Genomic DNA, 57,671 nt, shown 5'->3' with positions numbered 1-57,671 from the left:
TGCCAGAAATATTCCATCGATCTCAGCCCCGAAAGCTTCCGCCGCGAGATTTCCCGCGCCCGGACCTTTGGCTTCATGAATAACGTCGCGCGGCTCTGGAGCGCCGGTTATGCGCGTGGCGCCTCGTTTGAGAATACGGTCGTGTTCGACGAAGCCCGCCTGCTGAACACCGAAGGGCTGCGCTTCAGCGATGAGTGCGCCCGCCACAAGGCGCTGGATGCGGTCGGTGATTTGACCCTGGCTGGTCTGCCGCTGCTCGGCGCCTACCGTTCGGTACGTGGCGGTCACAAGCTGAACCACGCCGTGCTGACCGCCCTGTTGGCCGATCGCAGCGCCTGGCGGGTGGTCGAGGCTGAACCGGCACGCCGTCCCCGCGCTTATGTCGAGGCCGGCGCAGGCATGGTGGGCGGCATGATCGCCCCGGCCTATGGCCCCGACGTTTCCTGACTTTCGTCTTTGCAAACCTCTGAATTTTGAGCTGTTTTGCGCCGCTTGGGCGCGTTTTGCGTAGTAACCACAGTGGTAACGTGGCCGTTCAGCCGCCTTAATCCGGGCGAATTGGCTGCGTATTCGGTTGGTCCAGGACCATTTTTCGGCTAGAGAAGCCCGCGGTAGCACCACAAGGCGCCACGGGCCTTGAAGAATTGGGCACCGAGCGTATTGGGCTCAAGAAATTTGGGGCACGGGGAATATGACGTCCATGACTGCGGTTCACGGACGGGCGGGCTCACTCATCAGTCGCATCACGGGGCGTCAGGTCACAAATTCCATGTCGGCACAGCGTATGACGCTCGAATCAGGCAAATCACTCGGGCGCTCCAGCCTCGCTCGCGCCGCACGCTCGCTGCGGCTGGCTGCGGGCCTGATTGCGCTCGCCATTCCCTTGAGCGGCTGCGGCACCGGCGCGCTCTGGGACAAGTTCACGCAAAAGGACGACACATTCAACGAGGAGCCGGCGGACAAGCTCTACAATGAGGGCTTGTACCTGATGAACCAGCGCAAGGATCTGAAGGCGGCATCGAAGAAATTCGAGGAGGTCGATCGCCAGCATCCTTATTCCGACTGGGCGCGCAAATCACTCCTGATGTCGGCCTACTCCTTTTACAATGCCGGCGATTACGATAGCTGCATCGGCGCAGCGACTCGCTACGTCACGCTGCATCCCGGCAGCGCCGATGCGGCTTACGCGCAATATCTGATCGCGGCCTCGCATTACGACCAGATCCCGGACATCTCTCGCGACCAGGGCCGTACCGAAAAGGCGATCGCGGCGCTGGAAGAGGTGATTCGCAAATATCCGACCTCGGAATACGCCAACTCCGCCAAGGCCAAGCTCGAAGGCGCGCGCGACCAGCTCGCGGGCAAGGAAATGGACGTCGGCCGCTATTACATGGAAAGGCGCGACTACACCGCCGCCATCAACCGCTTCAAGACCGTGGTCACCCGCTACCAGACCACCCGGCATGTCGAGGAAGCGCTGGCGCGACTCACCGAGGCCTATATGGCGATCGGCATCGTCGGCGAGGCGCAGACGGCGGCAGCCGTACTTGGGCACAATTTTCCTGATAGCCGCTGGTACAAGGACGCCTATAATCTTGTAAAGTCGGGCGGTCTCGAGCCGAGCGAAAACAAGGGTTCGTATATTTCCAGGGCCTTCAAGAAGTTGGGTCTCGGGTAGTGGAGCGGATTTGACATTCGCTCGATACTTGCCGCGACTTCGTGAAGCGAATGTCAAATCCATAAAGCTCCACTACCAGCTTGATATTTGCTAGTGGTCCTTTTGATTCTAACATTCGCAAAAGTGGCTCCCCGAGCGGGGAGCGAATGTTAGAACCGGACCACTAGGAATTGACTTCGCATGCTGGCGCGTCTGTCGATCCGTGACATCGTCCTGATCGAACGGCTCGATATCGAATTCTCCCGTGGCCTCGCGGTGCTGACCGGCGAAACCGGCGCGGGCAAATCCATCCTGCTCGATGCCTTCGCGCTAGCGCTCGGCGGCCGCGGTGATGCGGGTCTGGTTCGCCATGGCGCGGAGCAGGGCCAGGTGACGGCCACCTTCGACGTTCCCAAGGGCCATCCCGCGACAAATATCCTTTCCGAGAACGGCCTCGACGACACCGGCGAAATGATTCTTCGCCGCGTACAGCTCGCTGACGGCCGCACCCGCGCCTTCATCAACGACCAGTCGATCAGCGTGCAGACTTTGAAGGCGGTCGGCGCGGCGCTGGTAGAAATTCACGGCCAGCACGACGAGCGCGCGCTGGTCGACGCCTCGACGCACCGGCAGTTGCTCGATGCCTTTGCCGGGCTGGAGAAAGAGGTCGCCGCGCTGGCGACGCTATGGGAGGCGCGGCGCACCGCCAATCAAGCGCTCGACGAGCATCGCGCCAGCATGGAACGCGCCGCGCGCGAGGCGGATTATTTGCGGCACGCCGCCGACGAGCTCAAAGTGCTGAAGCCGAAGGACGGCGAGGAGACCGCACTCGCCGAACGCCGCACCACCATGATGCAGGGCGAGAAGATCGCCAGCGATCTGCGCGAGGCGCAGGAGGCGGTCGGTGGCCACAACTCGCCGGTGCCGGCGCTTGCGGCGGCCGTGCGCCGCCTCGAGCGCCGCGCTGCCAATTCGCCGGCGCTGGTCGAGCCGGCGGTGAAGGCGATCGACATCGCGATCAACGCGCTGGAAGAGGCCGACCAGCATCTCAGCGCCGCGCTGGTTGGGGCCGATTTCGATCCGGCCGAACTGGAGCGGATCGAGGAGCGGCTGTTTGCGCTGCGCGCCGCCTCGCGCAAATATTCGACGCCGGTCGATGGGCTGGCGGCACTCGCCGCCAAATTCGTCTCCGACGTCGCGCTGATCGACGCCGGCGCGGACCGGCTGAAGAAACTAGAAGCGGCGGCTGCTGAGGCCGACCAGCGCTACGGCGCGGCGGCGGCGAAGCTGTCGGCGGCCCGAGCTAAGTCCGCCGAAAAACTCAACAAGGCCGTCAATGCCGAACTCGCGCCGCTGAAACTCGATCGCGCGAAATTCATGACGCAGGTCGACACCGATGCGAAGTTACCGGGGCCGCAGGGCATCGACCGCGTCGAGTTCTGGGTCCAGACCAATCCGGGGACAAAGCCGGGACCGTTGATGAAGGTCGCCTCCGGCGGCGAGCTGTCGCGGTTCCTGCTGGCGCTCAAGGTGGTGTTGTCCGATCGCGGCTCCGCGCCCACGCTGGTGTTCGACGAAATCGATACCGGCGTCGGCGGCGCGGTGGCGGATGCGATCGGCGCGCGGCTGTCGCGGCTCGCCGGCCAGGTCCAGGTGATGGCGGTGACGCATGCGCCGCAAGTCGCGGCACGCGCCAACCAGCATTTGCTGATTTCCAAGGACGCGCTCGACAAGGGCAAGCGCGTCGCTACCCGCGTCAACGCGCTCGCCGCCGACCACCGCCGCGAGGAAATCGCCCGCATGCTGGCGGGGGCGGAGATCACCGCCGAGGCGCGGGCCGCGGCGGAACGGCTGTTGCGCGCCGCGACGGCGTGATCTGCTCGTGTCCCGGACGCGGTGCAGCGCTCTTCGCGCTGCTCCGCAGAGCCGGGACCCACACCGGCGTGGGCCCCGGATCAGCAGCGCACCCGCCATAGCGCGTCGAAGACGCGCGTAAACGCGCTTATGGCGCTGCGCCGCATCCGGGGCACGGCACCTGCGATCGACTTTGCCTCTAGGCTTCCTTTCGTCGTATTCAACACCCATGGCCAAGACAGCGAAAACAAAAACCCTCACCGACGTCGGAAAACTCACCAAGGCGCAGGCCAAGGTCGAGCATAAGCGGCTGGCGCTGGAGCTCGAAGGGCACGACAAGCGCTATTATCAGGAAGATGCGCCCAGCATCAGCGATGCCGAATACGACGCCTTGCGGCAGCGCTTTAATGCGATCGAGAAGCGGTTTCCCGAGCTCGTTACAGCGGAATCGCCATCGCAAAAGATCGGCGCGGCGCCGTCGGGCCGCTTCAAGAAAGTCCGCCATGCGGTGCCGATGCTGTCGCTCGACAACGCCTTTGCCGAACAGGATGTGCTCGACTTCGTCGGCCGCATCACGCGTTTCCTGAAGCTGCCGGATGACAAAATCAACTTTTCCGCCGAGCCGAAGATCGACGGGTTGTCGATGTCGCTGCGCTACGAAGGCGGCGAGCTTGTCACCGCCGCAACCCGCGGCGACGGCGCGGAAGGCGAGGACGTCACCGCAAATATCCGCACGCTCGAGGACGTGCCGCAGAAGCTAAAAGGCCGCAACGTTCCTGATATCTGCGAGGTGCGCGGCGAGGTCTACATGACCAAGAAGGCGTTCCTTGCGCTGAACGAGCGCCAGAAGGCCGCAGGCGATACCGTTTTTGCAAACCCGCGCAATTCGGCTGCAGGCTCGCTGCGTCAGAAAGACCCGAGCATTACGGCCTCGCGCCCGCTCGGCTTCTTCGCCTATTCCTGGGGCCAGATGAGCGCGATGCCGGAAAAGACTCAAACCGACATGATCCACTGGTTCGAGCACTGCGGCTTCAAGACCAATCCGCTGACAAAACTCTGCCACTCCGTCGAGCACTTGATCGCGTTCCATCACGAGATCGAGGAGCAGCGCGGCGAGCTCGACTACGACATCGACGGCGTCGTCTACAAGATCGACCGTATCGATTGGCAGGAGCGGCTCGGTTTCGTCTCGCGCACGCCGCGCTGGGCCGTCGCGCACAAATTCCCGGCCGAGCGGGCCATGACGGTGCTGCGCGACATCGAGATCCAGGTCGGGCGCACCGGTTCGTTCACGCCGGTCGGCAAGCTGGAGCCGGTCGGCGTCGGCGGTGTGATCGTACAGAACGTCACGCTGCACAATGAGGACTACATCAAAGGTATAGGCAACAAGGGCGAAGTGCTGCGCGAGGGCCGTGACATCAGGCTTGGCGACACCGTCGTGATCCAGCGCGCCGGCGACGTGATCCCGCAGGTGGTCGATGTCGTCATCGACAAGCGGCCGAAAGGCGCCAGGGAATTTCACTTCCCGAAGAAGTGCCCTTGCCCGCTGCATACCGACGTGGTGCGCGAGGAGACGGCGACCGGCGAGGAAGGCTCGCGCGCCCGCTGTACCGGCGAGTTCGCCTGTCCGTTCCAGAAGATCGAGCATCTGAAACTGTTCGTGTCGCGCCGGGCGTTCGATATCGACGGGCTCGGCGAGAAGCAGCTTCAGTACTTCTTCGACCGCGAGTGGGTGCGGGAGCCGGCCGATATCTTCACGCTGCCGAAACGCAACGCCAAGCTGAAGCTCGAAGCGATCGAGGGCTACGGCGAAACTTCGGTGCGAAACCTGTTCGCCGCGATCGAGAACCGCCGCCGCATTTCGTTGGAGCGCTTCATCTACGCGCTTGGCATGCGCCATGTCGGCGAGACCACCGCGCTGGCGCTGGCGCGCGGCTACGGCTCGTGGGATGCCTTCCACGACGCCTGCCTCAAGGTCGCCAAGGGCGACGAGGACACCATCGCCGAGATGGATGCGCTCGACCAGATCGGCGACACCGTTATCAAGAGCGTCGCCGCCTATTTCGGCGAAAGCCATAACCGTGGCATCGTCGAGCGGCTGGTCAAGGAGCTCAGCGAGATCATTGACGCGGAAAAGCCCAAGAGCAATTCGGCCGTCGCCGGCAAGACTGTGGTGTTCACCGGTTCGCTGGAAAAGATGACACGGGACGAAGCCAAGGCCACCGCCGAGCGGCTGGGCGCCAAGGCCGCCGGTTCGGTGTCGAAGAAAACGGACTACGTTGTCGCTGGGCCGGGTGCGGGTTCAAAACTCGCGGAAGCCAAGAAGCACGGCGTGCCGGTGCTGACGGAAGATGAGTGGTTGAAGCTGATCGGGGAGTGAGAAGGCGCGCGTCATCGCCCCACACAAAACCGTCATCACCCGCGAAGGCGGGTGATCCAGCATTCCAGAGGCCGTAGTGATTGAACCGAGAAGCCGCGGCGTACTGGATCGCCCGCCTTCGCGGGCGACGACAGTCGAATGTGAGGCGCTGATGTTGCGCGCATGCGCTCACAACATCCGCGAGTCTTCCTCCTCCGCCTTTTTCACCAGTTCCTCGCTCACCACGACCGTCCGCCGCGGCACAAGGAAGAACATCGCCGAGGCACACGCGATGGACAGCGCGAAGATTGCCGCCGTCAGCGGCAGCGTGGTCGTGGAGTGGCCGCCAAGATACGCGCCGAATTGCGAGACCAGCGCGCCGATGCCCTGTTGCAGAAAACCCATCGCGCCGGAGGCGGTGCCGGCGGCCTCGGGACGGGCGCTGATAGCGCCGGCCGCGGCGTTGTTCATGACGAAGGCGTTCGCGACCATCACGATCATCTGCGTGCCGAACAGCCAGAGCGGCGCCTGGTTGATCCCGGCAATGCTCAAGACGAGGTTCAGGAGGGCGCCGCAGAATTGCACCGCGAGCCCGAACCAGATCAGCTTCTCCAGCGAGTGCCGCGGCGCGAAACGGACGCAGAACACATTGCCGATCAGATAGGCAAATCCCGTCGTCGCGAACCACGCGCCATATTCGGCCGTGGTTCGGCCCATCTGCGTCACCACGATGTAAGGCCCGCCGCCGGCGAACATGAAAATGATCTGGGAAGCCAGCACCTGGCACAGCACATAGCCGATGAAGGCGCGGTTGCGCATCAGCTTGCCGACGTCGCCGCGGAAGCTGCTGCTCTCGCTGCGTTCGGCGCGCGTCTCGGGCAGCGCAAGCGCGATCAGGACCGCAACGCTGAGCGAAGCCGCCGTGATGAAATAGAAAATGGCGCGCCAGCCGAACGCGGTCTCCAAGAGGCCGCCGACAAGCGCGCTGAGCATCTGCGCCATCATCATGACGGCGATCACGAGGCTGATCATGGAGCTGATGCGGTCGCGGCTGTAGAGGTCGCGGATGATGGCGCGGCTCACCACCATGCCAGTCGCGCCGCCGAGTGCCTGCAGGAAGCGCGCGGCGATCAGTTGCGGCAGCGTCTGCGCCAGCGAGCAGCCGGCGCTCGCCGCCACCATCAGCGCAAGGCCTGCGAGCAGCACCGGCCGGCGGCCGAACTTGTCCGACAGCGGCCCCATGATGAGCTGCGAACAGGCGATGCCGACCATATAGAGCGACACCGTCATCTGCGCGACCGAGATGTCGCCGCCGAACGTCGTCGCCAGCACGGGCAGCGCCGGCACCAGCATGTAAAGCGAGATCGGCGCGACGCCGGTCATCGCCACCAGCATCAGCAGCATGATTTTCGATGTCACGACGGCATGATCGTCCGTCGCGCCGGGCGGCTTGCCCACGACGCCGTGCATTTAGTTCCGACCCTGTTGGTTGAATCGGACTGTAGCGCGGTGGCTGACGGCGAATACGGTTGTTTCGGCATGCGGCCATGCCGAATTCGTACAACACACTCCGCTGTCGTCACCCGCGAAAGCGGGTGATCCAGTATTCCAGAGAAGTCAGTGATGAATGGATAGGCCGCGGCGTACTGGGTCCCCCGCCTTCGCGGGGGATGACAGCGGCGGACGACGCTGATTAAAGCGGCAGCATCGCTGCCGTCGCCTCGTTCAGCCACAGTTTCGTGGCGTTGTCGTCGAGGTGCGGGCGCACCGCGCGGTTGACGCGCTCGTGATAGTCGTTGAGCCACTTCAGCTCCGTCGCGCTCAACATGTTCACGTCGATCAGGCGGCGGTCGATCGGCGCCAGCGTCAGCGTCTCGAACGCGTTCACCGGCTTCTCGGCGCCGGGTATATCGGTGCCGATGACGAGTTCGAGGTTCTCGATCCGGATGCCGTAAGCGTCGGTCTTGTAGTAGCCAGGCTCGTTGGAGAGGATCATGCCGCGCTTCAGGGGCGTGGTGCCGAGTTTCGAGATGCGCGCCGGGCCTTCATGCACCGAGAGATAGCTGCCGACGCCGTGGCCGGTGCCGTGCTCGAAATCGAGGCCGGCCTGCCACAAAAATTGCCGCGCAAAGGAGTCGATCTGCGCGCCGGTGGTGCCGTCCGGAAACACCGCGCGTGCAATCGCGATGTGCCCACGCAGCACGCGGGTGAATCGATCGCGCATTTCGTCGGTCGGATTGCCGATTGCGATGGTGCGGGTGACGTCGGTGGTGCCGTCTTCATATTGCGCGCCGGAATCGATCAGCAGCAGATCGCCGGGCGAAATTCGCCGGTTGCTCTTGCGGGTGACGCGGTAATGCACGATGGCGCCGTTCGGCCCGGTGCCGGCGATGGTCGGAAACGAAACATCCTTCAGCGCGCAGGTCTGGCGGCGGAACGTTTCCAGGGCCTCGACGGTATCGATCTCCGTCAAAGCGCCCGACGGCGCCTCGCGGTCGATCCAGGCGAGGAAGCGCGCCAGCGCCACCGCGTCGCGCCGGTGCGCGGTCCGCGTGCCCTCGATCTCGGTGATATTCTTCACCGCCTTCAACAGGCTCACCGGATCGTTGCCGCGTACCGGTTTTCCGCCGGCGCCTGCGATCAGCCGGCTCAGCGCGTCCGCGGCGGTGGCGGCATCAAGCGCGATCGCGGCGCCGCTGCGCGCAAGCTCGGTCAAATCAGGCACCAGCGCGTCGGGCTCCCGCACATCGGCGGATTGTTCGAGGTGGTCGCGCGTCAGGTTGGACAGCTTGCGATGATCGATGAAGATGGTGGGGCGGCCGTCCTTCGGCACCAGCGCGTAGGACAAAGGCAGCGGTGTGTGCGAGACGTCGGCGCCGCGGATGTTGAAGGTCCAGGCCACCGCGTGGCTGTCCGACAGCACCAGCGCCTCTACCCCGAGCTTGTTGATCTCCAGCCGGATGCGCTTGAGTTTTTCGGCTTCGATCTCGCCGGAAAACTGCACGCCGTGAGTGGCGACGCGGCCGAGCGGCGGGGCCGGGCGCTCGGTCCAGATCGAATCCAGCGGGTTGGTTTCGACCGCAATCAGTTCCGCCCCCGCCTTGGTGCAGGCGGCGGCCAGACGCTCGGCTGCCGCCGACGTGTGCAGCCACGGGTCGAAACCGAGGCGGTCGCCGGCCGCAAGGTGCTTGGTCAGCCACTGCTCCGGCGGCGGATCGGCCAGCGGCTCGATTTGCCAGGCCTTGCGGTCGACCTGCTTGGCGGCCTGCAGCGTATAACGGCCATCGACGAAAACCGCGGCTTCGCGCGGCAGAACGATCGCCATGCCCGCCGAACCAGTGAAGCCGCTCAGCCAGGCCAGCCGCTCTTCGGAGGCCGGGACATATTCGTTCTGTTGCTGATCGGCGCGCGGAACCACGAATCCCATCAACTTCCGTCGCGCCAGCTCCTCGCGGAAGCGCGCCAGCCGCGCGGTCAGCGCCACGCCGCCTTCGGGTTCTTCGAATGTCTGGAAATGGGCTTCGAACATTGCCTGGTCACTTTAGGGTTGGGTGGAGCGGTCCGCAATGCGGCAGTCTCCGCCACAATTTGGCATAATCTGTGCTTCAATATGTCGGTCCGCGCTAGTCGGACGGAGCGGATTGCGGTGTAGCCGCTCAGCTCAAGGTACCGGGAGAAGCTCCAGGAGTGTTTCAACTCAACGAAGAGGGGATACACCATGCCTGCTTTCACGTTTGAGAAGATTTCACCACCGGAACGTCGCGGCCCCGTGCCGCCCGTCGCCAACAAGAAGCAGCGCGGCGTCATCGTCCAGATCCTCGACCGGTTCGCGGAAGCACGCGTCAAGCGGTCGTTGAAGAAAGAAAAGGGCGCGGTCGCCCGCAACCGGCACAGATCAGCCGACTAGATTCTAGTTCACCTTGCGCAGCAGGACGCTGCTCCAGCCGTCGATGCGCAGATGCCGCACGGGAACCAGCCCGCGGGCGCGATAGGCGGCGATGACGGCGGGCGCCTGATGGGTCAAAAGCCCTGAGAGAATGACCAGCGCGCCCGGCGCCAGATGCCGCGCCATCGGCCCTGCCAGTTGCCGCAGCGGATTGGCCAGAATATTCGCCAGCACCAGATCGAACGGCGCGGCTTGCGCAAATTGCGGAGCCGAGAAGCCGGTGGCGCGGACCGCCCGCACCAGATGCCCCGATATGTTCAGCCGCGCATTGTTGCGGGCGACGTGCACCGAGGGCGGATCGATATCGCTGGCCAGCACTTTTTCATGCAGCGCCTTGGCCGCCGCAATCGCCAGCACGCCGGTGCCGGTGCCGAGATCGAGCACGCGGCGCGGGCGCCAGGCTTTCAGGACATGGTCGAGCAGCAGAAGGCAGCCGCGCGTGGTGCCGTGGTGGCCGGTGCCGAAGGCCAGCGCCGCCTCGATCTCGATGCCAAGCTTGTTGGGCGAGATCCTGTCGCGGTCATGCTGGCCGTGGACCACGAAACGCCCGGCGGGCACGGGAACGAGGTCCTCGAGGCTGGCCTTGACCCAATCCTTGGCCTCGACCGTATCGAAGGCGATGCCAGCGGCGATTTCCGCGCCGGCCGCATCGGCGACGAGTTCGCGGATCAGCGGCTGATCGGGCGGCTCGCCAAAATGCACCGTGACGTCCCATCGGCCATCCGGCCGTTCGAACGCAGCGATTGCGGCCTGGCCTTCAAAAAAAACTTCGGTCAGGGCGTCGACGACGCCCTTGGCTGTGTGCTCGTCGCCGACAGCAAAATGAACGCGATGTGTGGGGGCGAGGGAAGTCATTGAAGAACCTGCCGAAAGCGGGGAAAGATACGATTGGGAACGGGCGTTTTCGTTCAACTTGAGCAAGTTTCATGTCGTGCTACTCAGAAAAGTTGCATGTTTCCACCGCCTGTCCACAGCCGAGCGGGGAAGTTGCCAACCGGTTGTCGACGGAACCATACCGATGTCTTCCACAGCCGTTGCCGCTGGTTATCAACAAGCAATCCACAGGCTTCTCCCGCCGTTGCCCACCGGCTTTACCCACATTGTCCACTGCGTTCTATCCGAACAGGGCGCGGTGATCGCCCAGGATCACCTTCGCGGCGTTGTGGCCCGGGGCGCCGGTGACGCCGCCGCCGGGATGCGCGCCCGAGCCGCAATGATAGAGGCCCTTCAGCGGCCCGCGATAATCGGCATGGCCCAGCATCGGCCGTGCCGAGAACAATTGATTGAGCGTCAGCGCCCCATGAAAAATGTCGCCGCCGAGCAGACCGAACTGCCGCTCGAGATCCAGCGGCGACAGCACCTGACGGCCGATCACGCTTGTCGCAAAGCCCGGCGCGAATTTGTCCACCGTCGCAATCATGAGGTCGGCGACCTCATCGCGGTGATCGTCCCATGACCTTCCATCCGGCAATTCCGGCGCGACGTGCTGGCAGAACAGGCTCGCGACATGCCGGCCCTCCGGTGCAAGGGAATCGTCGAGGGTCGAGGGAATCAGCATTTCCACCACCGGCTCGCGGCTCCAGCCGTGCTCTCGCGCGTCCTGCCAGGCGCGATCCATATAACCGAGGCTGGGCGCGAGGATGATGCCGGCGGTGAGATGGTCGCCGGCGCCGGGCAGGGCGGTGAAGGAAGGTAGCGCATGCAGCGCGACATTCATCCGAAAGGTGCCGGATGCGTTGCGCCAGCGCGCGATGCGTTCGAGGAATTCCGGCGCCAGCGCGCCCGACGGCACGAGCCGCGTATACAGCAATTTCGGATTGACGCCGGAGACGACGTATTTCGCGCGGATGGTCTCGCCATTGTCGAGGACGACGCCCGCGGCGCGCCCGCCCTCGACGATCACCTCGCGCACGCCGGCGTCCGTTTCGATCTCGACGCCATGCCCGCGCGCAGCGCGCGCCATGGCTTGCGTGATTGCGCCCATGCCGCCGATGGCGTGGCCCCATACGCCCTTCTTGCCGTTCACCTCGCCGAACGCGTGGTGCAGCATCACATAGGCGGAGCCGGCGGCGTAGGGGCTTGCGTAATTGCCGACGATGGCGTCGAAGCCGAACAGCGCCTTCACCAGGTCGCTTTCGAAGCGCTCGTCCAGCATTTCGCCGGCCGAGCGCGTGAATAGGTCGAGCAGGCTGCGCTGCTGTTCGAGCGAAAGCTTACGCAGGATGCCGGCCGTGCCGACGGCGTTGAAGGCCTCGCGGATCGCGCCGATCCCAAAGCCCTCAACGAGGTTCGGAGGCGCGCGCAGCACGAATTGTCGCAGCACATCGGCGATGGCTTCCAGTTCGCGCGAGAAGGCCTCGATCGTGACGGCATCGCGCTCGCTGAGTTTAGCAACCGATTGCCTGGTGCGGCCCTCGCCAGTCAGGAGATAGCTGCCGTCGGGGGCGGGCAGAAAATTCTGCGCGCGGCGCTCGACGATGCGCAGGCCGTGTTCGGCGAGTCTCAGATCGGTGATGATCTGCGGATTGAGCAGGCTGACGGTATAGGCGGCCACCGAATTGCGGAAACCGGGATGGAATTCCTCGGTCACCGCGGCGCCGCCGACCGTCTTGCGGCGTTCGACCACTTTCACGCGCAGGCCGGCCATCGCGAGATAAGCCGCGCAGGTGAGGCCGTTATGCCCCGCACCGATGATGACGCTTTCGGTTTCGCTCATGTCCGCTTCAAGAAGGTTTGATTAGTTTGAACCTGTCATTCCGGGATTGTCCGAAGGACAAGACCCGGAATCTCGAGGTTCCACAATGTCAATTGCACATCGGGGTTCGATGGTTTGCACCGCCCCCGGAACGACATCTCATCCCGCATTGCCCGTCATGTTGCCATATGCTCTATCTGCGCTTCCGGCACAACCTGCCGGAATGCTCGCCGCCGGCTCCCGCCGGGTTCAAGCCGGAGCTTTCATGATTTCTGAACCGTCTGCCTCGCGAAACCGGCTGGTGCTGACCGTCTATACCGCTGCGATCTTCGTCAGCGCGTTGTTATTATTTTCGGTGCAACCCCTGTTCACCAAGATGGTGCTGCCGCGGCTCGGTGGCTCGCCGGCGGTTTGGTCGGTGGCGATGGTGTTCTTCCAGTCGCTGCTGCTTGGCGGCTATGCCTATGCGCATTTTTTGATGCAGGCGCGCAATCGCACGATTCCCGTGGCGGTTCATCTCGCGCTGCTTGCAGTTGCGATGCTGACGATGCCGCTGTCGATCGCAAGCGGGTGGGGCGATCCGCCGAATTCAGGCTATGCGCTCTGGCTGCTCGGCCTGTTTGCGGTTTCGATCGGCCTGCCGTTCTTCGCGCTCGCGGCCAACAACCCGCTGCTGCAGGCCTGGTTCGTCCGCACCGGCCACCCCAACGGCCCCGACCCGTACTTTCTCTACGCTTCCTCGAATGTCGGCAGTTTCCTGGCGCTGTTGTCCTATCCGGTGCTGCTGGAGCCGATGTTCACCCTGCGCATGCAGAACCTGATCTGGACCGGCGGCTATGGCCTCTTGATCGTGCTGATCGCGACCTGCGGCGTGTTGTTGCTGCGCTCGCCAGTGAGGGCGGCGGAACTGAATTTGGCGCCCGACGATCGCGACGTGCCGGCGCCGTCATGGATCTTGCGCGCTCGCTGGATCTTCCTCGCGGCCGTGCCGTCGGGGCTGCTGATCGCAGTGACGGCCCATATTTCCACCGACGTCGCCGCAGCGCCGCTATTGTGGGTGCTGCCGCTGTCGCTCTATCTCCTGACCTGGGTGCTCGTCTTCCAGTCGCGCCCGTTATTGCCGCACAAATGGATGTTGCTGGCGCAGCCGCTGGCGATCGCCGGCATCGTGGTGCTGCTCGCGTTCGGCGGCGAACAGAATCTGCTGCTGACGCTCGGCGGCCACCAGTTCTGCTTTTTCGTGATTGCGATGGCTTGTCACGGCGAACTGGCGCGCACGCGCCCGGCGGCGAAATATCTCACCGGCTTCTATGTCGCGCTGTCGTTCGGCGGCATGGTCGGCGGCCTCTTTGCCGGTTTGATCGCGCCGTTCACCTTCTCATCGGTCGCGGAATATCCGATTCTGCTGGCGCTGGCGGCGCTGTGCCGCCCGACTGGCGGCGAACGTTTGCCGCGCTGGAGCGCATGGTACTGGCCGTTCCTTGCGGTGCTGGCGGTGGCGTTGATAGCGCCGGCCTGGTCGACCGGAAAAGTGTTCAACTGGTTCGAAGATCATCGCGTTTGGGTGATCGGCGCAGTCGGAGTGCTGGCGGCGCTCCTGGCGCTTACCCTCAATGCCAATCGCTGGAAGATCTTTGCGACCGTGGTGGTGGCGCTGGTATTGCTGCGCGCCTATCCTTCCGACGACGGCCGGGTCGAGACGGTGCGCAGTTTCTTCGGCGTCCACAAGATCGTGGTGACGCCGAACGGCCAGTATCACGTGCTGATGCACGGCACCACGATCCATGGCGCCGAGAAATTCAAGAACGACGACGGCACGCCGGTCACCGGCCAGCCGGAGCCGATCACCTACTACTACAGGGACGGCGGCATCGGCCAGGCGATCACGGCGATCCGGGAACGCAAGGGCGCGCCGCTGCGCGTGGCCGTGATCGGGCTCGGCTCCGGCACGCTGGCCTGCGCCTCGGAGCCGGGCGAGGAATGGAAGTTCTTCGAGATCGATCAGACGATGGTCGATACCGCGCGAAACCCGAAATATTTTACCTATATTCAGGTCTGCGAGCCGAACATGCAGCCCGTCATCGGCGATGCGCGGCTCACCTTCGCGCGCGAGCCCGACGGCGCCTATGACCTGATCATCGTCGACGCCTATTCGTCGGATGCGATCCCAGTTCACCTGGCGACCGAAGAGGCGATGGAAATCTACAAGTCCAAGCTGGCGCCGCAGGGAGCGGTCGTGATGCACGTCTCCAACCGGCATCTGGAGCTGTCGAGCGTGGTCGTCGGCATCGCCGATGCCAACGACTTGAAGAGCTGGGTCTACAGCGAGGATTCCGGGCGCGACAGCGAATACATCTTTTCGACCTCGGTCGTGGTCTCGGCGAGGGAGGAGACTGACGTCGGCAAGCTAGCATCGTCGGAGCAATGGGCGCTGACGGAAGCCAGGGAAAACCAGCGGGTCTGGACCGACGATTATTCCAACGTGCTGGGCGCGGTATGGCGGCGGCTTAGAAAAGGCGAGGAATAGGCGAGTTGCAGCCGGGCAGGGTGCGCCTATGATCATGGCCTGCCCTGAACCGATGGAGCGACGATGGCCAATTTCACTCCCGTATCGGCCGCGATCGGTGGCGCCCTGATCGGGCTTTCCGCTGTCCTGCTGATGTTATCGACCGGCCGGATCGCCGGGATCAGCGGTATCTTCAGCGGCCTGTTGAATTTGCGCGGCGAGGACAAGGGCTGGCGTATCTCCTTCGTCGGCGGGCTCATTCTGGCGCCTATCCTCGCTGGCCTGATCGGTTACGGGATGGCGCAACCCAAGCTGCCGTCGAGCTGGGCTGTTATTGTCGTGGCGGGCCTCTTGGTCGGATTCGGAACGCGGCTCGGCGGCGGCTGCACCTCCGGTCACGGTATCTGCGGCATAGGGCGGCTGTCGCTGCGCTCGATCGTCGCCACGATCGTCTTCATGGTGACGGCGGTTGTCACCGTCGCGATCACCCATCATGCGTTGGGAGGCTGAGCCATGTGGATCATCGCTCCCTTGTTGTGCGGCCTGATCTTCGGCGCGGGCCTGTTGATTTCGGGCATGGTGCAGCCAACGAAGGTTCTTGGCTTTCTGGATATCTTCGGAGCATGGGATCCGAGTCTCGCGGTGGTGATGGGCGCGGCGCTGGCTGTGTCGATACCCGGCTTCATGCTGGCTGACCGCAACGCGCGGCCGTGGTTTGCCGGGCAATATTTTCGGCCGGGCAAATCGGGAATCGATCTGCCGCTGGTTTCAGGCGCGGGGCTGTTTGGAATCGGCTGGGGCCTCGTCGGGTTATGCCCGGGGCCGGCGCTGGAAAGCCTGGCGACGTTGTCGCCCGGAATCATCGTCTTCGTCGCCGCGATGGCGGCAGGGATGATTGCTCACGACGCTTGGCAACAGTCGCGGCTGGCGGCGCAGCGCGAGCGCTTGCTCGCGAGCGCGACGGACGGCTGAGGACGTCCTGCGACCGCGATGGACTCGCTCGTTAATCCTGGTAGGTCAACAGCCCGCGCTGCTGATAATATTGCTGCCGCGGCTGGTAGTAATAGCCCTGCGGCGCCGGCGGATAGCCGCGGTTATCGTAATATTGCGGCTGTTGCTGCTGATAGGCCTGGGTGTCGTAGACGCGGCGGCTGGGCGGCGCCGGATAACGCGCCCCAGTGGAAGAGCCATCGGCCGGATAGATGTAGCCATCATCGGCTCGCGCCTGTGGCGCCACGCGCTGCTGCTGCGGCGTGATCACGACGGGGTCGCCGGCTGCGGAGTCGTATTGCTGTTCATATTGCGGCTGCGGGGCGCGGCGCGCGACGGCCGTATTGCCGCGACGCGGATTGCGTGCGAGCGCGACCTGGGAGGAGCCGGTCAACGTCACCGTGGTGTTGAGTACGCCTTCCTGCTTCACCAGATCCCACAGCTTCGCGGCATTCTCGCGCGACAGCCGTACGCAGCCATGCGAGGCCGGGCTGCCGAGACGGCTCACGGAATCGGTACCGTGGATGGCATGGCCGATCTTGGTGAAAAAGATTGAATGCGGCATCGGCGCGTCGTCGAATTCCTTGGAGTAATGGTCCTCTTCCATCCGGAAGGCGCGGAAGCTGCCGTTCGGCGTTTCATAGGAGGGAAGACCCGAAGACACCGGCCAGCGGTAGCGCTCGACGCCGTCGACGGCGACGGTCATCTGCTGGTTGTCCTTATCGACTGTTATGGCGACTTTGGCTTGGGCGGTGCCCGAGGCGAACAGTGTCAGGGCGGTGACGGCAATGAGGAAGGAACGCATTTTACCTTTGGCCTCCAGGCCCCTGTATGAAGCGCCGGCTCTCCGTCCCCGGCATCCAATATGCCCGGAAACCGGCACTGGTTCCAGTGGCCTGCGTCCGCAATCGTTAACGCGTCCCACGGCGCAAACAAGGCGTCAGAGCGGCGCAATCGGCGGCAAAGTGCTGACATTTTCGCGAGCGGCCGCGCGCTGCGCGTCTTGTCATCGACAGAGTTGGAGACCGTCATTCCGTGATGGTCCGTTAGGACCAGACCTCAGATGCGCAATTGCGCATCGGGGAATCTCGAGATTCTCAGGTGCGCAATTGCGCACCATAGTTCGGCTCTGCGAGCCGCCCCGGAATGACACTGCGTGTCAATTCTTCAGCCGGTACCCGGTCCTGAAGATCCACCACACCAGCACCATGCAGATGGCGAGGAAGCCGAGCGTCATGCCGAGGCTCAAGGCCACGCTGACGTCGGCGATCTCGTAAAAGCTCCAGCGGAAGCCCGAGATCAGGTATACGACCGGATTGAGCAGCGTGATGGTGCGCCAGCCCGACGGCAGCATGTTGACCGAGTAAAAACTGCCGCCGAGAAAGGTCAGCGGCGTCACGATCAGCATCGGGATCATCTGCAGCTTTTCGAAGCCATCGGCCCAGATGCCGATGATGAAGCCGAACAGGCTGAAGGTCACCGCCGTCAGCACCAGGAAGGTCAGCATCCACCAGGGGTGATGGATATGCAGCGGCACGAACAGCGCAGCGGTCGCCATGATGATCAAGCCGAGGATGATGGATTTGGTCGCGGCCGCGCCGACATAGCCGATCACGATTTCGATATAGGAAACCGGCGCCGACAATATTTCGTAGATGGTGCCGACGAATTTCGGGAAGTAGATGCCGAACGAGGCGTTGGCGATGCTCTGGGTCAGCACCGACAGCATGACGAGGCCCGGCACGATGAAGGTGCCGTAGCTGACGCCCTCGACCTCGGTGATGCGCGAGCCGATCGCGGCGCCGAACACCACGAAATAAAGCGAGGTGGAAACCACCGGCGAGACGATGCTCTGCAGCAGCGTGCGCCAGGTGCGGGCCATTTCGAACAGATAGATGGCGCGGATCGCGCGGTAATTCATGGCGCCCTCACCAGGCTAACGAAGATGTCTTCCAGCGAAGACTGGGTGGTATCGAGGTCGGAGATGTGGATGCCGGCATTGCGGAGGTCGGTGAGAAGGCTGGTGATCCCGGTGCGCTCGCCCTTAGTATCGTAATCATAGGTCAGCAGCCGGCCATCGCTGGACAATTGGAGCTTGTAAGGCGCGAGGGCGGGCGGAATGGCCTCAATTTTCTGTTGCAGATGCAATGTCAATTGCTTCTTGCCGAGCTTCTGCATCAGCCCGGCCTTGTCTTCGACCAAGATGATCTCGCCCTTGTTGATGACGCCGATGCGGTCGGCCATCTCTTCGGCTTCCTGGATGTAATGCGTGGTCAGGATGATGGTGACGCCGGAGGCCTGCAGGCCGCGCACCACGTCCCACATGCCCTTGCGCAATTCGACGTCGACGCCCGCGGTCGGCTCGTCCAGGAACAGAATCTGCGGCTCGTGCGACAATGCTTTTGCGATCATCACGCGGCGCTTCATGCCGCCGGAGAGCGTGATGATCTTGGAATCCTTCTTATCCCACAGCGACAGGTCCTTCAGCACCTTTTCGATATGCGCCGGGTTTTTCGGCTTGCCGAACAGGCCGCGGCTGAAGCTGACGGTGGCCCAAACGGTTTCAAACGAGTCCGTGTGCAGTTCCTGCGGCACCAGGCCGATCAGCGACCGCGCCGCGCGATAGTCGCTATTGATGTCGTGGCCGCCGACGGTGACGCGGCCCTCGCTTAAGTTGGCGATGCCGCAGATGATGCTGATCAGCGTAGTCTTGCCCGCGCCGTTCGGCCCGAGCAGCGCGAAGATTTCGCCGCGCTTGATATCGAGGTTGATGCCCTTCAGCGCCTTGAAGCCGGAGCCGTAGGTCTTTGAGAGATTGGATACGGATATGATGGGAGGTGGCGCAAGCATGGCATTCTGAAGCGAGGTGTGGCGAACGGCGCAGCGGCACTTCGGCCGGGGTCGACGCGGAAGGGGGTGGGAACCGGGAGATAGGAACGCTTTGCCACTTATGCAATCGTGCGGGAAAAATTATCGCCCTACACCCGCTCCACAAAACTATCGACCACCTTCTTTTCGCCGGCCTTTTCGAACGCAATCGTCAGCTTGTTGCCGTCGATCTTCACCACATGGCCATAGCCGAACTTCTGGTGGAAGACGCGATCGGCCAGCGAGAATTCTGAAACCGTGCCGGTGGATTTCGCCACCAATTCGCCTTCGATTACGATCGGGCCGCGCTTGTTGCGGGAGAAGCCGCCTGAAAATGACGATTGGCTTTCCTCAAACCCGCCGCGGGCCTGACCGCTGCGGCCGCCCTGGCTGCGGTTGCGATTGGCCTGCGCACGCTGCCAGCCCGGCGTCGTATAGCTGGAGCCGAAGGATTCGACATTATCGAAACGCGAGGGGCCGTAGCCGCCGGTGCCGCCCCAGCCGGAGCCGCCTTTCGACTCGGTGATCTCCACATTGGCCGACGGCAGTTCGTCGAGGAAGCGCGACGGGATCGTGGTCGACCAGGTGCCGTGGATGCGGCGGTTGGTGGCGAAATAGAGTTTGGCGCGGCGACGGGCGCGGGTCAGCCCGACATGGGCGAGGCGGCGCTCTTCCTCGAGGCCGGCGCGGCCTTGTTCGTCGAGCGTGCGCTGGCTCGGAAACAGGCCTTCCTCCCAGCCGGGCAGGAACACGTTGTCGAATTCGAGCCCCTTGGCCGAATGCAGCGTCATCAGCGACACCGCCTCGTCGCTGGCCTCACCGTCGCGGTCCATCACCAGCGAGATGTGTTCGAGGAATCCTTGCAGGTTCTCGAATTCCTCCATCGAGCGCACCAGTTCCTTCAAATTGTCGAGCCGGCCGGCGGCGTCGGCGGAGCGGTCCTTCTGCCACATCTCGGTGTAGCCGCTCTCGTCGAGCACGATTTCGGCGAGCTCGGTGTGCGCGGTCACCTCGCGCTGGGCGCGCCAGCGGTCGAATTGGAGGATAAGGTCGCGCAGCGCACCGCGCGCCTTCGGCTTCAACTCGTCGGTCTCGACCACCGCCCGGGCCGCCTCGAACAGCGGCATGCGCCGCTTGCGGGCGTGGTCGTGCAGCAACTGCACGGTGGCGTCGCCAAGCCCGCGCTTCGGGACATTGACAATGCGCTCGAAGGCGAGGTCGTCGGCGGGAGAATTGATCACGCGCAGATAGGCCAGCGCATCGCGGATTTCGGCGCGCTCATAGAACCGCGGACCGCCGATCACGCGATAGGGCAGGCCGAGCGTCACAAAACGATCTTCGAACTCGCGCATCTGGAACGAGGCCCGCACGAGGATCGCGACCTCGTTGAGGTTCTCGCCAGCGCGCTGCAACTCCTCTATCTCCTCGCCGATGGCGCGGGCTTCCTCTTCCGAATCCCAGGAGCCTGTGACGGTGACCTTCTCGCCGTCGACATCCTCGGTGCGCAGCGTCTTGCCGAGCCGGCCTTCGTTGTGCGCGATCAGATGAGAAGCGGCGGCGAGGATGTGGCCGGTGGAGCGGTAGTTGCGTTCAAGGCGGATGACTTTTGCGCCGGGAAAATCGTGCTCGAAGCGCAGGATGTTGTCGACCTCCGCGCCGCGCCAGCCATAGATCGACTGGTCGTCGTCGCCGACGCAGCAGATGTTTTTGGGGGGTGAGGAGGAGGCAGCGGCCAGCGTCTCCGTCATTCCGGGATGCGCTGAAAGCGCAGACCCGGAATCTCGAGGTGAGTCCTCTTTACCTCTGGATTCCGGGTTCACGCCTTCGGCGTGCCCCGGAATGACGGGAGAATCGATGCTCTCCGGAATGATGGCCGACAGCGGCACTCCCGGTCGCGACGGCGCCTGCGACAGCAGCCGCAGCCATAGGTACTGCGCGACGTTGGTGTCCTGATACTCGTCGACCAGAATGAACTTGAAGCGGTTCTGGTATTGCCTGAGCACATCAGGGTTTTCGCGAAAAAGCCGGATGTTCTCGAGAAGCAGATCGCCGAAATCGGCGGCGTTGAGGATTTTCAGCCGCTCCTGATAGCTGGCGTATAGCTTGCCGCCCTTGCCGTTGCCGAACATCGCGGCTTCCCCCGACGGCACTTGGCTGGGCGCCAGCCCACGGTTCTTCCAGCCGTCGATCAGCCCGGCCAGCATGCGCGCCGGCCAGCGCTTGTCGTCGATGTTCTCGGCCTGCAGGAGCTGCTTGAGCAGGCGGACCTGATCGTCGACGTCGAGCACGGTGAAATTGGATTTGAGCTGTACCAGCTCGGCGTGGATGCGGAGGATGCGTCCGCCGATCGAGTGGAAGGTGCCAAGCCACGGCATGCCTTCGACGGCCTGACCGAGCATCTGCCCGAGGCGGAGCTTCATCTCGCGCGCGGCCTTGTTGGTGAAAGTCACCGAGAGGATTTCATGCGGCCGCGCGCGGCCCTGGCTCAGGATATGGGCGATGCGCGTAGTCAGCACGCGGGTCTTGCCGGTGCCTGCGCCCGCCAGCACCAGAACCGGCCCATCCAGCGTCTCGACCGCCTCGCGCTGCTCGGGATTGAGCCCGTTGAGATATTGCGGGCCGGCGGCGGCCCGCGCACGCGCGGCGATGCCGCCAGCCGCAGGCTGGTGCTCGGGGACGCCGTGATGGGGCAGTTTGCTCGGCTCGGTCATTTCTCGAATCGTCTTGGCCCCACGATGGCACCGTGAGGCGGTAAAGGGGAGCCTTCATAGCAGGGATCAAGGGCCATATAGGACCTGTCCGGCCGTTTTGACAGGTTTTATGCGGTCGCTGTTGCCGGCCCGATTTTGCGGCTTTGCGGCGATTTTGTTCCGCCGAAATGGTCAAATTTCGCGATTCCGCCGGCCGGAACCAACATTACCGACCCGGATTGGTCCTGCAGTCGATGCGTGACGCTCAGCCGCCGCCATCGAGATAGTAACAGCCAATCGAGGTCGTATCATGCTGAGCTGGGTCCTTACATTTCTGATCATCGCTTTGATCGCGGGCGTTTTGGGTTTCGGCGGTATAGCCGGCGCCTCCGTCGAAATCGCGAAGGCGATCTTCTTCATTGCCGTGATCCTGTTTCTGGTCTCGGCGGTGGTCGGACTGGTGCGCGGACGAAGCAACGTCTAGCAGGCCGGCACAACGTCGAGCTATCGCGCCGCGCGCAAATTAGCGCGCGGCGGCCGGTGCAAGGGTGGATGGGCCAAGACTGGATTGTCCGACGTGACGGGCTACCAGTTCCGCGAATTGCTTCGAATGGGTCGCAATCATGAAATGAGCGGCTCCGGCGATCGTCGCGCGGACGGCGTTCGGGATGCAACGGCCCAGCATATCGTTTGCCCGACTTGCGGCTGGATGACTGTCTTTTCCCCAAATGACAAGCGTGGGGACCGCAACGCTCGCCAGCAACGCGGGCGTGAGGCGGAAACCATAGGCTGATTCCCAGTCCAACAAATTCGCCGGTGTCGTTTCGACTGCATAGTCGCGCACGCGCTGAGGCCATGCAGCGAAGGTGCCTGCGCCACCATAGAAATCGATCATCCGTGCGATCGCGTCGGTTTCGCCGCGCTTGAAGGCATCGGAATAAGTGCCGGACATCTTTCGGAAAGCTTCATAGTGGGTCATCTCTCCGGCTTCCCGCAGGATTTCCATGGCAGGAGCTTCGGCAATGGTCAGGCTGAGCAGGGGAACGTGCCGCCGCAGAGCGACCGCAAGCGAGGCCAATCCGCCAAACGAATGACCAACGAGATGCACGGGGCCGCCTGCGCGGTGGATCACCGCCTCGATGATTTCGCTCTCATGCGCGATGTCTGCATTGCCTGAAGTGCGACGCTCGGCCGTGCCGCCATACCCCAACAAGCTGGTTGTCACGCAACGGAACCGGTTCTGCCAATGCGCCATGACCGGCCGCCACGCGGCGCCGGTGCTGCATGAGCCCGGCACAAGCACCACCGTCGGGCCCGTTCCGGTCTCGTGATAATCGATGGTGCCGCGGGTCTCAAAAATCATCTCGGACAAACTCCTTGTGAACGCAACGAACGGACGGCGGCCTGCTGAGGCAGCCGCCCGTTCGACTGATGGCGTCAGCGTTTGACGATGACGATTTCCAGATATTCGCTCGGCAGCACCATCGTGCCGTCCTCGGCGCGGTTCATCGACGCGATCAGCGTCAGGATGTCGTCGGCGAGGCGGCGCTGGTTGGTTCCATCAAGTGCGGCAAAGGCTTTCAGCGTCGGGCCGTAGTAGTTCCTGAACACGTCGAGAAAATGCATCGGCGAGCGGTAGCGGAACGTGAAGTGACGCTTCTCGGCCTTGATAGAAGCTGCCGATGTTCCAAACATCTCGGTGATGCGCGCCTGGGTGCCCCACAGCGCAGGCGATTTCGCGCCCGCCGGCGGCGGCAAATATTTGCCGAGCGTCTTGAACAATTGCCCGATAAAGCCCTCCGGCGTCCAGTTGGCGAGACCGATCTTGCCGCCGCTCTTGCATACCCGCAAAAGTTCAGATGCCCCGCGGTCCTGATCCGGCGTGAACATCACGCCGAAGGTAGACAGCACCGCGTCGAAGGTCGCATCGGCGAAGTCCAGCGCTTCCGCGTCCGCTTCCTTGAACTCGACTGATAGGCCTTCGGCTGAGGCACGCGACCGGCCGCGGTCGAGCAGGCTCGGCACATAATCGGTCGAAACGACGTCGCACCAGCGGCGCGCCGCGGCAAGCGTCGCATTGCCGTTTCCGGCAGCGACGTCGAGCACCTTCTGGCCGGCCCGGAGGTCGAGCGCCTCGCACAGCTCTTCGCCGACGATCTGCAGCGTGGTGCCGACGACGGCGTAGTCGCCGGACGACCAAGCGCCGTGTTGCTTGGTTTTCAGGGCGGAAAGATCGATCTGGCCGGGCTGCAGGGTTTGGGCGGCAGCGGATGTAGCCATGTTCTACTCCTTTGAGCGGGTGAATTTGGCGATTTCAGCGTGCTGCCGGCTTAGTCCCCGGGCCCGCCGGATGCCTATCCAGTTCGCGACACGCCTATCCGGAACGTGAACCTTTCCGCTATTCCCGGGACACACCACCAGGGGCCTTCGGAGTTGCGGATGATTGCTGGCCAGAACGTTTCATCGGCGACATCGGCGCTGCCGCGCGGCGTCAGGCGTGCGCTTGACGCGATGCGAGCCAATCTCGGTCATAGTTGGCGGTTGACGGAGCTTGCCGCGATCGGCGGTGTATCCGGCAGAACCCTGCAGCGGCAGTTCCTTAGCTTTGTCGGCAAGACCCCGCGTGCCGTGCTCCGCGAGATCGGGCTCGAATGCGCCCGTCGCGAGCTGTTGCAGGGTACGCCTGATATCAAGATCATGGACGTGGCGCTGCGCTCCGGCTTTCCGCATTTCGGGCGGTTTTCAATCGAGTATCGCCGCCGCTATGGCGAAACGCCGTCGCAGACGCTGAAGCGGCAGGAGGTGCTCACCGACGCGCTCGGCGCGATGCTTCGCTATTCGTATCGCGGCGAGACCGGCCCATGCTGGCGTTTGGGCCGATCGAAACGGCTGCGGAGTATAAGGAGATCGCAGCCGACATCGCCGATGACCTTCTCGTTGCTCTGAGCCGCGCAGGGATTTCGGTGGCAAGCCAGTCGAGGACCGCACGCTACCATCTGACCGGCACGATCCGGGGATCGGGCGCACAGGCGCGCCTGATCTTCCGTCTGATCGACAGCGAAACCGGTTGTCAGATTTGGGCGCACCGTACTGACAATATCTTGCGCGACGAAACCTCAACCGGGGAACATCTCGCGATCAGGATCGCCGCGATGCTTCAGTCAGGTTTGCGCCTTGCCGAGATCGATCGCGCGCGGCACAAGCCGGCGGCCGGCCTCAGCGCGCACGATCTCGCGCTGCGTGCGATGCCGGGCGTTGTCGCTCTCGATGCCGACGGCAATGCCCGCGCGCTTGAATTACTGGAGCGCGCGATGGACCAAGACCCCACCCATCCGCTCGCCACTGCGCTGGCGGCCTGGGCGTATGTTCAGCGTGCGGTCTATCATTTCACATCCGCGCCAGTGGAAGAGAGGTCCCGAAGTCTCGAACTGGCGCGTCGGGCTCAGGCCCTTTGCGGCGACGCCACCGTGCTTGCCGTGCTCGGCAATGGGCTGACGTTGCTCGGGGAGCTCGATACTGCGGACCAGGTCATTCGCAAGGCACTCGCTGTCGACGGTGGATCGGTCTGGGCGTGGAGCCGCAGCGGATGGATCGACGTCTATAAGGGCGAACCGGAATCCGCGATCGAGCGTTTGAAGATTGCGCTCGATCTGGCGCCGCACGATCCGCTTGCCTTCAACAGCATGGTCGGGATCGGCTGTGCTCATTTCAATGCTGGCCGCTATGCCGAGGCAGCGAACTGGCAGGAGCGCGCGCTGATCGAACATCCCTCCGCAAGCTGGGTGCACCGAACCATGTGCCCGGCCTATGTGCTCGCCGGACAGGTGCCACAGGCCCGCCGCAGCCTCGGCGCGCTGCGACAGCATTACCCCGATCTCACGGTAACGGAAGTCCAGCGCGGCATGCCGCCGCTGCCGCCAAGCCAGTGCGATCTGGTCGTCGGCGCGCTGCAGGAGGCTGGGCTGCCGGCCTGAACGCGGCGCTATTTCGAAGACATCATTTCGAAGGCATGGCGACCTTGCGGCCGATACCCACGGGCCGGGGGACTGCGGCGTGTGCGCCGACCACCGCCTGGATGCGGGCGCGGATGTCCGGCGGGAACGGGGCCACTTTCCGCGCCTTCATATCCATATGGAGCGTCATGTTTTCCGAGGTGGCGGAAAGCCAGCCTTCGGTCGCGTGCCGCAGTTCCTCGAACGTATGCAGGCGTTTTTCGTCCGCAGCCAACAGATATACGGAAATCTGGACGGGATCGCCGAGATGGATCTCGCGCAAATAGCGAACATGGGCTTCGGCGGTGAAGGTGGAGCCGTGGCGCTCCTTCATGTAGGTGGGTCCGATCCCGAGCTGCAGCCACATCTGGTCGATCGCGCGATCCATCATCACGTTGTAGTAGGCCATATTGAGGTGGCCGTTATAGTCGATCCATTGCGGCTCGATCTGCATTACCGAGGAACGGAACGGGACTGAAGGCAGCGGCATATCCGTCAAATTATCCTCGTCGGCTGCACTGGTCGTCATCATCCATCCCTTTGTTTTTTCGGGTCTCTTGACCCCCCATATATCCTTTGCCACGGTCCTCTGAAAGCCGGGAGGAATTAGCGTGACGATGACGATATCGAACGATGTGAAGCGGCCGGAGTCGCAGGCGCTGGCAAGCGCGGTCGAGGCGCTGGCGGCGCGGTTCGGCAACCGGCTGATCACCTCGCAGGCGGTGCGCGAACAGCATGCCCATACCACCACCTGGTTGCCGACCCAGCCGCCCGACGCGGTGGTGATGGCGCAGGAAACCGCCGACATCCAGGACGTGGTGCGGATCTGCGCCAAGCACCGCGTGCCCGTGATCGCCTTTGGAACCGGCACCTCGCTGGAGGGTCAGGTCAATGCGCCGGCGGGCGGCATCTGCGTCGATCTGCGAGACATGAACCGGATTCTCGAAGTTCATGCCGAGGATCTGGACTGCGTGATCCAGCCCGGCGTCACCCGCAAGGCGCTGAACGAACACCTGCGCGACCAGGGATTGTTCTTCCCGATCGATCCCGGCGCCGATGCTTCGCTCGGCGGCATGACCGCGACGCGGGCCTCCGGCACCAACGCCGTGCGCTACGGCACGATGCGCGAAAACGTGCTGGCGCTGAAAGTGGTGCGCGGCGACGGCGAGATCATCACGACCGGCACGCGGGCGAAGAAATCCGCGGCCGGCTACGACCTGACGCATCTGTTCGTCGGCGCCGAGGGTACGCTTGGCATCATCTCCGAACTCACCATCAGGCTGCGCGGCATCCCCGAGACGATCGCGGCCGCGGCATGTTCGTTCGAGACCGTGCGCGGCGCCTGCCAGGCTACCATCCTGGCCATCCAGACGGGCATTCCGCTGGCGCGGATCGAGCTGCTCAACGCCGAGCAGGTGCGCGCCTGCAACGCCTATTCCAAGCTGACCCTGCCGGAGACGCCGCTGCTGCTATTGGAATTCCACGGCAGCGAGGTCGAGGTCGCCGAGCAGTCCAGGAATTTCGGCGAAATCGCCAAGGAATGCGGCGGCGGGGATTTCACCTGGACCACCAAGCCCGAGGACCGCACAAAACTTTGGCAGGCGCGGCATGACGCCTATTGGTCGGTCAAGGCGCTGCGGCCCGGCGCGGGCGTGGTGGCGACCGACGTCTGCGTGCCGATTTCACGGCTGGCCGATTGCGTCACCGAGACCGAAGACGATCTGAAACGGCTCAACCTGCTGTCGCCGATCGTCGGCCATGTCGGCGACGGCAACTTTCACTGCTCGCTGGTTTGCGACGTCGACAACAAGGAAGAAATGGCGCGCGGCGAGGAGTTCATGCATCGCCTGGTCGAACGCGCGCAGTCGATGGGCGGCACATGCACCGGCGAGCACGGCATCGGTCAGGGCAAGCAGAAATACCTCAAGGCCGAGCTCGGCCCCGAGGCGATCGACGCCATGCGCGCGCTGAAGCAGGCGCTCGATCCGCAGAACATTTTCAATCCCGGCAAGATCGTGCCGGTGGGGTAGTGCGGACTCGCTAACACGGAGCGGACGTCAGCGGCGACGCACCTTCATCGAAAGGATGTTCTTGCCGCTTCCTTGACAACCCAGTCAACAAACAGTGCGACACGCCTGTCATTCGCCAGGGCGGCAGGCCAGCGGATGACGTGCGCCTTGCTGGACGTCATATCCCAGTCTGACGACACGACGCGGCAAAGCCGCTTTTCCGCGAGGGCATCATGAACAAGCAAAGACCTGGCTAGAACGACACCGCTACCCTGCAAAGCGGCAGTGATTGCCGTACCGAGATTATCGAAGCGAAGCCCGGCCTGAACGGGAGCCGTGAGGCCCAGCCGTTCGAACCATACCGGCCACGACCATTCCGCGCCGTCGTTCCGGCCGGCGAGGCCCTTGTGCAGTATTGGTAAAGTGCCGAGCACGTGCGGCTCCCGCAATGGCCGCCCACGCGGCAGCAGAGACGGGATCGCAACCGGGAAAACCATCTCGTCGAACAGCAAGCGCTGCGTCGACGTGGCGCGCGCGCCAGCTTTGGGAATCCATCGGATCTGCACGTCGAGATCGAGGGCGCGCGCTTGAACATCGCTTTCGATGATGCAGAGTTCGATCGCAATATCGGGATATGCGGACGCAAACGCGGTCAGACGCCGCACCAGCCAGCAGTTCGCAAGGGCAGAGCCGAGTCCGATCTTGAGTGTTGGAGGCCGCACCGACGCACGCGAGCGGGCACGTAGCTCTGCCATCTCGTCAAGCATCCGCCCGAGTCCCTCGGCCAAAGTAACGCCGGCAGCGGTCGGCAACAGACCGTCCCTTGTACGATCAAGCAACCGCGCGCCCACAAAGCCCTCAAGTTTCTTCAGTCGATGGCTGATCGCGCTCTGTGTGAGTCCCAGCTCACCGGCCGCGAGCGTCATGCTGCGATGGCGCAGCGCCGCGTCGAACGCAATCAGGCCATCAAAAGGGGGAAGAGCACGCATGCCGGCACTATGAAGGATATTCATGGCGATGTGAACAATTGGCGTTGGCAAAAAGCGGCAATCCAAGACACGAGTAGCCGCACGATGACACAGCCGATAAATATCGCAGACAGCGACTCCGGTCGGCCTGTACAATCCATGATGCCGGCCTTGCTCCTGGGGATGGCGCCCTTCCTCGCCAATTTTGATGTGACGGCGGTAGCCATCGCGTTGCCGGCGGTCGCGCGTGAACTCGGGTTCGACGTTGCTGGGTATGCGTGGGTCATGGATGCCTACAGTTTGGCCTTCACAGCCTGCTTGTTGTTTGCGGGAGCGTTGGCGGATCGGTATGGGCGACGGCGGGCGATGCTAGTCGGCAATGGCATCTTTGCACTCGCGTCTTTGGCGTGCGGGATGGCATGGGACGGACCGACGCTATTGGTTGCTCGTGCACTGCAGGGGATCGGGGCCGCATTCATCGTGACTGGCGGCTTCGCGCTGATCGCCAGTGTCTATGTGCAGGCAAGGGCGCGCACAGACGCGTTTGCCTTGCTTGGTGTCATGTCCGGCGTTGCCATGGCATTTGGCCCGACGGTTGGCGGACTTGTCTCATCGTGGATCGGCTGGCGCTGGATTTTCCTCATCAACCTGCCAGCCTGCGCTTTGGTCGCGTGGGGCGTACCGCGGTTGGTCGCGGAAGCACGCGAGGCGGTGCCCCGGCCGCTCGACATCCTGGGCGCCGTACTGTTTACCTCCGCGCTTACTGCGCTTGTCGAGGCGCTGTTGCATGGTCGCACGTCGACGTCACATTTGGTGGCGGGTCTCGCGCTGAGTGCGGTGTTTCTGGCTGTATTCGGCATACAGCAGCGAAGCCGCGCCGACCCGATCCTCGATCCCGGCATATTCGTTCAACGGGCCATGATCGGAATTGCGATCCTCCTGTGCGCCGTATCGATCGGCTACTGGGCGATCCTCGTCTACTTGCCACTCTTCTTTGCTGCCGCTTTCGGCTGGCCCTTGGAAGTGGCCGGCATCGCGCTGCTGACGGCTACGCTGCCGATGCTGTTCCTGCCGCCATTGGGCGGCCGGCTTGTCGATCGTCTGGGATGGCGGCTCCACTTCGCCCTGGCGCTCGCGATTTTGGCAGCCGGCAATGCCACCATTGTGATCGCGCTGCTCTCGGATGGTTCAGCGCCGCCGCTGATCCCGACGTTCTGCGGGATCATCGCGATTGGGGTCGGTGTCGCTTTGGCTCACCCGCAACTGTCCGGCGCGGCCGTGTCGCTTGTGCCGGCGGATCTTGCTGGCTTGGCATCTGCCGTGACAGTCGTCATGCGCCAAGCCGGCTTCGCGGTCGGCATCGCAGTTCTCGGCGCGGTGCTTCATAACCAGGGATCGGCGATCAGCTACATCTGGCTGTTCTCAGCAGCGGCAATGGCATCAGCGGCGGGACTGGTCGCGGCGCTCGCCTTGCTGCCGGCACCAACGGCCGCGTCGAAAAAGTAGCAGCGCCAGGAATGTCAGAATCTGTGCCCATCGCGTCATTTCGGCATCTGCGCAGCAACGGCGTCGCTTTATGCACTTCGTGCGCGTGGGCGCCAGTTATCACTTCTGATGCTCGCTCAGGATGGTCCGGCGGAGGTTACTGCCGGATCATCCGGTCACGCTTATCTCATGCTTTAGCGTACGGGCGGCGCGGTGATCGCCTTGCGGATCGTCGCGAGCGGCGCGGTGTCGTCGAACTCAAGATCTTCGCCAACCCGCTTCAATCCGAGGTCGCGCCACAGCGACGCGAGATCGGGCGTCACCGGCTTCGACCCCATCTCGTTGTGAAGCCGGGTCAGCACGTCGACGCCGACGGCTTTATCGGCGGTTGCAAGGATGCGCTCGATCGGCCAGCCCTGCTCATGATTGCCGCCGGCGGCGAGCACGCCGCGCATCGCGTCCTGCAGGCCGAGGCGATTATCGGAGGCTTTGCGGATTTCGATATCGGCGAGCAGGCAGAACATCGCGCCGCCCCAATATTTCCGCCCCCAGGTGCCGGTGTTGTCGAGGCCCTGGTCGCCGGCCTGCGGCAGCCCCTTCGGCATGTCGCGCATCATCGCCTGCCAGATTTCCCGCGCGCTGAGGTCTCCGGCCTGCACCCGCGCGACCGGCTCGATGTAAACGGCCAGCCCCTCCGACAGCCACGCGTAGCGGTCGGGCATGTCGGGCAGGGCGGTATGCACCATCTCGTGCACCATCACCCAGTCGCGCCGCAAAATATCTTCCGTGGAGTCGCGGCCGAGCGGAATGCGAATGGCGGCGCCGCGATAGCCCCACGTCGTACCGCCGCGAATGCGCCCACCATCGACGGGCACCAAGAGCAGTCGGAGCGAGTTGACGGGAAATCGCCCGTAATAGGTCGTCACGGCCCGAGCCGACATCCTGATCCAGTCGAGCAGTTTTTCCCTGGACAGCATGAAGTCGCCCGGCGCGAGCGCGACATGGATGATGCCGCCGGGCACTTCAATATCGGTTTTGGGCAGCCGGTCGAAAGCGTCGTAGGGCATCCGGTCGCGCATATATTCCGATTGCGCATCGGCGCGGAACGAAACGGCGCTTGCCAGCATCGCGGTGATGATAGCGGCGGCCGCGGTCCAGCGAAAGGCGCTGGCGACCTTCATCTTAGCACGGTTTGGACCGTGGCCGACCGCTCCTCACCTGGGCGTTGCGCGATGAACGAGGCGGCCTGTTCGTGGAGATCGCCGAGCATGGCGGCGAGCAAGGCTTCGCCCTTGGCCGACGTCGCCCGTGTTGGATCGCCATAGCTGCCGGAGCGGCTGTAGTTTGGCGAGTACGGATCCGACGGCGTCAGTGCGCCCGGCGTCTCCTGGTTCAGGGTGGGGCTGGCTTCGGCGCGCGTCATGTCGACAAGATGCGGTGCCAGCGCCAGCATCAGCGACGTTTCCAGTTCATCCGCATGGCTGCCGTGGCTCTGTTCGGCCAATTGCCTCGCCACGCGCGGATAGCGCGGACCCTCGTGGATCCACAGATGCCTGATCCGCTCGCTGTCGAGGCGCGCCAGTGCGCGATCGACCGGGGCTAACGTGCTGATCCCCGTATTGAGCACCAGCAGCTTTGGAATTCCGCCGGCGAGAATTTGCCCCGCAATCTCGCGCACCAGCGCCTCGAAGGTCGAAATCGACAGGCTGCTGCTGCCGGCATATTCGACGAAGGCGGGATAATGGCCGTACGTCAGCGTCGGCCAGATTAGCGCGTCGATCTTTTCCGCCATCCTGGCCGCGAGCCATTCGGCCTGGATGCGGTCGGTGTTGAGCGGGAGGTGGAAGCCGTGCTGCTTGGCGGCGGCGCCGATTGGCAATATGGCCACCGCGCCACCACCGATGCGCCGCGCGACTTCGTCCCAGTGCATGCGCTCGATGAAGTGGCGATCGGTGTCCATTCCCATTCGCCGAGCGCTCCTCTTCATGAGCCGACGGAGACATCCGTCAAAAGTCCCGCCGTGATCCAGCCGTGCAGATAGCCGGCGCCGCGGCCTGCCGCGCCGTCGGGCTCGTCATAGGTCGCGAGCATTTCGCAGAGCACGCCGAACGGAATGCCGTTCGCGGCCTCATCCCACATCATCGCCTCTTCCGCCGCAAGCTCGCGGAACATCGGCGTGACGTCCTGACGCCAGATCAGAAGATGCGCCGGCTGCTCCAGTGCGGTCGCGTCGGCCGGCGTTTCGTCGTTTTTGAGCGCGAGCCAGATCGCAGCCGCATTGGTTGCAAGATCGAGCCTGAAGGCACTGGGATGCGGCTGAAACCTCAGGCCCGACCATGCCTCGGGCGCAAAGCGCGCCATGTCGGCCAGTTCGACCACTTTGCTTTCCGCGGCGTCGAAGGCGTCGTTGAGCGCCTTTTCCAGCGCGGCCAGATCCGACAGTACGGGATGGTCCGAGTAGGGCTTCGCCGATTTCAAAAACTCCGGCAGGCCGTGCGAGAACCAGCGCAGGTTCGGATGCGCGGACGGGCGCGCCTTGACATAAGCATAGCCCATCTCGTCGAACATTTCGTCGCCGAGATAAAGGTGCAGCAGTTCGTGGTCGTTGCGCATTGCCTCGACCAGCCGCGAACCGTAGGCATAGCGATAGACGCCGAACAGCGTTTCGCGCTTCTCGCGCTGGCTGTCGAGGATTTCAGCCAGCACCGTATCGTCGCCATCAAGGATGCCGCGCTGAAACTCGGCTTGCTGTCGCGCAAAATCGCTCATTCCGCCTGCGTGCACCTCGGCAAGATTTTTTCGGCCATCTCGCGGGTCCTGGCAACCTCAAGCAACAATTCGTCGAGCGGCGGGATGTTATCGTCGCGCTCGATCATGGTCGAGACCCGGCCAAAACGCCTCAACGCCGCGGCATAGAGATCCCAGACATCCTCGCACACCGGGTGGTCGTGGGTGTCGATGATATGGGTGCCCATGTGGCTGTGGCCGGCCATGTGAAACTGCACCACGCGATCCGCCGGAATGCCGTTGAGGAAAGTCATGGGATCGTAGCCGTGGTTGAAGGCGCTGACATAGACATTGTTGATGTCGAACAGAAGCCAGCATCCGGAGCGGCGCGACAATTCGGAGAGGAATTCCCATTCCGTCATCTCGGAATTGCTGAACTGCACGTAGGTCGAGACGTTCTCGAGCACGATGGCGCGGCCGAGAAAATCCTGCACCAGTTGGACACGGCTGACGACGTGATCGAGCGCTTCCCTGGTGTAGGGAATCGGTAGCAAATCATGCAGGTTCTTGCCGTGCACGCCGGTCCAGCACAGATGGTCCGATACCCATTTCGGCTCGACGCGCCGGGCGAGATCCTTCAGAGCCTGCAGATATTCGAAGTTCGGCGGGGCGGTTGAGGCGATCGACATCGACACGCCATGCATGACCACGGGGTAGCGTTCGCATATCCGGTCCAGCGTACGCAAGGGCTGGCCGCCGGGCAGCATGTAGTTTTCGCTGATCACTTCGAACCAGTCGATCGGCGGATTGCCGCTCAGGATTTCGTCGTAGTGCTGATGGCGCAAGCCGAGACCGAAGCCGAGGAAGGGCGGCTTGGCCGATGTCACCGGGCGGTCTGCAAGCGCAGCCGCCGAAGTATCTGGCAATCGGCTTGCGATGTTCATCTTGTCTCCGCTCGAACGGCGCCGCAAACGCGGCGTGTCCCAAACTGCACCGTCAACCTAGCATGGATGGGAGGCCCGGCCTACACCGGGCCTCGATCGGACCGCGACTTAAGACGGCATATACTTGCCCTTGGCGGCGTCGCACTTTTCCTTGGTCATGGCCGAGAAGCCCTGCCCCTTGCAGGCGTTCTGGCCCTTGCAGGCATTGCTGGCACCCTTGCATGCGCTCTGGCCCTTGCAGGCATTGGCGCCGACGCACTTACCTTCGCCGGCGGCATAGGCCACGGTCGACACGGTGGCGCCGGCCAGGAATAGAGTGGCTGCAGCGGCAGCGAGGGTGGCGCCGGACTTCGAAGTCATCTTCATTTATTTCCTCCAAAGGAAGTGTGAGGGTGCATCGTCCGCAAGCCGCGACAGTTCCGGCCGGCAAACTGCGCCCGGAGATAGCTACGTGGCGGGTCTGGATTTAGTTACACGCGAGGCCGACTTTATTTTGGCCGCAGGGTCGGAAACAACGGGGCCCGGCAAGCGCTGGACCCTCGTTGCACCTGATCAGAACGATCAGCCCTTGACGAACTTGGCGCCCATGGCGGCGCAAGCCTTCTCGGAGGTCGCCGAGAAGCCTTGACCCTTGCAGGCGTTCTGGCCCTTGCAGGCGTTGGCCGCGCCCTTGCAGGCGCTCTGGCCCTTACAGGCATTACCGGCCATGCACTTGCCCGCGGCGGCGTTCGCAGACGTCGATACCGTCGACACCACCGAGCCGGCGAGGAACAGGGTGGCGGCGGCAGCGGCGAGCGTCGCGCCGGATTTGGAATTCAACTTCATGACGATCTCCTCGATGATTGTTTGAAGACAAAAAGTGACGCCGTGAGATCTGTTGATCGTTCGATCACAGACCCCGCTGACGCAGGGGAGGGACGGATGGCAATCAGATCGCGGTGGCTTGCCGGAGGACGTCAGGTCTCCGTGATTTGAGTGCTCATCCGAAGCCAGCTACGGGGGATGGGGCGATTTGGTTACAGAGTTTCAAAAGAAAATTTTCTTTTTTGCGGTTGGACTTCCCGTCCATGTCTAACCCCGGCGGCGTGAGAGTATTTCATTTGCGTGCAGCAGTGATCTCCGCAAGCGCGCGCCGCGCAGAAAGCGCGGCGCTTCAACGGATTAGCGCAAGCATCGGCGGTCGTTTGCGTTGCACAACGAAATTCGATCCAGCTACCCCGCACAGGCTTCAGCTTCGCTATCTGCGCGACGGTGGCCCGCAGCTCCTCGGCGTTGAAGGACGGAAACGAGCAGATGCGATTGCTGCAGGTGAACGCCGCGGGTTCGCCGAGATCGGGATATTCGACGTCGGGGTTGGGCAGCTTGCCCTCGCGCAGATCGAGCCACTCCAGTCGCTTGTAGCGGGCCGGCAGCGCGCGAGCCAGCGCATGCAGGTTTTTCGCGCGGGCGTCGTCCTTGTGTCCGACGATTGTCAGGTGGGTAGGCTCGATCGCGAGTTCTTCGTCGGCGAGCAGAACGCCGGGCAGGGGACGCATCATCCCGGCCGAGGCGCTGGCGAGATAGCGCATCGCATGCGCGGCCTCTTCGCGATAGGCCTCGTTGCCGAAGTAGCGGTTGAGCAGGTTCATGAATCTGACGACCTGCACCTGATCGTCGATCAGCTTGGCGGGCTTGGCGAGCACACCGGTTTTGCCTTCCGCCGTCTTCGAGGTCACGAAGCCGCCGATCTCATCGTGGAAGGTCGCGACGAATTCGCCGGCCTTGGCGCCTCTGGTGAGCCAGTCGCGGTTTCCCATGGCCGCATAGAGATCGAGGAAGGCCTGGCCCATCGCCAGCGTGTCGCCGATGAATGGCCCGCCGCGATCCTTCTCGCCTTGACGGAAGCCGCCGCCATCGGGGAGCGCGCGGTTGTCGATCACCCATTTCGCCGCGCGTTCTGCGATCGCCAGCACCTTCGGATCGTTGATGACGTTATAGTAGGCCGAAAGCCCCGAGATCGCCCAGCCGTTTTCGCGCGCATACAGGTTCTTGTCGATGCGCGGCATGCCGAGCTTGCGCCGCTCGCCGTCCGACAGCGCGTAGTATGTGTGCCCATCGGTGTCGTGATCGAGATCGGCATCCTGGCTGACATAGAACGCGCCCTCGGTACTCCTAAGAAACTCCGCGAGATAGCGTTCGATGTTGCGTGTGGCAGCAAGATATTTCGGATCCTTCCACAGCGCATAGGCCTGGCTGTATTGCCGGAGATATTGCGCCTGAAACGACATGATCTTTTCGAAATGCGGAAGAGTCCAGGAGCCCGCTTCGGAATATTGGTACACGCCGCCCCAGACCGGATCGATTAGCGCGATGGCGGCATCAAGCGTTTGTCGGGCGCGCTTGGCCGCGGTGGCGTCGCCGGACTCGGCGCGGGTGATCGCAAGGTCCATGCTGTCGGCGTCGATGTATTTCTGGTTCTCGCCCCAGCCGCCGAGCTTTGCCTCATAGGATTCGTCGACATTCTTCATCAGCGCAGCGCGCTGTTCCTTGTCGAGGAAGGCGGAGGTCGATGGCTTCACCTCAAAGGCTTCGCCGACTGACGGTCCGGGCGAGGGATCGTCGATGATCGCCTTGAGCAGCGCCTGCATCCGCTCGGGCTCGATATGGCCCCTGATCTTGGCGATCTCGGTGCCGTCGGGGCCGAACACGATGGTCGCCGGCCAACCCCAGTCGCCATAGCGGCTCGACAGATCGGGGTTGGCGTCCTGATCGACCCGCACCGGCAGATATTTCGCGGCGAGCAATTCCCTGACCTCGGGATTGGCGTAGGTCGTCTTCTCCATGACGTGGCACCAGTGGCACCACACCGCCTCGAGATCGAGAATGACGAAACGCTGTTCGGCCTGCGCGCGGGCGAATAGATCGTCGCTCCAGCCACTCCATTTGGGCCCGTCCGAAGCAAACGACGGTGATGCCGCCAGCCCGGCAAGTGCGAAGGCGGCAATGCGGACGAATTTCATGGTAGCTCCCGGAAGCGTGGCGTTTTCTCCAGCTACGCAGGCGGCAAGATCAGGGCTCAAGCATTAGCCGATGTCACGGGATTGTGAGCATCAGGTTGAAGCTTTGGGGTGGCCGCTGGCATTCACCAGCAACCGGTCCAGTGACGCCGCGCCGGGACCGGCAATCGCAAGCCACATGAAGCCGGCGAAGTAGGCAGCTTCCTCAAAACCGAGCAGCGTCTCCAGTGAATCGACATCGCCCCATTTCGCCGACTTGATGGCGACGACCATGACCACCGCCAGCATCGCAGCCGGGATTCGCGTGAACAGGCCGAGGATCAGCATGGCGCCGCCGAAGAATTCGACGCCGGACACGAAGGGGGTGAGGATTGTCGGGAAAGGGATGCCCCAACCGGCAAAGTTTTCGGTGACCTGCGCCAGATGATTGAGCTTCCTCAACCGGCCAGCATGAAGGTGTAACCGACGATGAGCCGCATGATGAGCGGGCCGGCCCAGGAAAAATGCGAGGCGATCTGCGCGGGCAGCAGGACGAGCAGATTGAGGATGGAATACATGCGACCCCCCCTTGAGATTTCGTGACGCCGCGACCTGCGGCCGCGTCGCGGGCCGCGGTGGCGGCACTCTGGTCCTGACAGGAAATTCGATGGCGCCGACCCGCCTGTTACCGGGGCTTAGCCGAAATTTTGCAGGGCGGGGAAAGTCTCCAGCAGCCAGATGCTGATGCTGGTCACGGAGCCGGTCAGGAAGCCGATGCCGGTGATCACCATCAGGATGCCCATGGCTTGCTCGACCTTGCCGAGGTGTCGCTTCATCCGCGCAAACAGCGAGGAGAACTGCTCGATCATGAAGGCTGCCAGCAGGAATGGGATTCCGAGCCCAGCCGAATAGACCGCGAGCAGGCCGGCGCCCTTGGTGACGGTGGCCTCGGCGGCCGCAATCGACAGGATCGCCGCCAGAATGGGGCCGATGCAGGGAGTCCAGCCGAAGGCGAAGGCGAGCCCCATGGCATAGGCGCCCCAGAGGCCGACCGGTTTCGGCATCGGCATCCGCCCCTCGCGCATCAACAGTCCGATCCGGGTCAGGCCGAGGAAGTGCAGGCCCATGATGATGATCACGATGCCGGCCAGGATCGAGAGCTCCGCCGACCAGGCGCGGATCAGGCCGCCGATCAGCGAGGCGCTTGCGCCAAGCGCCACGAAGACGGTGGAAAAGCCGAGCACGAACATCAGCGCCGATGCCATCACCGCGCGCTTGGAGGCCTGCGTTGGTCCATCATTGGCCACATGCTCGATGGTCGCGCCGGTGAGATAGATCAGGTAGGGCGGCACCAGCGGCAGCACGCAGGGAGACAGGAAGCTGACGAGACCGGCAATCAGGGCCGCCGGGATGGAAACATCGTGCATTGCATGACCTTCGAGAATTGCCGCAAGGCATAGCGCCGTCTTGGCTGGTACGGAACAGGCAATCGACAACTTTCGTCGGCATTACGGCTCTCCTGCGGTCACAGAGCTGTGTCCGGGGCGCCGAAATTGCCTCGCTGGCGAAACAGACGCTGGTATGGTCCCGTACTGCGGTAATCAGACCGTCAACGAGACCCCGCATGCGCCTCGGCATCCGCACCGCCATTTCCGCCCTCGTGCTGACGTCGATCGTCATCAGTGCCGTTGGCGTGCATCTTTTGTGGTGGCGTACCGCCCATCAGGTCAGCCAGACGCTCGCCAACACCATCAACGACCAGATCGTATCCGCGGTCAGCGACGAACTGCAGTCCGTCACCTCAGAGGCGCGCTCCTCCATGATGGCGGTGCGAACGCTGCTGGCCGAAAAAGTGTTCGACCCGCGCGACGCCAGAAAACGCGAGATCGTTTTCCGCTCGCAGTTACTGTCGCAACCGACGATCTCCTGGGTGGCATTTGGATGGCCGGACGGCTCGTTCTTTGCCGGGCACAAGCTCGGCGACAACGTCATCGAAATGCTCGAAATCACGCCCGACCGCAATTTGCGCATCAATCGCTACGAATTCGTCGGTAACGATCTTCGGCTCAAGGCGAGCTGGTTCGAAGACACCGACTATTCCATGACCGAGCAGGAATGGTTTCGGGTTGCCAAAGAGACCAACGACGAACACTGGTCGACGCTGACGACGCATCCGCGCGGGGAGCGGCTGGCGGCGGCCTTTTCTGCCCCCATCGAGATCGATCAGAAACCGGCCGGCGTCGTTGCGATCATCATCGAGCTGACCCGCGTCTCGAATTTTCTGTCGCAGCTCACGGTCGGCAAATCCGCGGGCGCCTTCATTCTCGAGCGGGACGGCAAGGTGGTGGCCTCGCCCGATCCTGATGCCAGCGAACTGGTGGCGCTGAAGACCGATCACTCGCTGTTTCCGGTTGCGGTTGATGCGATCCGAAACGCCGGTAGCGCCTATGAACCCGGCGAGGGGCAGCCGTTCAACACGACGGTGACGCGGGACGGCAAGGCCTATCAGGCCGTGATCACGCCGATATCGTTTCCGGGTTGGTCGCTGGTGACGGTGGTGCCGGAATCGGAATTTCTCGGACCGGTCCAGATGACGATCCGAAACCTGCTGATCGGCCTTGCGGTCCTGATCGTATTTGCCGGGCTATTGTCGGCGTGGCTCGCCCAGCGCCTGATCGCAGCTCCCCTGATCAAGGTGGTGAACGAGATCAGGCATGTCGAGCGTTTCGACCTCGATAAGGTGCAGCGGCATCCGTCGCGGCTGGCCGAGATCGGAAACCTGTCGGGCGCGATCGGCGACATGGCGCAGGGGCTTGCCGCTTTCGGAAAATACATTCCGGCCGACCTGGTCAAGCGGCTGATCAGCGACGGCAACGGCGCGCGGCTCGGCGGCGCGGTGCGGCCGATGAGCGTAATGTTCATCGATCTGGCCGGCTTCACCGGCATATCCGAGCGGCTCGGCGACCGCATCATCCCGCTGCTGTCGCGCTATTTCGATTGCGTCTCGGCGCAGATTCAAAACCAGAACGGCACTATCGACAAATTCATCGGCGACGCCGTGATGGCGTTCTGGGGTGCGCCGTCGCCCAATCCCGATCATGCCGTTGATTGCTGCCGGGCGGCCTTGGCGTGCCGGCGCGCGGTGGAAGAGGCAGGCCTCGTCGACGACCACGGCCAGCCGGTCAGGATCCGCATCGGCATCAATTCCGGCGACATGCTGGTCGGCAATATCGGATCGGAGGTGCGGCTGAACTACACCGTGATCGGGGATGCCGTGAATATTGCGAGCCGGCTGGAGAGCACCAACAAGGTGTACGGCTCCACGATCATCATCGGCCCCGAAACGCGAAGGCTCGCCGGGAAGAGCATCGTGGTTCGCGAACTCGATCGTCTCGCGGTCTATGGCCGCGCGGGCGGCTTGCAGATCTATGAATTGCTCGGCCTGGCCGACGAAGTCGGCGCACCCGCCTGGGTGGCTTCGTACGAGGCCGGCCTTGCCGCCTGGCGTGCGCGGGATTTCTCGGCTGCGATCGGCGCGTTCGAGAAGGTGCTGGAAATCCGCGAGCACGATGCAGCCTCAGTGACGATGATTGAGCGCTGCAGGCAGCAGCTCGAAAATCCGGCCGGCGAAGATTGGGACGGAACGACGGTGGCGCGGACCAAGTAGGCCGACGCGACTTTGCCGCCTTGCCTTGCGGGGGCGGGTTGGCCATAGATGTGCCGGCCTTGACGCTGCATTCGCTTAGCGATCGATAGGGAAGCCGTTCCGCGTTGAAAGTGCTGTTGACCCATACGCCGCAGTCGCGCGCCCAGTACTACGGCGACCGTAGTCTTGCCGGGCTGCAGGCCGTCGCGCAGGTGAAACTGCATGAAGCAAGCGACGCGCTCGACGCGGCCGGCCTGATCGAGGCCGCCCGCGATGTCGACATCATCGTGGCCGACCGGCTCACCGCGGGGCCGGGCGAGATATTTTTGGAGCTGCCGAAGCTGCGCGCCTTCGTTCGCTGTGCGGTCGACATCCGCAACGTCGACGTCGAAGCCGCTTCGGCCGCCGGCGTTCTGGTCACGCGGGCTGGACCTGGTTTCATTCACTCGGTTGCCGAACTCGCGCTCGGCTTCATGGTCGATCTGTCGCGCGGGGTTTCACGTGCGACGGCCGACTACCATGCCGGCCGCAAGCCGGAGGTCGTCATGGGCCGGCAACTGGCCGGCAGCCGCCTCGGCATCATCGGTTATGGCAGCATCGGCCGCTACCTGGCTGATATCGCCAAGGTGTTGGGCATGGAGATCATGGTCGCCGATCCCTTTGCGACCGTCAGCGATGCCGCGATCCGGCATATGCCGCTCGACGAACTGCTGGCGCGGTCTGACTATGTCGTCTGCCTGGCGGTCGCCAACGAGCAAACCGAAAACCTGATCGGGCAGGCGGCGCTGGCGCGCATGCAGCCGCACGCCTTCTTCATCAATCTGTCGCGCGGCAATCTCGTCGACGAGGCGGCGTTGGCAGCGGCGCTCCGCGAGAACCGCATCGCCGGTGCTGCGATGGATGTCGGCCGCGCGCCGGACCAGATGCCGTCGCCTGAGCTTGCAAGCCTGCCGAACGTCATCGCAACCCCGCATATCGGCGGCCTGACGCCGCCGGCGATCGAGAGCCAGTCGCTGGAAACGGTGCGGCAGGTGGAGGCGATTGTAGCGGGCGAGGTGCCGGTTGGTGCGGTGAATGCGGAGCGGTGGAAGCGGAGATGATAGTCGCGCGTGGCGCCAAGCGAGCCCGCTATGGCGGGTCTACATTGCCGCGGCCCCGTTTGCGTTTCTCCTTTAGCGTAGTCGGGGGGTAGCGCGCTGGCGGGATCGGGGGATCCGCAACGTGCCGCGCCAGTTGCGGAGCAGCGGCGCTGGTGCCCGTGAGCCGGAATACGGCCCCGCTCCTGTTACCTCCGCCGCGAATGCCCCCAAGCGCATAGGATTCATCGCAAGGTAGCACGACGTCCGGACCAACGCGGACCGGCGGGGGCGGGGGGTTGCGCGCAGGGCCGGCGGACGAGTAGGGCGACTTGCGCTGGTTTGCGATAACGAAGCCGCCGGCGACGTGAATTCTGGCGCGGCGGCCGGTGGCAATTCCATTGATGCTGCCAAATCGATCGATCAGCGACTTGGTCTTGTCGAATTCTCCGGCGGCATATTTGCAACTAGCGTCGGCCGAATGATGCTGCTCCCACTGCTGGTCGACAAAATATGAAAGCTTGGCGCGCGTGCGCACGCCCATGTTGGGATCACTGCGCGCCACATAGGCATGGACGTGCGCGTTGACGCCAATCCCGGTGATCTTGATTTTCCAGTCGCCATGCTGGGCGGTTTCGATGTTGGCCGTGGGGTTGGGCGGGACAATGGTCGGTTCGACCTGAAGCCGCCACATCGTGTTGCCACCCCGGACGACTGGGAGGTCCACGCCGGCAGGCGGAAGGACGGTCCCCAGCGGCGGAGGCGACGGCGGTGCTGGGGGCGGTACATAGGCAGGAGATCCGCTGGGCGGCGTAAGGGTGACTGTTGTCGCGGGCCCGACGGCTGCGGTCTCCATCCATACCTCCGCAAAGCAGAGCACCGAATTATCAGGAGGAAGGCGCCAGATCCATTCGACGGAGTCGGGGTCGGCAGCAGTACGCCTGGTGAAGCCAACGTGGCCCTCGCTGAAATAGGTGTTTCCAGCCGGCAAAACAATTTCAAGCCTGGGTTTTCCCTGAGTGCCGTCGAACTGCGTGATCAGCGCGTTCAATGCTTCTTCCAGCAGCGCTGTGCCGTCGTGCGGTCCTGTGGTTGGTCCATAGCTGAGATTGACAATCACTTTCTTGGTCACGCCCGGTTTGGCAAATGACAGCATGTATTGGATACCCTGGACGGCATAGTCCTTGAGCCAAACTCCGGTTGCATCACGAATGCATTCGTCCGAGAACTGCACGAATACTACGTCCGCAGAGGAAGCGCGATCGACGCCCGGTTTCCAGCTCGGAGGATCGCGCCGCTCACTCGGTGGACCGACACGTGAAGATGTTGGGGTCCGTCCCGCTAACACGTCCATCACGTGTGCGCCATGAGACACCCGGCGTGCAAGGGTGGCAAAACCGGCGTCCGCGTAACAGCCATCCTCGTCGATGACGTGCGATGGCGTCGAATGCATGTTGATCCATTCGTTGATGCCGATCTGGGCGGGCGCAGTTGCGGGCAGATCGCGCAGGTATTCGACGCCGAAGAGGAAGTCCGGCGGTTCCCTTCCGAAATCGCTGCCGCCGATCGTGACCGGTTTCTTGTTTTTGTTCTGATCCCAGATGCCTCGCACTCGTGTACCGGGGTGCCCACTCGTCGAGGTCGTGAGAAATTGCGCGGCGGCGAACGGACAGCCATCGTCAAGAACCCCGATCAGAAGTTCTTTGGCTCCCTCGAAGCGAGGGGTGATCACCGTTTCTTTCGTGAACCCCGGCAACGACGAAGGTTTCACCGGAAGCGACAGTTCGACCCTGGAGACGAACTCGTTCCAGATTGGCACGGTGTCACTCTCGATCACGGCTCGCTTGCTGGCGCGCACCGTGGCATACCGGGTAGGGCCGACATGGGGACCGAAAGCGTCGCCGAATTCAGGGCCGAGCGCTGCGTCGAACCTGGCGATTCTCCTCGCAAATTCCACGCGCCCTTCGGCCTGATGGAGTTCCACAAGGGGAGCAGCGCAAAATGCTTCTCGTCGAAGAACTCGAAATTCCTGAAGTCCGTCGAAATCGCGTATCGCAAGTATGGTTCAAAGCACTTCGGGTATTGACTGCCTTCGAGCATGGGGCGATCTCCGCGTGAGGATTATGGGACGCCAAATTTGCCCGCCCATTCCGCCTGCGCAGCAGCCCATAGATAGTTCATCAAATGTGACTGCGTTACGCTTGCTCCCGGGGATTCATGGTAGAGCGGACCCAGGCCGAGGTCCTGGCTCGGGATTGTAGGTGTAGATGCGGCTGTGTTGAACGGATTGAAGTCCGTGGTGGTATGGCCATCAATTCCCGCCGCAAGGAACTTCCGACTCATGAACGTTTGCTGACCAGCGCAACGCCCGACAAAGTACTCGCCTAACGCCACGCCCAACATGCGTCCTGCCATGCTGTCGACCGGGAAATGGACTCCCGCCACGACACGGTTGGTTGCGATGCGCGCCGCCTGGCGGTTGAGCTGTTCGATCACCGTCGGGTATCCCGGTTTCGGCGGAGTCGCTAGCGGATCCGGATCGAGATTTAGCAGCTCTTTCAGCACGTAGGCTACGGCATACACCTGCGTTGCGTGTCCGCTCGGGAAGGCTCCATGCCCCGGGGTCGTGATCATCGGCTGGACCTGGGCGTTGTATTCGACCGGGCGCCAGCACGCCAGCGCATGCTTGAAGCGCATTTCCACATACACGCAGAATTGCAACACCATGTTGATGAGTTCGAATGTGCGCTGGGTCCGGTCGGGATGCATGTAAACGATCGACGACCAGAAAGCGTAGGTGGGATCGATCTGAGCCAGGATTTCGGTGGCACGTTCGTTACGCAGTTCGGCCCAGCTCAGTACCATCGGGATTTGTGCCTCGAACGTCGATTTTTGCGGACGTCCGATTTCCGCGATCAACGTCGGGGAGCTGGTAGGCGATGCAGAAGAGAAGACCTGGAATCCGTCGTCCGTCCCCAACGTCGTCGTCTTCTGAAAGCTGATCCCCTGCAACATCTCGCCGATCGCTGTGTAGGCACGGACCCACGGTTCCCAGCGGTCCAGTGCGTTCTCCGCGTCGATATACAACGGCAATGCCGGCGCGTAGTTCGTGAAGTGTGGGGACGTCATATTTTCGGGAACAATGATCGTCCCTTCGCGCCCGAGAATGAGCGCGTCCACCATGATCGAATTGGCAAAGGCATCGGCCATCGTACCAAGCATCGCGCCGCCGGCGCCACCCGCTCCGCCTGCGCCACCCGCTCCACCCGCACCTCCGGCACCGCCCGCTCCACCGGCTCCGCCGGCACCACCCGCGCCTCCTGCTCCGCCCAGTTGAGCCATTCCTGCCCCCTCTGTGAGTTAGTCAGCTTTCCGCCAGCAAGCGCAATTTGTCCGGTTGTGCTCGTTCCGAATGTGTATTGCTTCACATGGGCGGGATGTTTTTTCTCTGGGATCAATGCCGATTCGAGTTGCCGTTTCCCGAGGGGAGACCTGCCATTGCCAGGCAGCACGCCCATTGCCGGCCCGTTTCGAGCTCCGCATTTGGAATGCGCGCAAGATATCGCTCCACCGTCAGTTGCGGCTCGAGCTGTCGCATCCTGCCGAGCGCCTCGCGCGCCTCATCCATTCGCTCCTGCGCCACGAGCGAGATCGTCAGAGCCCGCCACGTGGAAGGGTGCATGCGGTGGTGCACAAGCGATGAGCGCGCAAGCCTTTCGGCATTCTCGTATTGATGTGCGGAAAGCTCTGCTGTCGCGGCAAGGGACTCGAAATAGTAGCGTTGCGGATCGAGCGGAGAGAGCTCCATCGCGCGGCGCGTCGCGTCCACAGCCGCTTTTCCTTCCCCCATGAACGCGTTGACTGTGCCGAGATAGAGCCAGCCGAGCGCGTGGCTAGGGTTGGCATTCACAGCCTCGTTGCAGCGCTTGCGGGCGGTATCCAAGTCCTTCAGCAAGTGACAGTAGACAAATCCTTCTGTCGCCAATGCGAGCGCGTCCGACGGATCCCGGTCGAGAGCGGCGTGGGTTGTGCTCAAGGCCTCGACCGCCTCGCGCTTGCGGTCCTCAGACCAGCCGCGCGTCACCTGCAGAATGTACCAGTTGCCAAGCCACGCGCGCGGGGCCGCGATCCGACTATGCCGGTTAATCAATTCGTCAAGGATCTTGCGCGTCTGGAGAAACTCTTCCTTGCTGGAGCGGTGCATCAACTTGATGCTGCCAAGCAGCAGCGAGTAGCTCTCGAGCGTTGGTAGCGGCTGGGTCAGGATATGCTCGACCTCGGCGTCGAGTACGGACAAATGCACCGCCTGGGCGATACGGTCCGCCAGTTCGCTCTCCGGCCTCAGCAGATCGCCGATCTCGCCGTTCAATCGGTCGGTCCAGACCACCTGGTTGTTGCGCGCTTCGGAAAGCTCGGTAGTCACCATGATCTTGCCTGCATCCGCAACATATGCGCCGCTGAGGACATAGGTGGCGCCAAGATGCGCCGACACCCCTCCGACGTCGTTCGCGCGGCCGCGGAATACGGCAGTCGACAGGCGCGAAATCACCTTCAGGTCCGCCGCCTTCGATAGCCGCCAGATCACGCTGTCGGCAATCAGGTTGCCGACATCGAAAACCGCTGGGCTGTCGCTCCTCGCGGAGAATGGGATCACGGCAATAGTTGGCTGCATGGCCGTTCCGTAGTCGCGCCGCCGGGTAAGGCTTGGATGCGGACTAGGCGGACCAACTCGATAGGCCCGAACCGGTTTGTCAAAATGCTTGAGAATGCATTCACCAAGGTCTTCGCACGATGCATCGACTCCGTGCGTAAGCTCGTCGCGTGCTGTGGCGCTACCGATGGTTTCGCCGGGGCGTGCCAAGCTGGCCAGAGCCGCCGCCAGTTGCTCATGCGCTGAGGCGCTGGCGATCGTCTCGCCGGGGCCGGCCAGCGTTGCCAGCCGTGCCGCCAGATTTACGCCGGTCCCGTAGATGTCGATTCCATCGCTCCACGCCATCGCGGCGTTGATTCCGGCGCGCAGGTTGAAATGCTGGTCTTCGGGTATGCCAACGTTCTGCGCAGCAAGAGTTCGGTGCATTGCGGCGGCGGCATCAGCGGCGTCAGGCACCGTCTCGAAACGTGCCAAAAGGCCGTCACCGAGACTCTTCACCAGGACGCCGTGATAGCGCGGCAGAATCTCAGTAGTGACAATGCCGACAAAGTCTGCCCATCGGCGAACAGTGAAGGCTTCGTGCTCTCGCATGAGCCGCACCGATTCCACGAGGTCGACCAGCAGAACGACGGTCTCTTGATGCACGAGTGCGACGCCCGCGCCCGGTACAACAAATCGCCCGGTCCGGGAGGCCTGTTCTTCGCCTTTATCCACCGCTTCATCGTTCATGTTGAACCAGCTTCGCGATCCCGGCCCCTACATCTTAGATGGTATGGAATCGCTCGCAAGAGCCACGCGAAGAGCACTCGGAATTAAGAGCTGCCAGGCATGATGGGCCTCGGCGAGCAAAAACCATCGAAGGCGCATCGCAATTTTAAAGTGATCAAATGGTAGCAATTCCGGACAAGGTTGTGCATCGAAACCATATCGCGGTACGTTCCGGAGAAAGCCGGATCATTCTGAGCTGCCGATAGAGAACCATTGCAGATGAGAGTGCCGGTAATGCATCCGAATTGCCGTGACATCGATGCAAATCCAGACGAAAAGCCTCCCCCATGCATCTTCCCTTCTTCTACGGCTGGCTGATCGTTGTGGTGACGTTCGTGACCATGGCGATCGGCGTCAATGCGCGGACGGCGTTCTCGCTGTTCTTTCCGCCGATCATCGGCGAGTTCGGATGGGATCGCGGCGTCACCGCCGGCGCGTTTTCGTTCGGCTTCGTGGTTTCCGGCGGCGTCAGTCCGCTGATCGGGCGCATGATGGATCGCCTCGGGCCGCGTGCCGTGATGGAGCTCGGCGTCGCGCTGATGGGCGGCGGGCTGTTGCTGGCGCCGCTGACGACGCAGCCCTGGCATCTCTATCTCACCATCGGCGTGCTGGTCGGCGCGGGCAGCGTGTGCCTCGGCTATTCCGGCCAATCGCTGTTTCTGCCGAACTGGTTCATCCGCCGCCGCGGGCTCGCCATGGGACTCGCCTTTGCCGGCGTCGGCATCGGCTCGGTGACCTTGCTGCCGTGGGTGCAGCACATGATCGAGCAGACCGGCTGGCGCACCGCCTGCACCGCGATGGGCATCCTGGTACTTGCCGTGCTCGCACCGATCAACCTTCTGCTGCGAAGACGGCCGGAGGATATCGGGCTATTGCCGGATGGCGATGCGGCGCCGTCGGCGACATCGCCCGCGCCTCGCTCGAACGTCGTCGATCCCATCTGGGCCGCCACCGACTGGACGCTGCGCCGCGCGCTGCGAACCGCGCGATTCTGGTGGATCGCGCTCGGCTACTTCTGCGGCCTGTATGTCTGGTACGCGGTGCAGGTGCACCAGACCAAATACCTGCTCGACATCGGCTTCAGTGCCAACGTCGCGGTGTGGGCGCTCGGCGTCGTCAGCCTGCTCGGCATACCGGGCCAGATCTGGCTCGGGCATCTCTCCGATCGGATCGGCCGCGAATGGATCTGGGCCATTAGCTGCGCCGGGTTTGCGATCTGCTTTGCGGCGCTGATCGCCTTAAAGTTCGCGCCGGTACTGGCTTTGGTCTATCTCATGATCTTCACGCAAGGCGCGCTCGGCTATGGCCTGACCTCGATCATGGGCGCGGTGGTGCTGGAGATCTTTCAGGGCAAGCAATACGGCAGCATCTTCGGCACCATCATGCTGGCGGCGCTGGCCGGAGGTGCGGCGGGCCCATGGGCGACCGGACTGCTGTACGACCTGTCAGGCAGCTATACGCTCGCCTTTGCGCTCGGCATTGCCGTCAGCATTCTGTCGGCGGTGGCGATCTGGCAGGCATCGCCGGGCAAGGTGAGGGCGGTCGCGGGACAAATGCACAAGGCGCCAATCAAGCACCATACAGCGTAGCCGCGGGATGCGAAGCATCGTCCGGAGACACGCGGATATTTTCGTCTCATGCCGATGAAATTCCCATCGCCCGTTGCAGGTCGCCGATGGCGCGAAAAAAGCTGTCGGGCGGCGTGGTCTCGGGATCGATCAGGCGGTGCAGGCGAAAGCCGTCCTCCAGCGCCAGCACCAGCGCGCCGGCCCATGGCGGATTGAGAATAGTTGTTCTGCCGCTGTTCCTGGCGGTGGTCTCGATGATGTCGGTGACCAGCTTTCGCCGGGCGCGCAGCCGCTTGGCAAGTTCGGGCCGGCGCTTTTCGGCGCGTGCCACGAACAGGATCATTTCCATGTGCAGCAGGGGAGAGCGGCCGAGCGGATCCTGCTGGCTTCTATTCATGGTCTTGAGCGCATCGATGAAGTCGGCGAGGTTCCTGTGCCGCTCGAGCAGATCGCGGATGCGTCCGATCGATTGCTCGACGTGATCCTCGAGCATGGCGATGATCAGTTCGTCCTTGCTCTTGAAGTTCGAATAAAATGCCCCGCGCGTGAAGCCGGCCGCCGCCGCAATCGCCTCGATGCTGGCGCCGCCAATGCCCTGTTCCTCGAACACGCGCGCCGCCGCCTCGAACAGCTTTTCGCGGGTGTCGTCCCTGGTGGGTCTGGTTCGCACTCTTGACATCTGTCCAGTTTAGGCGAGAATGCAACTCAATACAATAATGTATCGAATTCGACCGATCGGCCCGGGGGAAAACGCGCTGAATGGCGCACAGCCAGCAGGAGGTCTCCATGAACGAGCATGTTCAGGCTGCCAGTAGCGCGCCGTTGTTCAATCCGCTGGCCCCGGAATTCATTCGCAACCCCTATCCGCATTACGAGCGGATGCGCACCACCGATCCCGTGCATCTGACGCCGCTAGGGATGTATGTCGCAAGCCGCCATGCCGAGGTCAGCCTCGTCATGCGCGACAAGCGGTTCGGCAAGGATTATGTCGAGCGCACCGTCCGCCGCTACGGCCCCAAGATCATGGACGAGCCGGTGTTCCGCAGCATGAGCCACTGGATGCTGCAGCAGGATCCGCCGGACCACACCCGTCTGCGCGGCCTGGTGGTGAAGGCCTTCACCGCGCGCCGGGTCGAGGACATGCGCCCGCGGATCCAGCAGGTCGTCGACGAGACGCTCGATCGCATCATCCCGCAGGGGCAGATGGACCTGATCGAGGATTTCGCGTTCCGCCTGCCGGTCACCATCATCTGCGACATGCTGGGGATCCCTGACGACCACCGCGAGGCGTTTTATACCGGTTCACGCGACGGCGGACGCCTGCTCGATCCGGTGCCGCTCTCGCCGGAGGAGATCAAGCAGGGCAACGCCAGCAACGCGCTGGCGGCGATGTATTTCCAGCAACTGTTCGATCTCAGGCGCAAAAGCCCGGGCGACGACCTGATCACCCAACTGGTGCAGGCCGAGGAAGACGGCAGCAAGCTCACCAATGAGGAACTGACCGCCAATATCATCCTGCTGTTCGGCGCCGGCCACGAGACCACCGTCAACCTGATCGGCAACGGCTTGCTGGCGCTGCATCGCAATCCAGACCAGCTCGCGCTGCTCAAGGCGAGGCCCGAGCTCATCACCAACGCCATCGAGGAATTCCTGCGCTACGATTCCTCGGTGCAGATGACCGGCCGGGTCGCGCTGGAGGACATCGACGATCTCGGCGGAAAGCGCATCCCGAAGGGCGAGAGCGTGCTGTGCCTGCTCGGTTCGGCCAACCACGACCCGGCGGTCTATCCTGATAACCCGGAGCGGCTGGATATCACCCGGCCCAACGTGAAGCCGCTCTCGTTCGGCGGCGGCATCCACTTCTGCCTCGGGGCCCAGTTGGCGCGGATCGAAGCCGAGATCGCGATCTCGACCCTGCTTCGGCGCATACCGGACCTGCGGCTCGATGACGCTGTCAATGCGGAATGGCGGCCGACCTTCGTGCTGCGCGGCCTGAAGCGCCTGCCGGCGAGCTGGTAAGCCTCTGGCAACTCCCCTGGCCGCCAGTTTTGAGCCCCAGATTCAGTGGGCACAGCCCGGCGAGGCTCCTGTCAGTATGCCGCTGTGACTTCGCCATACTTCTCTCTATATTCCGGGCAGCTCCGGGGCAGGGTTCCGGCATGGCGCGCGGCCTGCGCCGGGGCGTTTCAAGGGGAAGCACCGTGCAGACGACACTGCTCGGCCTGGCAATCGCCTTCATCATTGCGCTGATTGCCGCGCTGGTCGGGCCGTATTTTATCGATTGGAACCAGTTCCGGCCGCAGTTCGAGGCTGAGGCGAGCCGGATCATCGGCGCGCCGGTGCGTGTCGGCGGCAAGCTCGACGCGCGCCTGTTGCCGGCGCCATCGCTGCAACTGCACTCGGTCGTGGTCGGCGGCGTCAACGATCTCGGGAAGGTTCGCGCCGACAAGCTCGACGTGGAATTCAGCCTGGGCTCGCTGATGCGCGGCGAGGTGCGCGCCACCGAATTGACGATCAACCGCATGTCGCTCGATCTCGGCCTCGATTCCAGGGGACGAATCGATTGGCCGGCCTCGGCCGGGACGTTCAATCTGGGTTCACTGGCGATCGATCGGGTCAATCTGACCGGCCGCATCGCCCTGCATGATGCGGTCAGCCGCTCCACGCTCGAACTGAACGACATCGCTTTCAGCGGCGACGTGCGCTCGCTGGCCGGTTCGATCCGCGGCGACGGCAATTTCATGCTGTCGGGCACGCGCTACCCGTTTCGCGTCTCCTCGGGTCAGGGCCCCGAGGGCAACGGCACCCGCGTTCATCTCAATATCGATCCGGGCCAGCGTTCGCTCGCCGTCGATCTCGACGGCGTGCTGAACTTCGATTCCCGCGCGCCGCGGTTTGAAGGCGCGATAACGCTCGTCGCTCCTCCCGGCCAGAAGGGCAAGGGCAACGATCCACCGTGGCGTATCGCCGCCAAGGTCAAGTCCGACTATTCTGCGGCGCGGCTGGAACAGGTCGAGGTGACCTATGGCGCCGAGGAGCGCGCCCTGAAACTTGCGGGCGGCGGCGACATCCGTTTCGGTGCGGCGCCGCTGTTGCGCGCTGCGCTGTCGGCACGTCAGCTCGATGCCGACAGGTTCGTTGCCAAGGAAAATGGCAAAGACAACTCGACCGAGCCGGCTCGCGCGCTGCCGGCACTGCAGGCGCTCAGCTCCGTCATTCCGCATCTGCCGATCCCGGCGCAAATCGAACTCGCCTCCGAGCAGGTCATTTTGGGCGGGCGCCCATTGCAGGACATCGCTGCCGAGCTCGAAGGCGATGCCAAATCCTGGCGCGTCCACCGGCTGGAGTTCCGCGCGCCCGGCGCGACCAGGGTTTCGCTCAGCGAGGCTGGCGCGAAGAGCGCTGTACCGGACCGCTTCAAGGCCGCGCTCAGCGTCGAATCCTCCGATCCCGACGCGCTCTTGACCTGGCTGCAGGGCCGCGGCGACAGCGCTTACCGCAGCCAGAAGCCGCTTCGCCTGCGCGGCGACATCACCGTCGCGCCCGAAGGCTTTGCCATCGACACCATGAAGGCCGACGTCGACGGCGGCACGGTGGAGGGGCGGGTGGCGGTATCGCTCCGGCAAGCCGATCATGGTTCCCGGATCGATGCCGAACTGAAAGCGGCGCGTCTCGATCTCGATGCCGCCACGGCCTTTGCGCGGTCGCTTGTGGGGCCGCAAGGCGAGTGGCCGGACGAGGGGAAGCTTTCGCTCGATATCGGCCGCGCCACCTCCGCTGGCCAGGAGCTATCTCCGCTGCTCGCCAGGCTGGCTTACTCGCCTGCGAAGATATCGCTCGAGCAGTTGAAGATCGGCGAGCTTGAAAACGTGACGCTGGACGGCGCCGGCAATTTCGACCGCGTCAACGCGACCGGATGGTTCGCGCTCAATTCGAGCGCTGCCTCACTCGGCCGACTGACCAGCCTGATCGTTCCCTTTTCACCGCCGCTGGCCGCGCGGCTCAATGCGATGGGGACGAGCCCGGGTCCGGCGCGCCTGAAACTGGCGCTCGACCTCACCAAAAATGCCGGGCCGTCCGATCGCGTCCAGGCGCGTGCCACGGCCGAACTCGACTCGCCGCTGCTCAAGGGCACCAGCACGATCACCGCCAGACCTGCCGTCGCGGCGATCCAGGGCATCGATCTCGCCGCGCTCCAGCGCAACGAGGTCTGGATCGATTCGAAATTGTCATCGGAGCAAGGTCGCACCTTGCTGGCATTGCTCGGCTTCGATCGCGCCGTCACGGCGGGCGATGGCCCCGCGCAATTCGAGAGCTCCGCGACGGGCGCATGGGGTGCGCCGTTGCGGCTCAAGGCAAAGATCTCGGGAACGGGACTCGATGCCGAAGCAGAAGGCTCCGCCGAACCATGGGCGCCGGAGGCAAAGGCCGTCCTCGGCCTGAAAGTTCGCAGCGCCGATTTCGCCCCGCTGCTCGATCTCAAACCGGCGGATACGCTGGCGCAGAACATCGGCCTGTCCTCGCGCGTGCAGCTCACCGGCAACAAGCTTACCTTCGACGATCTCGACAGCAGCGTCGGCGGTTCGCGCTTGCGCGGCCGCGTGGCTGTGACGCTCGGCGAGGAGAAGGAGATCGAGGGTGAGATCGGCGCCGACCAGCTCGCGCTGACGCCGGCTCTTGCCCTGGCGCTCGGTGCCGCCGGACACGATGCCACCGAGCCGCTCGGCCCCGGGATTGCGAAGGGTTGGCGCGGCAGCATCGCGTTTCAGGCGTTGCGCGGCCTGCTTCCAGGCGGAAGCGAATTGCAGCCGGTGAGCGGGGTGATCAAGAGCGACGGCAAGTCGCTGACCTTCGATACCATCAAAGGCAGGATCGGCGGCGGCGACGTCACGGCCACGATCGATGCAAGGCCGGGCGCGCAGGGAATTGCCTTGAACGCGAGCGTACAGCTTTCCGGCGTCGACGGCACGGCGCTGCGTTATCGCAATCTCGCGATGCCTGCCGGCCGCGCGTCGATGCAGATGACACTGACGACCCAGGGCCGCAGCGCCTCGGCGCTGGCTGGCGCACTGTCCGGCAGCGGAACGCTGACGATGGAGGCGGCCAAGATCTCAGGCCTCGATCCGCGCGCCTTCGAGGTGGCGGTGCGCGCCAACGACAGCGGGCAGGCCAAGGACGACGTCCGATTGAAGCAGATCGTCGAATCCGCTCTTCCGGCCGGTGCGTTTGCTGTGCCTTCGGCGCAAATCCCGTTCACCATCAGGGACGGCCGGCTTCGCGTCGGCGCGACGACGCTGGACGGCAATGGTGTGCGGGCCATCGTCTCCGGCGGATACGATATCGCCGCCGATCAGGCCGACATCCGCGCCGCCCTTTCGCTGACGATGACGACCGGTCGTCCGGAGATTCAACTGCTTGCCGTGGGGACGCCCGATGCGCTGAGCCGCAGCGTCGACGTTGCCCCGTTGTCTTCGTGGCTGGCAGTGCGTGCGATCGATCACGAAACGCGAAGGCTCGATGCCATCGAGCGCGGCGAACCGCCGCCGGCAGCGCCGCCACCGATCGTGTTGCCTACGGAGGGGCAGTTGCCGATTCCGGAGGCGGTGCCGAGCGCGCCGCTCGTCGCGCCAAAGGGGCGCGACCCACGGCGACCTCCGGCGAAGAAGGCGACCGCGCCGCGTCCGCCGGTCGTCAACGCGCCGCCGGCGCCTGTCGCAGGCCAGCCGCAGGTAGCGCCGCTGCCGCCGCCGATCGACGTCAGGCCTGCGCCGGGCGCCGCCAAGCCGAGGCCGCGTCCGCCGCTTGCGCTGACGCCGCAGTTCGCTAATCCGCCGCCACGCTCCAACTAGGGCGTGGACTCGTTAACGCTGCCGCTTTGCGGAATAAGCCGGACACGGTCGTACGAAGTCAAAATTCGCCTCATCCGGCCGCCGAGGTGAGCACGCCGTGCCCTTCAATGGTCTCGTAGAGCTTTTAGTCTAGCATGAAGCTGGGGCAGAACTTCATCCGGTGTGGAGATCGTGTGGTCCGACCGCGAAGCTCCAGCGCGTACAGCGTGCGGAGCCGCCTCTTTGCGCGGCGTCGCGTCCCCGTGGGCCGTGCTGGCGTGGGCCTGGCTGCTGGTGGCGATCGCCGTGTCGTTCAGGCCGGCGGTCCCGATCATCTGGGGCGACACGCCGTCCTTTGTGGAATCAGCGTTTCGCACGCTCGAGGCAGGACGGACGACTGTGGCGGGTGGGCGCGATCCGGGCTATCCGGCGTTCCTGGCCGCGCCGTTCGCGTTTGGAGGCGATCTCGGGACGATGGTGCGCCTGCAGCAGGCGGCGTGTGTCGTCCTGATGCTGGCGCTTGCTGCAGCTGCCCAGGCGGCGACGCGCAGCGCCGGGCTCGTGCCGATCATCCTCGTGGCGCGGGCAAGTTCGTCCGTCAGATGGCCTATGGGGCCTCGGTCGCATGGCCGCCCTACGGACTCGACCCTGCCATACCGGTGTCGACCGACGACGTGCCGCACGGGTCCGACATCATGACGCGGCACGGCTGGGCAGTTCAAGCGACCGACCTGCAAGGCGAACCAGTTCGGATCGGCCTCCTGTCCGATTTCCCAGGCATCTTCGCCTATCTGTACAGGGCATTGTCCACCGCCTTCGTTATCGCCGTCATATTTTGGACGGTGGCCGCTGTGCGGCGCCGGCGTTCCAGGTTCCTGACACGTGCAGGAATCGTGATGGTGATGTGGACGGCTTCGATCGCGGCCGCTGCCGGCGCCCACACCCTCGACGTCTGGCGATACCTGATTCCCGCAGTGCCGATGGTGGGGCTCATGCTGTCCCGTTCTACCGTCGAACTGGCCGAAACGGTCGCATGCCGAGCTTGTCGACTGTTCGCTTACGGTCTCCGCCGATCAGGAGTAGAATGAGCCGACGTCCGCGAGCGCCCGTGCCGTAGGCGGCCGGCTGGCAACTCTCCGTCAAGCCGGTTGGCAAAAAGCTGAGGTTTGCCCAGCGATCCACACGACGAATTCCATGACCGATTCCGAGCGTTTGGAAGGTGTTCCTGGCCGCTACTGGCACCGGCTCGAAGACGGGCGCATCCAATGCGATGTCTGCCCGCGCTACTGCAGGCTTAACGAAGGCCAGCGCGGCCTGTGCTTCGTGCGTGGCCGGCAGGATGACCGGATCGTGCTCACGACCTACGGCCGCTCCTCGGGATTCTGTGTCGATCCAATCGAGAAGAAGCCACTGAACCACTATCTGCCCGGAACTCCCGTTTTGTCGTTCGGCACCGCCGGGTGCAACCTGACTTGCAAGTTCTGCCAGAACTGGGACATCTCCAAAGCGCGTGAGTTCGACCGGCTCCAGGACACAGCCTCGCCGGAAGATATTGTCGAGGCCGCGATTGCCACGGGCTCGCGCTCCATCGCCTACACTTACAATGACCCCGTCATTTTCCTCGAATATGCCGTCGACGCCGCAAGGGTGGCGCGCCGACGCGGGATCAAGAACGTGGCGGTCACAGCGGGCTACATCGACGCGGCGGCACGGGAGGAGCTTTACACCTTCATGGACGCCGCCAATGTCGATCTCAAGGCGTTCACCGAGGCGTTCTACAATCGGCTGTGCACCGGGCGTCTCGGCGCCGTCCTCGAGACGCTCGAGTATCTGAGGCACAGGACGAAGGTCTGGTTCGAAATCACAACGCTGCTGATTCCGGGTCACAATGACAGCCCTGAGGAGCTAAAAAAGCTGAGCGAATGGGTGATGACAAGGCTAGGACCTGACGTGCCCTTGCACTTCACCGCCTTCCACCCTGACTACAAGATGCTGGATCTGCCCCGGACGCCGGCCCGCACCCTGACGATGGCTCGCGACATCGCGCGCAAGGTCGGGCTGCAGTTCGTCTACACCGGGAATGTCCATGACGAGAGTGGCCAAAGCACGTACTGTCCGGGCTGTGGCGAGCGGATCATCGGCCGAGATTGGTATGACGTCACCACTTGGCGGCTCACTGGCGACGGCCGTTGCGGCATTTGCTCCACCGCAATCCCCGGCTTGTTCGAGGCACGCCCGGGCAACTGGGGACAGCGGCGCGTCCCGATTCGGATCGGCAGACTGGAACGCTCTTGAGTGAGATGATGCCGGCGTCGGGGCGCCTCACAGCCGCGCGTTAGCGGGAGCCTGATTAGGAGGTCGCGATGAAGATTGACAGCACGATATTTGGCGCGATTACGATTGACGGAAGGACGTATGAGCACGACGTGGTCGTTCGGCTTTCCGGCGAAATTGTGAAGCGGAAAAAGAAGCTGTCAAAGAAGCTGTATGGTACCTCGCACGTGCTTTCAAAAGACGAGGCAAAGTTTCTCTTCGAGAAAGGGTGCGACCAGGTCGTGATTGGCTCGGGTCAGATGGGTAACGTGCACCTATCGCCGGAAGCTGAAGCCTATTTCGAAAGAAAGGGCTGCGAGGTCGTGTTGAAACCGACACCCGAGGCAATACGGATGTTCAACCGGTCGCGCGCAAAGAGAATCGGCCTCTTTCACGTGACCTGTTGAAGAAATGCCCTGGTGAAACCGTGAATCCACGTTGGATCAGCCGGATCGGCGCCCCGCTCATCGCTCTTGTTTTGACCGTTGCGTCGTCGGTTTCGACGGTGCACGCCGTTGAGGATGCTCGCAAGATGAGCGTGGTGTCCTTCGGTCTTTTCGGCGATCAAGGCGTGTTTAGACGCGAGGCGACCGGCGCAGCACGGGTCGTAGCAGGCCGTTTCGAGAGCGCCTCGATCAACGTGCAATACAATTCGAAGAAAGGTGGAGGTGCCACGATTGAAGGCCTGGCCATGTCCTTGCAAGCGGCGGCCAACGGGATGGACGCCGACAACGACATTCTCTTTTTGATCCTCACCTCGCACGGCTCCCGCGCCGGCCTTGCAGTCAAAGCGGGGCGGCTTATGCAAACGCTCACTCCGTCTAAGCTCGCCTACATGCTGGAGCGGACCGGCATGCGATATAAAGTGGTGGTCATCTCGGCCTGCTATTCAGGGGTCTTTATCCCACGTCTGGCGAACCCCGATACGCTAGTAATCACCGCGGCCGATGCCGATCATCCATCGTTCGGCTGCCGGGACAAAGCCAAGTGGACCTATTTCGGCAACGCCTTTTTCAATATAGCACTCCGGCAAGCCAGGAGCCTGAAGGACGCCTTTGTCGTTGCGCGCTCGCTCGTCAAAAAGCGAGAAGTGCGCGAGCGCTTCGAGCCGTCGAATCCCCTAATGGCAGGCGGCGAAAACGTGCACCCGTTGCTC

48 protein-coding genes (2 of these 48 cut by a window edge) are annotated in these 57,671 nt (G+C 63.4%); 23 read left to right on the top strand and 25 right to left on the bottom strand.

The genetic code is table 11. The annotated features are described in order from the left end of the window. The 4 genes from lpxC to ligA form a co-directional block, all read left to right on the top strand. Positions 1–447, top strand: the 3' portion of a protein-coding gene (lpxC, locus tag KJQ96_RS17165; RefSeq protein ID WP_213287768.1) for a UDP-3-O-acyl-N-acetylglucosamine deacetylase. Its footprint begins 513 nt before the window's first position; the window shows 447 of its 960 coding nt (coding positions 514–960); the start codon falls outside the window, past its left edge; the stop codon is at positions 445–447. A 322-nt stretch (positions 448–769) separates the two neighbouring features. Further along, on the top strand, positions 770–1,678 hold the full coding sequence (locus tag KJQ96_RS17160) for an outer membrane protein assembly factor BamD (protein ID WP_213287767.1): 909 nt from the start codon (positions 770–772) through the stop codon (positions 1,676–1,678). Between the two features lie 180 nt (positions 1,679–1,858). Next, a complete protein-coding gene (gene recN, locus KJQ96_RS17155; RefSeq protein WP_213287766.1) occupies positions 1,859–3,532 on the top strand; it encodes a DNA repair protein RecN in 1,674 nt (557 codons plus the stop codon). 208 nt (positions 3,533–3,740) lie between these two features. Continuing rightward, a complete protein-coding gene (ligA, locus tag KJQ96_RS17150; RefSeq protein WP_213287765.1) occupies positions 3,741–5,891 on the top strand; it encodes an NAD-dependent DNA ligase LigA in 2,151 nt (716 codons plus the stop codon). A gap of 168 nt (positions 5,892–6,059) precedes the next feature. On the opposite strand, the gene KJQ96_RS17145 is transcribed toward ligA, so the two are convergent. Both KJQ96_RS17145 and KJQ96_RS17140 read right to left on the bottom strand, forming a co-directional pair. Beyond that, positions 6,060–7,340, bottom strand: a complete 1,281-nt coding sequence (locus KJQ96_RS17145) for a multidrug effflux MFS transporter (RefSeq protein ID WP_213287764.1) — start codon at positions 7,338–7,340, stop codon at positions 6,060–6,062. A 223-nt stretch (positions 7,341–7,563) separates the two neighbouring features. After that, the gene (locus KJQ96_RS17140) at positions 7,564–9,399 is read right to left on the bottom strand and encodes an aminopeptidase P family protein (RefSeq protein ID WP_213287763.1); all 1,836 of its coding nucleotides are present in this window, start codon (positions 9,397–9,399) and stop codon (positions 7,564–7,566) included. Between the two features lie 189 nt (positions 9,400–9,588). Between KJQ96_RS17140 and KJQ96_RS17135 the strand changes: the two genes are divergently transcribed. Continuing rightward, entirely contained in the window at positions 9,589–9,777 is a 189-nt protein-coding gene (locus tag KJQ96_RS17135; RefSeq protein WP_213287762.1) for a hypothetical protein, read from the top strand. Positions 9,778–9,780: 3 nt separating this feature from the next. On the opposite strand, the gene KJQ96_RS17130 is transcribed toward KJQ96_RS17135, so the two are convergent. Then, complete coding sequence (locus KJQ96_RS17130) at positions 9,781–10,671, bottom strand: 50S ribosomal protein L11 methyltransferase (RefSeq protein WP_213287761.1); 891 nt, start codon at positions 10,669–10,671, stop codon at positions 9,781–9,783. A gap of 259 nt (positions 10,672–10,930) precedes the next feature. After that, a complete protein-coding gene (locus KJQ96_RS17125) occupies positions 10,931–12,532 on the bottom strand; it encodes an NAD(P)/FAD-dependent oxidoreductase (protein WP_213287760.1) in 1,602 nt (533 codons plus the stop codon). Positions 12,533–12,776: 244 nt separating this feature from the next. Here KJQ96_RS17125 and KJQ96_RS17120 point away from each other — a divergent pair, with 244 nt between their 5' ends. The 3 genes from KJQ96_RS17120 to KJQ96_RS17110 all read left to right on the top strand — a co-directional run bounded on the left by KJQ96_RS17120 (position 12,777) and on the right by KJQ96_RS17110 (position 15,989). Beyond that, complete coding sequence (locus tag KJQ96_RS17120; protein ID WP_213287759.1) at positions 12,777–15,038, top strand: fused MFS/spermidine synthase; 2,262 nt, start codon at positions 12,777–12,779, stop codon at positions 15,036–15,038. 63 nt (positions 15,039–15,101) lie between these two features. Continuing rightward, positions 15,102–15,527 (top strand): YeeE/YedE family protein, encoded by a 426-nt coding sequence (locus KJQ96_RS17115; RefSeq protein ID WP_213287758.1) that lies wholly within the window; start codon positions 15,102–15,104, stop codon positions 15,525–15,527. 3 nt (positions 15,528–15,530) lie between these two features. Then, the gene (locus KJQ96_RS17110; RefSeq protein ID WP_213287757.1) at positions 15,531–15,989 is read left to right on the top strand and encodes a DUF6691 family protein; all 459 of its coding nucleotides are present in this window, start codon (positions 15,531–15,533) and stop codon (positions 15,987–15,989) included. A gap of 31 nt (positions 15,990–16,020) precedes the next feature. Here KJQ96_RS17110 and KJQ96_RS17105 read toward each other — a convergent pair whose 3' ends face one another. From KJQ96_RS17105 to KJQ96_RS17090, 4 genes are all read right to left on the bottom strand, one after another. Further along, entirely contained in the window at positions 16,021–16,812 is a 792-nt protein-coding gene (locus tag KJQ96_RS17105) for a L,D-transpeptidase (protein ID WP_213287756.1), read from the bottom strand. Positions 16,813–17,166: 354 nt separating this feature from the next. Next, positions 17,167–17,928, bottom strand: a complete 762-nt coding sequence (locus tag KJQ96_RS17100; RefSeq protein WP_213287755.1) for an ABC transporter permease — start codon at positions 17,926–17,928, stop codon at positions 17,167–17,169. Continuing rightward, positions 17,925–18,857 (bottom strand): ABC transporter ATP-binding protein, encoded by a 933-nt coding sequence (locus KJQ96_RS17095; RefSeq protein WP_213287754.1) that lies wholly within the window; start codon positions 18,855–18,857, stop codon positions 17,925–17,927. The genes KJQ96_RS17100 and KJQ96_RS17095 overlap by 4 nt, the downstream gene beginning before the upstream one ends. A gap of 128 nt (positions 18,858–18,985) precedes the next feature. Further along, positions 18,986–21,586 carry an ATP-dependent helicase gene (locus KJQ96_RS17090; RefSeq protein WP_213287753.1) on the bottom strand — a complete coding sequence of 867 codons (2,601 nt, stop codon included), beginning with the start codon at positions 21,584–21,586 and terminating at the stop codon, positions 18,986–18,988. Positions 21,587–21,875: 289 nt separating this feature from the next. Here KJQ96_RS17090 and KJQ96_RS17085 point away from each other — a divergent pair, with 289 nt between their 5' ends. Further along, entirely contained in the window at positions 21,876–22,049 is a 174-nt protein-coding gene (locus KJQ96_RS17085) for a DUF1328 domain-containing protein (RefSeq protein WP_065749588.1), read from the top strand. Between the two features lie 39 nt (positions 22,050–22,088). Here KJQ96_RS17085 and KJQ96_RS17080 read toward each other — a convergent pair whose 3' ends face one another. After that, positions 22,089–22,928 carry an alpha/beta fold hydrolase gene (locus KJQ96_RS17080; protein WP_213287752.1) on the bottom strand — a complete coding sequence of 280 codons (840 nt, stop codon included), beginning with the start codon at positions 22,926–22,928 and terminating at the stop codon, positions 22,089–22,091. Between the two features lie 74 nt (positions 22,929–23,002). Further along, the gene (locus tag KJQ96_RS17075) at positions 23,003–23,845 is read right to left on the bottom strand and encodes a class I SAM-dependent methyltransferase (RefSeq protein WP_213287751.1); all 843 of its coding nucleotides are present in this window, start codon (positions 23,843–23,845) and stop codon (positions 23,003–23,005) included. A 159-nt stretch (positions 23,846–24,004) separates the two neighbouring features. Here KJQ96_RS17075 and KJQ96_RS17070 point away from each other — a divergent pair, with 159 nt between their 5' ends. Next, the gene (locus KJQ96_RS17070) at positions 24,005–24,511 is read left to right on the top strand and encodes a helix-turn-helix transcriptional regulator (RefSeq protein ID WP_213287750.1); all 507 of its coding nucleotides are present in this window, start codon (positions 24,005–24,007) and stop codon (positions 24,509–24,511) included. Continuing rightward, on the top strand, positions 24,427–25,539 hold the full coding sequence (locus KJQ96_RS17065) for a tetratricopeptide repeat protein (RefSeq protein ID WP_213287749.1): 1,113 nt from the start codon (positions 24,427–24,429) through the stop codon (positions 25,537–25,539). Before KJQ96_RS17070 ends, KJQ96_RS17065 begins: the two co-directional genes overlap by 85 nt. A 22-nt stretch (positions 25,540–25,561) precedes the next feature. Here KJQ96_RS17065 and KJQ96_RS17060 read toward each other — a convergent pair whose 3' ends face one another. Beyond that, positions 25,562–26,047 (bottom strand): thioesterase family protein, encoded by a 486-nt coding sequence (locus KJQ96_RS17060; RefSeq protein WP_213287909.1) that lies wholly within the window; start codon positions 26,045–26,047, stop codon positions 25,562–25,564. Positions 26,048–26,174: 127 nt separating this feature from the next. On the opposite strand from KJQ96_RS17060, the gene KJQ96_RS17055 reads away from it, so the two are divergent. Beyond that, entirely contained in the window at positions 26,175–27,587 is a 1,413-nt protein-coding gene (locus KJQ96_RS17055; RefSeq protein WP_249734167.1) for an FAD-linked oxidase C-terminal domain-containing protein, read from the top strand. 44 nt (positions 27,588–27,631) lie between these two features. On the opposite strand, the gene KJQ96_RS17050 is transcribed toward KJQ96_RS17055, so the two are convergent. Further along, positions 27,632–28,621 (bottom strand): LysR substrate-binding domain-containing protein, encoded by a 990-nt coding sequence (locus KJQ96_RS17050; protein WP_249734144.1) that lies wholly within the window; start codon positions 28,619–28,621, stop codon positions 27,632–27,634. On the opposite strand from KJQ96_RS17050, the gene KJQ96_RS17045 reads away from it, so the two are divergent. Next, positions 28,565–30,040, top strand: a complete 1,476-nt coding sequence (locus KJQ96_RS17045) for an MFS transporter (protein WP_249734142.1) — start codon at positions 28,565–28,567, stop codon at positions 30,038–30,040. The two genes, KJQ96_RS17050 and KJQ96_RS17045, sit on opposite strands and share 57 nt — an antisense overlap. A gap of 173 nt (positions 30,041–30,213) precedes the next feature. On the opposite strand, the gene KJQ96_RS17040 is transcribed toward KJQ96_RS17045, so the two are convergent. The 9 genes from KJQ96_RS17040 to KJQ96_RS17000 form a co-directional block, all read right to left on the bottom strand. Then, complete coding sequence (locus KJQ96_RS17040; protein WP_249734140.1) at positions 30,214–31,200, bottom strand: hypothetical protein; 987 nt, start codon at positions 31,198–31,200, stop codon at positions 30,214–30,216. Then, on the bottom strand, positions 31,197–31,979 hold the full coding sequence (locus KJQ96_RS17035; protein ID WP_213287747.1) for a creatininase family protein: 783 nt from the start codon (positions 31,977–31,979) through the stop codon (positions 31,197–31,199). The genes KJQ96_RS17040 and KJQ96_RS17035 overlap by 4 nt, the downstream gene beginning before the upstream one ends. Before the next feature lie 23 nt (positions 31,980–32,002). After that, the gene (locus tag KJQ96_RS17030) at positions 32,003–32,788 is read right to left on the bottom strand and encodes a DNA-binding domain-containing protein (protein WP_213287746.1); all 786 of its coding nucleotides are present in this window, start codon (positions 32,786–32,788) and stop codon (positions 32,003–32,005) included. Then, positions 32,785–33,690: a DUF692 domain-containing protein gene (locus KJQ96_RS17025; RefSeq protein WP_213287745.1), complete on the bottom strand. Its 906-nt coding sequence runs from the start codon at positions 33,688–33,690 to the stop codon at positions 32,785–32,787. Before KJQ96_RS17025 ends, KJQ96_RS17030 begins: the two co-directional genes overlap by 4 nt. 108 nt (positions 33,691–33,798) lie before the next feature. Continuing rightward, positions 33,799–34,056 (bottom strand): hypothetical protein, encoded by a 258-nt coding sequence (locus tag KJQ96_RS17020; protein WP_057846977.1) that lies wholly within the window; start codon positions 34,054–34,056, stop codon positions 33,799–33,801. A 195-nt stretch (positions 34,057–34,251) separates the two neighbouring features. Further along, positions 34,252–34,515, bottom strand: a complete 264-nt coding sequence (locus tag KJQ96_RS17015) for a hypothetical protein (protein ID WP_213287744.1) — start codon at positions 34,513–34,515, stop codon at positions 34,252–34,254. 191 nt (positions 34,516–34,706) lie between these two features. Then, complete coding sequence (locus KJQ96_RS17010) at positions 34,707–36,689, bottom strand: DUF255 domain-containing protein (protein ID WP_213287743.1); 1,983 nt, start codon at positions 36,687–36,689, stop codon at positions 34,707–34,709. Positions 36,690–36,779: 90 nt separating this feature from the next. Next, entirely contained in the window at positions 36,780–37,127 is a 348-nt protein-coding gene (locus tag KJQ96_RS17005) for a DoxX family protein (protein WP_249734139.1), read from the bottom strand. A gap of 233 nt (positions 37,128–37,360) precedes the next feature. Further along, positions 37,361–38,092: a cytochrome c biogenesis CcdA family protein gene (locus KJQ96_RS17000; protein ID WP_213287742.1), complete on the bottom strand. Its 732-nt coding sequence runs from the start codon at positions 38,090–38,092 to the stop codon at positions 37,361–37,363. A 197-nt stretch (positions 38,093–38,289) separates the two neighbouring features. Here KJQ96_RS17000 and KJQ96_RS16995 point away from each other — a divergent pair, with 197 nt between their 5' ends. Both KJQ96_RS16995 and KJQ96_RS16990 read left to right on the top strand, forming a co-directional pair. Continuing rightward, positions 38,290–40,332: an adenylate/guanylate cyclase domain-containing protein gene (locus KJQ96_RS16995; RefSeq protein WP_213287741.1), complete on the top strand. Its 2,043-nt coding sequence runs from the start codon at positions 38,290–38,292 to the stop codon at positions 40,330–40,332. A gap of 104 nt (positions 40,333–40,436) precedes the next feature. Then, positions 40,437–41,411: a hydroxyacid dehydrogenase gene (locus tag KJQ96_RS16990; RefSeq protein WP_213287740.1), complete on the top strand. Its 975-nt coding sequence runs from the start codon at positions 40,437–40,439 to the stop codon at positions 41,409–41,411. 28 nt (positions 41,412–41,439) lie between these two features. On the opposite strand, the gene KJQ96_RS16985 is transcribed toward KJQ96_RS16990, so the two are convergent. The 3 genes from KJQ96_RS16985 to KJQ96_RS16975 form a co-directional block, all read right to left on the bottom strand. Further along, positions 41,440–43,344 (bottom strand): hypothetical protein, encoded by a 1,905-nt coding sequence (locus tag KJQ96_RS16985; RefSeq protein ID WP_213287739.1) that lies wholly within the window; start codon positions 43,342–43,344, stop codon positions 41,440–41,442. A gap of 164 nt (positions 43,345–43,508) precedes the next feature. Then, the gene (locus KJQ96_RS16980) at positions 43,509–44,729 is read right to left on the bottom strand and encodes a phosphatase PAP2 family protein (protein ID WP_213287738.1); all 1,221 of its coding nucleotides are present in this window, start codon (positions 44,727–44,729) and stop codon (positions 43,509–43,511) included. A gap of 112 nt (positions 44,730–44,841) precedes the next feature. Next, positions 44,842–46,767, bottom strand: coding sequence for an adenylate/guanylate cyclase domain-containing protein (locus tag KJQ96_RS16975; RefSeq protein WP_213287737.1), 1,926 nt, complete (start codon positions 46,765–46,767; stop codon positions 44,842–44,844). 326 nt (positions 46,768–47,093) lie between these two features. Here KJQ96_RS16975 and KJQ96_RS16970 point away from each other — a divergent pair, with 326 nt between their 5' ends. Then, on the top strand, positions 47,094–48,395 hold the full coding sequence (locus tag KJQ96_RS16970; RefSeq protein ID WP_213287736.1) for an MFS transporter: 1,302 nt from the start codon (positions 47,094–47,096) through the stop codon (positions 48,393–48,395). Positions 48,396–48,441: 46 nt separating this feature from the next. Here the strand turns inward: KJQ96_RS16970 and KJQ96_RS16965 are convergent, their stop codons facing one another. Next, positions 48,442–49,053 (bottom strand): TetR/AcrR family transcriptional regulator, encoded by a 612-nt coding sequence (locus tag KJQ96_RS16965; RefSeq protein WP_213287735.1) that lies wholly within the window; start codon positions 49,051–49,053, stop codon positions 48,442–48,444. Between the two features lie 107 nt (positions 49,054–49,160). Here KJQ96_RS16965 and KJQ96_RS16960 point away from each other — a divergent pair, with 107 nt between their 5' ends. From KJQ96_RS16960 to KJQ96_RS16930, 7 genes are all read left to right on the top strand, one after another. Then, positions 49,161–50,393, top strand: coding sequence for a cytochrome P450 (locus tag KJQ96_RS16960; RefSeq protein ID WP_213287734.1), 1,233 nt, complete (start codon positions 49,161–49,163; stop codon positions 50,391–50,393). Positions 50,394–50,575: 182 nt separating this feature from the next. After that, positions 50,576–54,223: an AsmA-like C-terminal region-containing protein gene (locus KJQ96_RS16955; RefSeq protein ID WP_213287733.1), complete on the top strand. Its 3,648-nt coding sequence runs from the start codon at positions 50,576–50,578 to the stop codon at positions 54,221–54,223. 222 nt (positions 54,224–54,445) lie between these two features. Further along, positions 54,446–54,901: a hypothetical protein gene (locus KJQ96_RS16950; RefSeq protein ID WP_213287732.1), complete on the top strand. Its 456-nt coding sequence runs from the start codon at positions 54,446–54,448 to the stop codon at positions 54,899–54,901. Further along, positions 54,898–55,290, top strand: a complete 393-nt coding sequence (locus tag KJQ96_RS16945) for a hypothetical protein (RefSeq protein ID WP_213287731.1) — start codon at positions 54,898–54,900, stop codon at positions 55,288–55,290. Before KJQ96_RS16950 ends, KJQ96_RS16945 begins: the two co-directional genes overlap by 4 nt. Before the next feature lie 106 nt (positions 55,291–55,396). Then, positions 55,397–56,497 carry an AmmeMemoRadiSam system radical SAM enzyme gene (gene amrS / locus KJQ96_RS16940; protein WP_213287730.1) on the top strand — a complete coding sequence of 367 codons (1,101 nt, stop codon included), beginning with the start codon at positions 55,397–55,399 and terminating at the stop codon, positions 56,495–56,497. Between the two features lie 68 nt (positions 56,498–56,565). Beyond that, a complete protein-coding gene (locus KJQ96_RS16935; RefSeq protein ID WP_213287729.1) occupies positions 56,566–56,922 on the top strand; it encodes an Mth938-like domain-containing protein in 357 nt (118 codons plus the stop codon). A gap of 20 nt (positions 56,923–56,942) precedes the next feature. After that, positions 56,943–57,671, top strand: partial view of a C13 family peptidase gene (locus KJQ96_RS16930; RefSeq protein WP_309142428.1) — the 5' portion only. It continues 15 nt past the right edge of the window; the window shows 729 of its 744 coding nt (coding positions 1–729); the start codon lies at positions 56,943–56,945; the stop codon falls past the right edge of the window.

The sequence above is a fragment of the Bradyrhizobium sp. sGM-13 genome (assembly GCF_018398875.1).
Lineage (GTDB): Bacteria > Pseudomonadota > Alphaproteobacteria > Rhizobiales > Xanthobacteraceae > Bradyrhizobium.
Note: the sequence above shows the minus strand (reverse complement) of the source record. Positions and strands in the feature narration are given on the sequence as shown.

What these genes read in the sequence shown, in the direction of transcription:
- KJQ96_RS17160 (WP_213287767.1), top strand. Translation starts at nt 770, where the DNA reads ATGTCGGCACAGCGTATGACGCTCGAATCAGGCAAATCACTCGGGCGC.
- recN (WP_213287766.1), top strand. Translation starts at nt 1,859, where the DNA reads ATGCTGGCGCGTCTGTCGATCCGTGACATCGTCCTGATCGAACGGCTC.
- ligA (WP_213287765.1), top strand. Translation starts at nt 3,741, where the DNA reads ATGGCCAAGACAGCGAAAACAAAAACCCTCACCGACGTCGGAAAACTC.
- KJQ96_RS17145 (WP_213287764.1), bottom strand. Translation starts at nt 7,340, where the DNA reads ATGCACGGCGTCGTGGGCAAGCCGCCCGGCGCGACGGACGATCATGCC.
- KJQ96_RS17140 (WP_213287763.1), bottom strand. Translation starts at nt 9,399, where the DNA reads ATGTTCGAAGCCCATTTCCAGACATTCGAAGAACCCGAAGGCGGCGTG.
- KJQ96_RS17135 (WP_213287762.1), top strand. Translation starts at nt 9,589, where the DNA reads ATGCCTGCTTTCACGTTTGAGAAGATTTCACCACCGGAACGTCGCGGC.
- KJQ96_RS17130 (WP_213287761.1), bottom strand. Translation starts at nt 10,671, where the DNA reads ATGACTTCCCTCGCCCCCACACATCGCGTTCATTTTGCTGTCGGCGAC.
- KJQ96_RS17125 (WP_213287760.1), bottom strand. Translation starts at nt 12,532, where the DNA reads ATGAGCGAAACCGAAAGCGTCATCATCGGTGCGGGGCATAACGGCCTC.
- KJQ96_RS17120 (WP_213287759.1), top strand. Translation starts at nt 12,777, where the DNA reads ATGATTTCTGAACCGTCTGCCTCGCGAAACCGGCTGGTGCTGACCGTC.
- KJQ96_RS17115 (WP_213287758.1), top strand. Translation starts at nt 15,102, where the DNA reads ATGGCCAATTTCACTCCCGTATCGGCCGCGATCGGTGGCGCCCTGATC.
- KJQ96_RS17110 (WP_213287757.1), top strand. Translation starts at nt 15,531, where the DNA reads ATGTGGATCATCGCTCCCTTGTTGTGCGGCCTGATCTTCGGCGCGGGC.
- KJQ96_RS17105 (WP_213287756.1), bottom strand. Translation starts at nt 16,812, where the DNA reads ATGCGTTCCTTCCTCATTGCCGTCACCGCCCTGACACTGTTCGCCTCG.
- KJQ96_RS17100 (WP_213287755.1), bottom strand. Translation starts at nt 17,928, where the DNA reads ATGAATTACCGCGCGATCCGCGCCATCTATCTGTTCGAAATGGCCCGC.
- KJQ96_RS17095 (WP_213287754.1), bottom strand. Translation starts at nt 18,857, where the DNA reads ATGCTTGCGCCACCTCCCATCATATCCGTATCCAATCTCTCAAAGACC.
- KJQ96_RS17090 (WP_213287753.1), bottom strand. Translation starts at nt 21,586, where the DNA reads ATGACCGAGCCGAGCAAACTGCCCCATCACGGCGTCCCCGAGCACCAG.
- KJQ96_RS17085 (WP_065749588.1), top strand. Translation starts at nt 21,876, where the DNA reads ATGCTGAGCTGGGTCCTTACATTTCTGATCATCGCTTTGATCGCGGGC.
- KJQ96_RS17080 (WP_213287752.1), bottom strand. Translation starts at nt 22,928, where the DNA reads ATGATTTTTGAGACCCGCGGCACCATCGATTATCACGAGACCGGAACG.
- KJQ96_RS17075 (WP_213287751.1), bottom strand. Translation starts at nt 23,845, where the DNA reads ATGGCTACATCCGCTGCCGCCCAAACCCTGCAGCCCGGCCAGATCGAT.
- KJQ96_RS17070 (WP_213287750.1), top strand. Translation starts at nt 24,005, where the DNA reads ATGATTGCTGGCCAGAACGTTTCATCGGCGACATCGGCGCTGCCGCGC.
- KJQ96_RS17065 (WP_213287749.1), top strand. Translation starts at nt 24,427, where the DNA reads ATGCTGGCGTTTGGGCCGATCGAAACGGCTGCGGAGTATAAGGAGATC.
- KJQ96_RS17060 (WP_213287909.1), bottom strand. Translation starts at nt 26,047, where the DNA reads ATGCCGCTGCCTTCAGTCCCGTTCCGTTCCTCGGTAATGCAGATCGAG.
- KJQ96_RS17055 (WP_249734167.1), top strand. Translation starts at nt 26,175, where the DNA reads ATGACGATATCGAACGATGTGAAGCGGCCGGAGTCGCAGGCGCTGGCA.
- KJQ96_RS17045 (WP_249734142.1), top strand. Translation starts at nt 28,565, where the DNA reads ATGAAGGATATTCATGGCGATGTGAACAATTGGCGTTGGCAAAAAGCG.
- KJQ96_RS17040 (WP_249734140.1), bottom strand. Translation starts at nt 31,200, where the DNA reads ATGAAGGTCGCCAGCGCCTTTCGCTGGACCGCGGCCGCCGCTATCATC.
- KJQ96_RS17035 (WP_213287747.1), bottom strand. Translation starts at nt 31,979, where the DNA reads ATGGACACCGATCGCCACTTCATCGAGCGCATGCACTGGGACGAAGTC.
- KJQ96_RS17030 (WP_213287746.1), bottom strand. Translation starts at nt 32,788, where the DNA reads ATGAGCGATTTTGCGCGACAGCAAGCCGAGTTTCAGCGCGGCATCCTT.
- KJQ96_RS17025 (WP_213287745.1), bottom strand. Translation starts at nt 33,690, where the DNA reads ATGAACATCGCAAGCCGATTGCCAGATACTTCGGCGGCTGCGCTTGCA.
- KJQ96_RS17020 (WP_057846977.1), bottom strand. Translation starts at nt 34,056, where the DNA reads ATGAAGATGACTTCGAAGTCCGGCGCCACCCTCGCTGCCGCTGCAGCC.
- KJQ96_RS17015 (WP_213287744.1), bottom strand. Translation starts at nt 34,515, where the DNA reads ATGAAGTTGAATTCCAAATCCGGCGCGACGCTCGCCGCTGCCGCCGCC.
- KJQ96_RS17010 (WP_213287743.1), bottom strand. Translation starts at nt 36,689, where the DNA reads ATGAAATTCGTCCGCATTGCCGCCTTCGCACTTGCCGGGCTGGCGGCA.
- KJQ96_RS17000 (WP_213287742.1), bottom strand. Translation starts at nt 38,092, where the DNA reads ATGCACGATGTTTCCATCCCGGCGGCCCTGATTGCCGGTCTCGTCAGC.
- KJQ96_RS16995 (WP_213287741.1), top strand. Translation starts at nt 38,290, where the DNA reads ATGCGCCTCGGCATCCGCACCGCCATTTCCGCCCTCGTGCTGACGTCG.
- KJQ96_RS16980 (WP_213287738.1), bottom strand. Translation starts at nt 44,729, where the DNA reads ATGGCTCAACTGGGCGGAGCAGGAGGCGCGGGTGGTGCCGGCGGAGCC.
- KJQ96_RS16975 (WP_213287737.1), bottom strand. Translation starts at nt 46,767, where the DNA reads ATGAACGATGAAGCGGTGGATAAAGGCGAAGAACAGGCCTCCCGGACC.
- KJQ96_RS16970 (WP_213287736.1), top strand. Translation starts at nt 47,094, where the DNA reads ATGCATCTTCCCTTCTTCTACGGCTGGCTGATCGTTGTGGTGACGTTC.
- KJQ96_RS16965 (WP_213287735.1), bottom strand. Translation starts at nt 49,053, where the DNA reads ATGTCAAGAGTGCGAACCAGACCCACCAGGGACGACACCCGCGAAAAG.
- KJQ96_RS16960 (WP_213287734.1), top strand. Translation starts at nt 49,161, where the DNA reads ATGAACGAGCATGTTCAGGCTGCCAGTAGCGCGCCGTTGTTCAATCCG.
- KJQ96_RS16945 (WP_213287731.1), top strand. Translation starts at nt 54,898, where the DNA reads ATGACGCGGCACGGCTGGGCAGTTCAAGCGACCGACCTGCAAGGCGAA.
- amrS (WP_213287730.1), top strand. Translation starts at nt 55,397, where the DNA reads ATGACCGATTCCGAGCGTTTGGAAGGTGTTCCTGGCCGCTACTGGCAC.
- KJQ96_RS16935 (WP_213287729.1), top strand. Translation starts at nt 56,566, where the DNA reads ATGAAGATTGACAGCACGATATTTGGCGCGATTACGATTGACGGAAGG.